The sequence below is a fragment of the Microbacterium sp. A93 genome (genome assembly GCF_051842835.1).
On record NZ_JBPXMT010000019.1, the window covers coordinates 54191 to 111323 of the forward strand.

The following is a 57133-nucleotide window of genomic DNA, read 5'->3' on the forward strand; positions in this document are numbered from 1 at the left end:
GCTCGGCTTCGTCGTCGCCGGTTCCATCGTGATGGAACAGGTGTTCACCTACCCTGGCATCGGCAAGCTCATGTTCCAAGCAGTGCAGAACAGCGACTATGCGCTCATGCAGGGTGTGTTCCTGGTGATCACGATCGCCGTTCTCGCGGCGAACTTCATCATGGACCTCGTTTACGGCTTCATCGACCCGAGGGCTCGTCACAATGTCTGAAACCCGACTTTCTGAGGTCGAGGGCGGCCCTATCACCGGCACGGTGGCATCGTCCGCGCCTGATACCTCCGTGCTCGTCACACAGCGGCGCACCCGCGGCGGATTCCGTGCGATGCTGCCGCGGCCATCGATCAAGCTCGTCATCGGTATTGTGCTGGTGGTCGGCATCGTCCTCTTCGGAATCCTGGGGCCGATGCTCACGCAGAGTCCACGCAACTCCAAGAACCCGGCACTCGAGCCACCGAACATGGAGCACCTGCTGGGCACCTCGAAGCTCGGCTACGACGTGCTCGCACAGCTGGCACATGGCACACAGGGTTCGCTGTTGATCGGCATCGTCGCTGGTGGCATCGCCGTCGTGCTGTCGATCTTCTTCGGCATCCTCGCCGGCTACCTCGGCGGGTGGAAAGACGAGGTGCTCTCCCTCGTCACGAACATCATGCTCGTCATCCCCGGACTTCCGCTGGTGATGGTGATCGCCACCTATTTCGACACCCGCAGCTGGTTGCTGGTTGCCGGTGTGCTGGGCATTACCTCGTGGGCGGGCTCCGCGGTGGTGCTGCGCACGCAGGCGCGTTCGCTGCGCAGCCGCGACTATGTCTACGCATCCAAGGTCGCCGGCGAACGGTCGATCCGCGTCATCCTGGTGGAGATCATGCCGAACCTGCTGCCGCTGCTGGCGGCACAATTCCTCTTCGCGATCATCTTCGCGATCCTCGGTGAGGCCGGGCTCTCCTACCTCGGACTCGGTGCTACGGACTCGATCACGTGGGGCACGATCCTTAACGACGCCCAGTCCGGGCAAGCATTGGGCACCGGAGCATGGTGGTGGTTCATCCCACCGGGCATCCTGATCGCGTTGCTCGGCTGCGGGCTGTCGCTCATCAACTTCTCCATCGACGAGATCATCAACCCGAAGCTACGCAACGCCCCAGATGCTGCTCGACGCGTGCGCAAGGTAGCAAAGACGAAGGGAGTCACCGCGTGACCGCCCCCGAAGCAGTTCTGACTGCACACAACGTATCCATCGAGTACGAGGTAGATCCGCCGGTCAAGGCCGTGCGTAACGTCTCGCTCACCCTGCACCGCGGCGAGATCCTGGGTCTCGCGGGAGAGTCCGGCTGCGGCAAGACCACCCTCGCTTATGGGCTGAATCGGCTCCTGAAGGCTCCGGCGCTGTTGACGAGCGGGGAGATCACCTTCCATGATCGATCCGGTACCGACATCGACATCGTAGGACTGGAGGACGAACAGCTGCGCGCGTTCCGTTGGGACAAGATCTCGATGGTGTTCCAGGGGGCGATGAACTCGCTCAACCCGGTGATCAGCGTGAAGGCGCAGCTCTTCGACATCTTCGACACGCACCGTCCAGGCATGAGTCGCCGTGCGAAGACCGAGCGGTCGGAGGAGCTGCTGCGACTCGTCGGTGTGGACCCCGCACGTCTGACGAGCTTCCCGCACGAGCTGTCCGGCGGAATGCGCCAGCGCGTGATGATCGCGATGGCGCTGGCACTGGATCCGCAGGTGATGATCATGGACGAGCCGACCACCGCGCTTGATGTGGTCGTGCAGCGAGGCATCATCCGAGAGATCATGCGGCTGCGTGAACGACTCGGTTTCGCAGTGATCTTCATCACCCACGATTTGCCGATGCTCATCGAGATCAGTGACCGGATCGCGGTGATGTTGCAGGGCGAGATCGTCGAACAGGGGACGGCGGAGGAGATCTTCCGCACACCGCAGCACGAGTACACGAAGAAGCTGCTCTCCAGCTTTCCGAGTCTGCGCGGCGAGCGCGGCGGGTTCGTGCGGTCGGGGGCGGTCACTGGGTCCGTCGACAATTCAGCCTCGGCATCCATCATCACGGAGGTGCAACGATGAGCAACTATTCTCTCGAAGCGCGGAACCTGACCAAAGACTTCCGGCTCCGCTCCGGTTTCAAGACGACGACCCTGCACGCGGTGAAGGACGTCTCCTTCACGCTGGAGCCAGGCAAGACTGTCGCCCTCGTCGGGGAATCCGGCAGCGGAAAGTCCACGATCGCGCGGATGCTGATGAAGCTGGAGACACCGACATCCGGGGAGATCCTGATGGATGGCCGGCCCAGCGGCACGCACGGGCGGGAGCTGGCCCGCTATCGTTCTGACGTGCAGATGGTCTTCCAAGATCCGTTCGCGTCTCTCAACCCGTTCCACACGATCATCCACCACCTGGAGCGGCCGCTGCGGATCCATCACCGTGAGCTGTCGGCGGCGCAGGTGCGCGCACGCGCGTTGGACTTGCTCGAGCGGGTGCAGTTGACGCCGGCGGAGAGCTATGCGGAGCGTCGTCCGCACGAGCTCTCCGGCGGTCAGCGCCAGCGGGTCGCGATCGCCCGTGCCCTCGCGCCTGGCGCGCGCTTCATCGTGGCGGATGAGCCTGTGTCGATGCTTGACGTGTCCATCCGCCTCGGTGTGTTGAATCTGCTCGCCGATCTGCAGCGCGAATCGCAACTTGGTGTGCTCTACATCACGCACGATCTGGCGACCGCTCGGCACTTCAGTGACGAGATTCTCGTCATGTATCGCGGCGACATCGTCGAACGGGGCCCCTCCGATGAGGTGATCCTGAACCCGCAGCACGACTACACGAAGACGCTGCTGGGTGCGGCCCCCGAGCCCGAGAACTTCGGCCGCCTCCGCGACGAGGTGCGAGCCGAGCTCGCCCTCTAGTTTTTCCCTCCCAAGGTTGCGAGTGGGCGCGCGTGGCTCTGTTTCACGCAAACTGTGAGCCACGAGCGCCCGCTCGCAACGGGTAGGATGGGAGGCACAACTGAAGACAGGCCCCATGACCTGTGCGGGAGAGCCTCGGTGTATTCGGCCGAGCACCGAAGGAGCAAGCCTCCCCGCCAATCTCTCAGGTAACGCGTACCGCGCCGGTCAGGCCGCTCTGAAAAGTGATGCTCACGCATCCGCCGACGGTGAAAGCTTCCTGCGCTCTGCAGGCGGTGAAACTCTCAGGCCTATGACAGAGGGGGAGTTCTCGGATACCGTGCATTCCGTACGGCATCCTTCCGATCCATCCGGGAGAACTCCATGGCTGAGGCCCGCTTCACCCCTCTTCGCGAGCGACACGAGTCGCTCGGCGCATCCTTCACCGATTTCGGTGGCTGGCAGATGCCAGTGCGCTACACCTCCGACCTTGCCGAGCACCACGCGGTGCGCCAGGCAGCCGGTCTCTTCGACATCTCGCATATGGCCGAGTTCACCGTCGATGGCGCGGATGCTGCGGCATATCTGGACTTCGCGCTCGCCGGGCGTCTGTCGACCATGGTCATCGGTAAGGCGAAGTACTCGCTGTTGCTCGCCGAGACCGGCGGCATCATCGATGACGTGATCGTCTATCGGCTCGGTGACGACAGCTTCCTGATCATCTCCAACGCCGGAAACCGGGATGCCGTCGCCGCAGCGCTCGCCGAGCGGGCCAACGACTTCGACGCGGCTGTTGCGGATGTCTCCGACGACTATGCACTGCTGGCAGTGCAGGGGCCGGCCGCTGAGGCGATCGTCGCTGCGACCGAAGGCATCACAGAGGTCAGCATCCCGTGGGTCGAGCAGAAGTACTACGCCTGGGCCTCCGCGCGCTACAACGGTCAGCCGGTGCTCATCGCGCGCACGGGTTACACCGGTGAAGACGGCTTCGAGCTGCTCGTGCGCAGCGAAGACGCCGCCGTAGTCTGGGATGCCGTACTCACCGCCGGAGCGACGCACGGCCTCGTTCCTGCCGGACTTGCCGCCCGCGACACGCTTCGTCTCGAGGCAGGTATGCCGCTGTACGGGCACGAGCTCTCGCGTGAAATCAAGCCTGCGCAGGCCGGCCTCGGCCGCGTCGTGGCATCCGACAAGGACTCGTTCGTCGGTAAGTCGGAGGCAGCGCCCGCCGAGGGTGCACGGGTGCTCGTCGGCCTCGCAGCCGAGGGCAAACGTGCCGGCCGCGCCGGTTATGACGTTGTCGCCGAAGACGGCACGGTCCTCGGCGAGATCACCAGCGGTGCGCTCAGCCCCACTCTTGGCCACCCGATCGCGATGGCCTATATCGATCCCACTTTTACTGAAGCGGGATCCACCGTGTTCCTTGATGTGCGGGGGACGAAGATCCCCGCAACTGTGACCGCCCTGCCTTTCTACCGGAGGAAGAAATGACTGATCTCAACACGCTGAAGTACACCGAGGAGCACGAGTGGCTCTCCATCTCTGATGGTGTCGCCACCATCGGCATCACCGACTACGCCGCAGACAAGCTCGGCGATGTCGTGTTCGTCGAGCTCCCCGCGGTCGGCACCGAGCTCACCGCCGGCACGGTCGTTGGCGAGATCGAGTCGACCAAATCGGTCGGCGAGCTATACGCACCATTGGTCGGCACCGTCACCGAGATCAACGACGCCGTCGTAGATGACCCGTCGCTCGTGAACGCAGAGCCTTTCGAAGGTGGCTGGCTCATCAAGATCTCGATCACCGATGGCGCCGCTGACGCGCTGCTCGATCGTGATGCATACGTCGCCCTGACCGAGGGTTGATTTCGCAGTGACCACTTTCGCCGATCGCCATATCGGAACGACCGCCGAGACCCAGCGCACCATGCTGGAAGCTCTCGGCGTCGATACCTCCGATGCCTCCTCCTCTCTCGAGACGCTGATGCGCAGCGCCGTGCCTGCGTCGATCTACACCTCTGCCTCAGGGACGTCGGTGATCCCGCCGGCTGCCACAGAGGCCGAAGCGCTCGCCGAGTTGCGTGGCTTCGCCTCCCGTAATCGCGTGAACCGCTCGATGATCGGCCTCGGCTACTACGGCACGCTCACCCCGAGCGTGATCCAGCGCAACGTCCTGGAGAACCCGTCTTGGTACACGGCCTACACGCCGTACCAGCCGGAGATCTCGCAGGGGCGTTTGGAAGCGCTGATCAACTTCCAGACGATGGTCGCCGACCTCACCGGGTTGTCGACGGCGAACGCGTCGATGCTCGACGAATCGACGGCTGTCGCCGAGGGGATGCTGCTGGCGCGGCGTGCCTCGAAGGTGAAGTCCCACGTGTTTGTGGTCGACGCGGATGCCTTCCCGCAGACCAAGGCGCTGCTCGAGACCCGCGCTGCCGCGCTCGGCATCGAACTGGTCGAGCGTGATCTTTCCGGCGGTGAAGCGCTGCCGGAGGAGCTTTTCGGCGTGTTCGTGCAGTATCCCGCGGCATCCGGTCTCGTCTGGGATCCATCCGCGGTGATCGATGCTGCCCACGTCGCGGGCGGCCTCGCGGTTGTCGCCGCCGATCTGCTGGCACTCACCCTCATTACCTCCCCAGGAACTCTCGGTGCGGATGTCGCCGTCGGCACCACGCAGCGCTTCGGCGTGCCGATGAGCTTCGGTGGCCCGCACGCTGGCTACATGGCTGTGCGCGCGGGGCTCGAGCGTCAGCTCCCCGGGCGCCTCGTCGGCGTCTCGGTGGATGCCGATGGCAAGCCCGCGTATCGCCTCTCGCTGCAGACGCGCGAGCAGCACATTCGGCGTGAGAAGGCGACGAGCAACATCTGCACCGCGCAGGTGCTGCTGGCCGTCATGGCGGCGATGTACGCCGTTTATCACGGCCCCGATGGGCTGCGAGCGATCGCCTCAGAGGCGGCATCGAAGGCGGTGCTCCTACGCGACTGGCTCGCCGAGGCCGGTGCGGACATCGTCCACGAGTCGTTCTTCGACACCCTGCAGGTGCGTGTTCACGGTACGGCGGCCGAGCTCGTTGCGCGTGCGCACGAGGAGTTCGGCATTCTGCTGCGGCAGGTTGATGCAGACACCATCGGCATCTCGGTCGACGAGACAACCGACTACACCGATCTGCACCGCACCGCGCTGCTGTTCGGCGGCAAGGAGCAGCGTGTGTTCGGCACTTTCAGTGCCGGATCTGCGGGCGCATTGCCAGAGGCTCTCCACCGCACCGACGAATATCTCACGCATCCCGTCTTCCATGCTCATCGCAGCGAGACAGCGATGATGCGGTATCTGAAAAGCCTCGCCGACCGCGACTATGCGCTCGATCGCGGCATGATCCCGCTGGGTTCATGCACGATGAAGCTCAATGCCGCCACCGAAATGGCGGCGATCACGTGGCCGGAGTTCGCCGGCATCCACCCGTTCGCTCCGGCATCCGACGTCGAGGGCTACCTCGAGATGATCGATCAGCTCGAGGGCTGGCTCGCTGAGGTCACTGGTTACGACGCGGTGTCGCTGCAGCCGAACGCCGGCTCGCAGGGGGAGCTCGCCGGGCTCCTCGCGATCCGCGGCTACCACCTGGCTAACGGCGACGAGCACCGCACAGTATGCCTGATCCCTTCGTCCGCGCACGGCACGAACGCGGCATCCGCTGTGCTCGCCGGTATGAAGGTCGTCGTCGTTGCCTGCGATGAGCTCGGCAACGTCGACCTGGATGATCTGCGCGCGAAGATCGCGGCCAACGCCGAATCGATCGCGGCGCTCATGATCACCTACCCGTCCACGCACGGTGTGTACGAGCAGGACGTCGTCGAGATCACGTCTGCCGTGCACGACGCTGGTGGACAGGTGTACGTCGACGGCGCGAACCTCAACGCACTGCTCGGCTATGCACGATTCGGTGACCTCGGGGGCGACGTCTCGCACCTGAACCTGCACAAGACGTTCGCGATCCCGCACGGTGGTGGTGGCCCCGGCATCGGTCCAGTGGCAGCGAAGGCGCATCTCGCGCCGCACCTGCCATCGCATCCGCTCGCACAGCGCACGACGCACGCAGGCGGATACGAGTTCGCGGGCGGTCCGGTTTCCGCTGCGCCCTATGGCTCGGCCGGGATTCTGCCGATCTCATGGTCCTATGTGCGGATGATGGGCGCTGCGGGTCTGCGCGATGCGACAGCTGCTGCCGTGTTGTCGGCGAACTACATCGCCGCGCGTCTGGGCGAGCACTACCCGGTGCTGTACACGGGTGAGAGTGGTCGCGTCGCGCACGAGTGCATCCTGGATCTTCGTCCGCTCAAGGAAGCCACCGGAGTCACCGTGGACGATGTGGCCAAGCGCCTCATCGACTACGGCTTCCACGCGCCGACGATGTCATTCCCGGTTCCTGGCACGCTGATGGTCGAGCCCACGGAGTCGGAGGACCTCGGGGAGATCGATCGATTCATCGAGGCGATGATCCTGATCAAGGCCGAGGCGGATGCCGTGGCGGCGGGCCGCTGGCCCGCGGACGACAACCCGCTTGTGCATGCGCCGCACACCGCGGTGTCGCTGATCGCGGGGGAGTGGAACCACGCGTACACGCGGGAGGATGCCGCATACCCGCTGCCCACGCTGGTGGCAGGCAAGTACTGGCCTCCGGTGCGCCGCATCGACCAGGCGTACGGCGACCGCAATCTGGTGTGCTCCTGCCCTCCGGTGGAGGCGTTTGCCTAGCCCTGGCGCGAGACCGCAAAACCACGCCGACACGCACCCGAAAAGGGTGCGTCTCGGCGTGGTTTTGTCGTTTCGTGGAGCCTACGCCCCTACGACATTTAATTTCTGTCCGATCGTTCAGTAACGATTGATTAACAGACCTATCGTTCAGTTGCTCCCGGGGTTAGCCTCGGAACAACGGGGCGGGTTCGATGCAGAACACGCCTGTAACTGTCCACAGGAGGACTCGCAATGAAGCGAAACAAGATCACCCTCGCAGGCGCGGGGCTACTCGCGGCGAGCGTTACGGCGCTGGCTGGCTGCGCAAGCGGCGGCGGCGGGGACACCGATACCGGCGACACCGCCGACGGCGACACCGCAGCCATCATCTCGGTCAACGGCTCCGAGCCGCAGAACCCGCTTATTCCGACCAATACGAATGAGACCGGTGGCGGCAAGATCCTCGACGCCATGTTCGCGGGGCTCATCGGCTACGCGGCCGACGGCTCGGTGTTCAATGACGTCGCCGAGGAGATCACGACCGACGACCCACAGCACCTCACCGTCAAGATCCGCGAAGGGCTTACCTTCACTGATGGCGAAGAGGTCACCGCCGACAACTTCATTAATGCATGGAACCAGGGCGCGCTTGCGTCGAACGAACACCTCTCCAGCTACTTCTTCGAGGACATCGAAGGCTTCAGCTACGACGAGGACTCTGAGCTGACCGGCCTGGAGCAGGTCGACGACTACACCTTCACCATCGCGTTGAACAAGCCAGCTTCCGACTTCGCGCAGCGCCTGGGCTACTCGGCTTACTACCCGCTACCCGATGTTGCCTTCGAAGACCTCGATGCGTTCGGCGAGAATCCGATCGGCAACGGTCCCTACATGCCCGACGGTGAAGGCGCGTGGCAGCATGACGTCGGGATCGATCTCGTCGTGAACCCCGACTACGACGGCCCGCGCACCCCGGCCAACGGCGGCTTGAACATCGTGTTCTACGCCACGCAGGATGCCGCGTACGCTGACCTCCTCGCAGGTGAGCTTGACGTTCTCGACGCCATCCCGGACTCCGCATTCGAGACGTTCGAATCTGACCTCGGCGATCGCGCGGTGAACCAGCCGGCAGCGATCTTCCAGTCCTTCACGATCCCCGATCGCCTTGAGCACTTCGGCGGCGAAGAGGGTAACCTGCGTCGTCAGGCGCTGTCCATGGCGATCAACCGCGCAGAGATCACTGACGTGATCTTCCAGGGCACACGCACGCCGGCCAGCGACTTCACCTCGCCGGTCATCGACGGCTGGTCCGATTCGCTCGCAGGCGCCGAGGTGCTGGAATTCAACCCTGAGAGGGCCGCAGAACTGTGGGCCGAGGCTGACGCAATCAGCCCGTGGACCGGGGAATTCCAGATCGCGTACAACGCCGATGGCGGTCACCAGGCCTGGGTCGATGCGACCGTCAACTCGATCAAGAACACGCTCGGCATCGAAGCGTCGGGTGCTCCGTACCCGACCTTCGCCGAAGCGCGTGCGCTGATCACCGACCGCACGATTCAGACCGCGTTCCGCACCGGCTGGCAGGCTGACTACCCGGGTCTGTACAACTTCCTCGGGCCGCTTTACGCGACTAACGCTGGCTCCAACGATGGCGACTATTCCAGTGAGGAGTTCGACACGTTGCTGGCCGAGGGTATTTCGGCAACGGATGCCGACGAGGCGAACGCCCTCTTCCAGCAGGCGCAGGAAGTGCTGCTGCAGGATCTCCCGGCGTTGCCGCTGTGGTACTCCAACGTCGTCGGCGGCTACTCCGAAACGGTGGAGAACGTCGAGTTCGGCTGGAACTCGGTGCCGCTGTACGAGCAGATAACCAAGATCGGCTGACACCGACAAACGACGAGGCGGTGGTGCACCACCATCGCCTCGTCGCTTTGTGCCCGTACCCGAAGGGAGGTTGAGGGTGGCTCTTTATATCCTCAAACGGATCCTGCAGGCGATTCCGGTGTTCCTCGGCGCCACCCTGCTGATCTATTTCATGGTCTTTGCGATGCCCGGCGATCCCATTGCCGCGCTGTTCGGAGACCGCCAGCCCAATCCGGCTCTTCTTGAGCGGCTGCGCGCGCAGTATCACCTCGATCAGCCGTTCATCGTGCAGTACTTCTTTTACATCGGCGGGATCTTCCGTCTCGACTTCGGCGTGAGCTTCTCCGGCCAGCCGGTGATCGAGACTCTCGTCCGCACATTCCCTGTGACGCTGCGGCTCGCTGTGATGGCGATCGGCATCGCGTTCATTCTGGCCATCGTGATCGGCCTGTTCTCCGCTCTGGGTAAGGGCGGCATCTTCGACAACTCGATGCTTGTCCTCGCGCTCATCTTCATCGCCGTGCCGATCTTCGTCCTCGCGTTCCTTGCGCAGTATTTTCTCGCGGTGCAACTCGGCTGGTTCAGACCCACGGTGGGCGCACGCAACGACTGGGGTGACCTGTGGCTGCCGGCGCTCGTACTGGGATTCAGCGTCTACGCCACGAGCATGCGGCTCACGCGCGCCTCGACGATCGAGACGCTCAGTCAGGATTGGGTGCGTACCGCGTACAGCAAGGGTCTCTCAAAAAGTCGCGTCATCCCGGTGCACGTGTTGCGCAACTCGCTCATCCCGATGGTCACCGATTTGGGCACGGTCTTCGGGATCCTGATGGTGGGCGCGACCGTCACGGAGGGCATCTTCAATGTGCCCGGCGTCGGCAACACCCTGTATCAGGCGATCATTCGCGGTGAGAACCCCACGGTGGTGTCCTTCGTCACAGTGTTCGTCGTCGTGTATGTGTTCATCAACATCGTCGTGGATCTTCTCTACGGCCTGCTCGACCCGAGGATTCGCTATGTCTCGACCTGACGCGCACGTGGAGCACTATGTCGCTCCCGTGGATACAACCTCCATCCCGGTGGACGTCGTTCGAATCGACGCCAAACGCAGCAATCTCTGGCTCGATGCCTGGCGCGATCTGCGGCGTCGGCCGATATTCTGGATCTCCGCCGCGTTCGTCCTGCTCGTGCTCCTTGTCTCTGTCTGGCCGTCGCTGTTCACCAACGTGGCGCCCAACAACGGCTGCACACTTGCGAGCAGCAACGGAGAGCCGGAATCCGGGCATCCGCTGGGCTTCACTCGGCAAGGATGCGATGTCTACTCGCGGATCATCTGGGGTACGCGCACGTCGCTCATCGTGGGCGTGCTCGCAACCCTCATCAGTACGATCATCGGCATGGTGATGGGCGCATACGCGGGATTCTATGGCGGCTGGCTCGACTCGCTGCTCTCTCGCGTCGGCGACATTTTCTTCACCATCCCTTACATCATCGCGGCCATCGTCGTGATGTCGGTGGTGCCGGTGCGCAATGAACTCGTGCTCGCGTTCGCCATCGGCGGCTTCGCCTGGGCGTCCACGGCGAGGATCATGCGCGCGGAAGTGCTCAGGGTGAAACAGGCTGACTTCGTCATGGGAGCAGAAGCCGTTGGCCTCTCTCGCTTCCGGACTCTGCTCTCGCATGTGCTGCCGAACGCGATGGCGCCGGTCATCGTCGTCGCCACTCTCAGCCTGGGTGGCGCGATCGTCGCGGAGTCCGTGCTGTCGTTCCTGGGGGTCGGCCTCGGCGGCAGCATTATGTCGTGGGGCAATGACATCAGCCAGGCGCAGACCAGCATCCGAACCGCGCCGATGGCACTGTTCTGGCCGTCTCTCGCGTTGACTCTGACGGTGCTGGCATTCATCACTCTCGGCGAGCTTCTCCGCGATGCCGTTGACCCGAAGGAGAGGGCTCGGCGATGAGCACACCACTTCTGAGCATCCGCGACCTCAGGGTCGCGTTCCGCAGTGGCAAACAGTTCACCGAGGTGCTGCACGGCGTGAGCTTTGACATCCTCGAGGGGGAAACGCTTGCGATCGTCGGTGAATCCGGGTCCGGCAAGTCCACCACGGCGGCCGCAATCATCGACCTGCTACCCGGAACGGGCGAGGTGACCGGCGGAAGCATCATGCTCGAGAACACCGACCTCACCCGCACCCACCGTCGTGAGATGGAGAAGATCCGCGGAAGCGAGATCGGCTACGTCCCGCAGGACCCGATGTCGAATCTCAACCCCGTCTGGTCGATCGGGTTCCAGGTCAAGGAGGCCGTCCGCGCGAACGGGCTGGCGCAGGGACGCAGGGAAGTCCACGACCGCGCGATCGAGGTGCTCGTCCAAGCTGGCCTCAGCGACGCCGCGCGGCGCATGCATCAGTTCCCGCATCAATTCTCCGGCGGCATGCGTCAACGCGCTTTGATTGGCATCGGTCTGGCGGCCGATCCGAAGCTGCTGATCGCCGACGAACCCACCAGCGCGCTCGACGTCACCGTGCAGCGTGTGATTCTGGACCATCTCGCCTCGCTCACCAGTGAACGGGGCACCTCGCTGCTGCTCATCACCCACGATCTCGGTCTCGCAGCCGAGCGTGCCGATCGGATCCTCGTGATGAACCAGGGTGAGATCGTCGAGGCAGGTCTCAGCGCCGAAATTCTCACCAATCCGCAGCATCCGTACACACAGCGACTGGTCGCGGCGGCTCCGAGCCTGGCGTCTCAGCGCATCGGTATCACAGCGCATAAAAAGTCGGCACCGGTGGAAACGGCGCCCGCTGTGGTCGAGATACGCGACCTCGTCAAGGACTACTCGATCCGCACCGGAGGACTCCGTCACGAACATTTTCGTGCGGTCGACAACGTCTCATTCTCCATACCTCGGGGCAAGACGCTCGCGCTGGTGGGGGAGTCCGGATCGGGAAAGTCCACTGTGGCGAAGATGCTGCTGCAGCTGGAGAAACCGACCGATGGCGAGATCCTCATCGACGGGCAGGCGACCAGCACGATGTCTCGTGCAGACATCTTCCGGTTGCGACGACGGATGCAGCCGGTGTTCCAGGACCCGTACGGCTCCCTCGACCCGCTGAGAAGCATCGGCAACCTCATCTCCGAACCCCTGCACGTGCACGGGATCGGCAGCAAGGAGGAACAACACCAGCGTTCTCTCGATCTGCTGGAGCAGGTGGCCCTGCCGCGGGAGCTCGCCTGGCGTTACCCGAATGAGCTCTCCGGTGGTCAGCGCCAGCGAGTGGCGATTGCGCGTGCTCTCGCGTTGAAGCCCGACATCGTCGTGCTCGATGAGGCGGTCTCCGCCCTGGATGTCCTGGTGCAAGATCAGATCTTGCACCTGCTCGCTGATCTTCAGCGTGATCTGGGACTGACCTACCTGTTTATTACACACGACCTCGCGGTCGTCCGCGTTGCCGCGGATTTCGTGTGCGTGATGGAGCAGGGCCAGATCGTCGAGCAGGGCACAGTGGACGATATTTTCAGCAACCCTCGCGAGGAGTACACGCGGCGGCTGCTGGATGCCATCCCCGGGGCATCGCTGCCACTGGGCGGCGTCGGGTGATGGCGGCGGCAGAACCGAAACGAGTATTTCCGGTCACAGGTGGAGTCATCGTCCTCGTCGTCTGCGCGCTCCTCGCGCTCGCACTGGTGACTGACGCCGCTATCCGGTCGGGGATAGGCAACGCGCTGCTGTTGGCACCCTGGCCGCTGCTTGCGCTGTGGGGCGTGTACGTGGTCGCCGTCGCATCCGACGTCCGCGCGGATCTCACCGGCGTGAGAGTGCAGAACTTCTTGCGGCGTACGTGGGCGCCATGGTCGCGAGTGAAGCGCGTAGCGATGCGCTGGCAGCTTGAGATCACGTTCGACGACGGTGCGGTTCTGCGCTGTTTTGGCGGCCCGGCGCGCTCTCGCTCGCGCAGAATCGGCCCGGGACGAACCCGCGAGGACTCCGCGGAGCAATCCCACGATGGCATTGCGGCACTGCATCGCCTGCGCGCGGACAGCGCACTGCATCGCCTGCGCGCGGACAGCGAGGTGCGCTCAGATGCCGAACTGACACGCAGCTGGGATATGCCAGCGCTCGCAGCTCTCGTGGTTCTCGCTGTCTGGGCGATCCTGGCTGTCCTCGTCACTCTCTGACAGCGACTAGCCCGGCAGCCCGAACAGCGCGGGGAATGTCGCCGCTGCCCATGGATACCCGATGAACACTGTCGCGTCGATCAGGAAGTGCGCGACCAGAAACGGCAAGAGTCTGCCGGTGCGCGCGAACAGCCAGCCGAACAGCAGCCCCATCGCGAGGTTTCCGATGAACGCGCCCGGACCCTGGTACAGGTGGTAGCTCGCCCGAAGCACCGAGGTGGCGATGATGATCGGCCAGATGCCCCAGCCGAGTTGCTTGAGTCGCGCGAACAGATAGCCGAGCACGACGAACTCCTCCATGATCGACGCGCGAGCGGCAGAGAGCAGCAGAATCGGCACGGTCCACCAGTGCATGTCAAGCCCAGCGGGATCCACCGCGACGAAGAGTCCGAGCATCCGCCCCACAACGTAGAGCGCGATACCGGGGATACCGATGGCCAGCACCAGCAGAACTCCTCGGCCCGTGTCGCGTTCGATCCGCGTGCCGTCCAGCCCGAGGCGGCCGAGATGCGGGCGCGATGCCTGCCAGAGCAAGAAGCACACCAGCAGCACCGGCACGATCGAGAAGCTGATCGACAGAATCTGGTAGATCAGATCGAAGATCTCGCGATCACTGCGTGAGGGATTCAGCGTCGCTGTCTGATCGGCCAGCGGTGTGGAATCGGTCAGGCGATACGCCAGCTGCACGATCGAGTAGATCGCTGATTCGCCGAGCCCCAACGCCAGGACGATGGCGATCTCCCACCAAATGCGCGCACGCGACGGAGGCGGAGTGAAATCGCGTTTCGACATGTGCACAGCACGATGTTACGGGAGTCGTCTATCTCTGTTCAGAGAGCAGTCAGCCAGTGTGCGATATCCTTTTATGTCGGCATCCCGGCGCATCCCCTCCCTTTTAGGAAAATTTGCATGGCGCACGCCCTTCGCTCTGACCTCCGCAATGTTGCTATCGTCGCGCACGTCGACCACGGAAAGACCACCCTCGTCGACGCGATGCTTCGTCAGACGGGCTCCTTCGGTGAGCACGCTCACGTCGATGAACGCGCCATGGACTCGAACGATCTCGAGCGCGAAAAAGGCATCACGATCCTCGCCAAGAACACGGCCATCACCTACACGGGTGTGCATGCAGGCGGCAAGGAGATCACGATCAACGTGATCGACACTCCCGGCCACGCCGACTTCGGTGGCGAGGTCGAGCGCGGCCTGTCCATGGTCGATGGTGTTGTGCTCCTTGTCGACTCGTCTGAGGGCCCGCTGCCGCAGACTCGCTTCGTGCTGCGCAAGGCGCTGGAGGCCAAGCTTCCCGTTATCCTGCTGGTCAACAAGACCGATCGCCCCGACGCGCGCATCGCCGAGGTCGAAGAAGAGGCCCACGATCTGCTGCTCGGCCTCGCCTCCGACATGGTCGATGACGTGCCCGACCTCGACGTCGACGCACTGCTCGACGTTCCGGTGGTGTATGCCTCCGGTCGTGCAGGTGCCGCATCGCTGAACCGCCCCGACAACGGCTCGCTGCCGGACAACGAAGACCTCGAGCCGCTCTTCGGCGCGATCCTCGAGCACATTCCTGCTCCGGCGTACGACGACGAGGCGCCTCTCCAGGCCTGGGTCACCAACCTCGACTCCAGCCCGTTCCTCGGTCGCCTGGCGCTCCTGCGCGTCTTCAACGGCACGCTGAAGAAGGGCCAGACCGTCGCATGGGTACGTGCAGACGGCACCCACCAGAACGCTCGCATCACCGAGCTGCTGAAGACCCGCGCTCTGGAACGTTACCCGGCCGACTCTGCCGGCCCCGGCGACATCGTCGCCATCGCCGGCTTCGAGGACATCACCATCGGTGAGACCATCGCCGACCCGGACAATGTGCACCCGCTGCCGCAGATCCACGTCGACGATCCTGCGATCTCGATGACGATCGGCACCAACACCTCGCCGCTGATGGGCAAGGTCAAGGGTCACAAGCTCACCGCCCGCATGGTGAAGGACCGCCTCGACCGCGAGCTGATCGGTAACGTTTCGCTCAAGGTTGTCGACATTGGGCGTCCGGATGCCTGGGAGGTTCAGGGCCGCGGCGAGCTGGCTCTGTCCATCCTCGTTGAGAACATGCGCCGCGAAGGCTTCGAGCTCACCGTCGGCAAGCCGCAGGTGGTCACCAAGCAGGTCGACGGTAAGGTTCACGAGCCCTTCGAGCACCTCACCATCGATGCCCCTGAGGAATACCTCGGCGCGATCACCCAGCTGCTCGCGGGCCGCAAGGGCCTCATGGACAACATGGTCAACCACGGCACCGGCTGGGTGCGTATGGAATTCATCGTTCCCTCGCGCGGCCTGATCGGCTTCCGCACCGAGTTCATGACGACAACCCGTGGCACCGGAATCGCCAACGCGATCTCACACGGCTATGCCGCATGGGCAGGTCACATCAGCACGCGTCAGAACGGCTCGATCGTTGCCGACCGCTCGGGCGTTGTCACACCGTTCGCGATGATCGCTCTCCAGGAGCGGATGTCGTTCTTCGTCCAGCCGACGCAGGAGGTCTACGAGGGCATGGTCATCGGCGAGAACTCGCGCGCCGACGACATGGACGTGAACATCACGAAGGAGAAGAAGCTCACGAACATGCGTGCCGCGAGCTCCGACACCTTCGAGTCGATGACTCCGCCGCGCCAGCTCACCCTTGAGGAGAGCCTTGAGTTCGCCCGCGACGACGAATGTGTCGAGGTCACCCCTCAGGTCGTGCGTATCCGCAAGGTCAACCTCGACGCGTCGATTCGCGCTCGCGAGACGTCGCGCCTGAAGCGTCAGGATGCTAACGCGTAAGCAGCAGCTCGTCACGAGGGCCTCGTCCACCGGATCATCCGGCAGGGCGGGGCCCTCTTTCGGCTACGTTGTGAGCAGGAGCCCGTCGCGTGAGGAGCAGCAGATGATTCCGACTGACCTTGCCGACGTCGCGCAGGAGATTTCCACCGGTGCGCTTCCGAACTGGCACCGCGTGGAGGAACTGGTCGTTGCCGCGCACAGCCGGTTCGTCGGCATTGAGGCCGGAGTGGTCGCCGACTACATTCCGGTTCTCGGGGCAGTGGACCCGACTCTGTTCGGAGTCTCGGTGATCGATGCGCTCGGCGGAACGCACGATGCGGGCGACGCGCTGCACCCGTTCTCGATCCAGTCGATATCGAAGATGTTCGTGTGTGCACTCGCACTCCAGGAACATGGTCATGAACGCGTACGCGACGTCGTCGGCGTGAACAACACCGGGATGCCGTTCAACTCAGTGATGGCGCTTGAACTCAACGGTGGGCATCCGATGAACCCGATGGTCAACGCCGGTGCGATCGTCACGACTTCCCTGATCTCCGGCGATACGGCCGAGGATAAATGGGAACGCATCCACGCTGGTCTGTCAGCTTTCGCGGGTCGACAGCTGGAGCTAGAGGAAGAGGTCTACCGATCCGAATCGGAGACCAACGAACGTAATCAAGGTCTTGGGCATCTGCTCAGTAGCTACGGACGGCTTGAGGGAAACTCCGAGGAGATCGTCGACATCTACACGCGTCAATGCTCGCTGAACGTCACCACACACGACCTCGCCATGATGGGGGCGACACTCGCGGACGGAGGTGTCAACCCTGTCACCGGAGAGCGGGTCGTCTCCGCCGAGGTTTGTCGTGACACTCTCGCTATCGTGGCGACGTCAGGGCTGTACGAGCGGTCAGGGAACTGGCTCTTCGAAATCGGCATCCCCGCGAAATCGGGGGTCTCGGGCGGCATCATCGCCGTCGCGCCGGGAAAGGGCGCCGCAGGGGCCTTCTCGCCCCGGCTGGACGGTGCAGGAAACTCCGTTCGTGCCCAGATGGCGGTCGGTTACCTCTCCAGGGCCCTGGGGATGAACTTGTTCGCTTCGGCGCCGCTCACGGGTCCCGTGCCATAAGTGTTAGTCGAAGTCGTCGGTCAGCGCAGTTCGGAGATGAGTACGGCGCTCGTTGCGGGGACCATCGCCTCGAACAGGTGGGGCGTATCGCCGGGGTAGGAGATGTAGTCCCCCGGATTCAGCAGCACAGGGTCGCCGGCGGGGCCGATCTGTGCCTGCCCTGACAACAGGATGACGTGCTCGGTCGTGCCGGCGTGGTGCGGCTCTGATCGTCGCGGCTCTCCAGGCTCGGCGCGGATCAGGTACAGGTCTCGCCGGGCTCCTGGTGGGCTCGCAGAGAGCAAGGATGCACTGTAGGCCGCCGCGGCGGAGGGGACGCCCGCGAGATCATCGGCTCGGATCAGCGTCGGGGCGTTCGCCTGCTGGTCGACGAGCACCGCGAAGGGAACACCAAGGGCCACGCCGAGTGCCCAGAGCGTCTCGACGCTCGGATTACCTGAACCGCCTTCGAGCTGTGACACGGTGGCCTTCGAGACGCCAGCTTGACGCGCCAGCTCTGACACCGACATTCCGAGCGCTTCACGTTCCCGCCGTAGTGTGCGGGCGATGCGTGTTCCGAGATCCTCCATGCGTTCATCATGTCAAACGATCGTTCACTTGACTACGAGGTGTCCACTGTTCAGAATGATATGCATGTGTTCATCGAATCGAACGGCGTGCGGCGGAGGCATCCGACGTGTCTGAACGGCGCGAAGTCTGGCGCGAGGGGATTGGCGTCGTCGTCGCCACGAGCGCCTATGGCATCTCGTTCGGCGCGCTTGCTGTCGCCTCCGGCCTCGATGTCTGGCAGACCTGCGTGCTGAGCCTCGTGATGTTCACCGGGGGATCGCAGTTCGCCTTCATCGGAGTGTTCAGCGCTGGAGGCCTGGCCGCATTGCCTTCTGCGGTCGCCTCGGCCGCGCTGTTGGGTGTGCGCAACATGGCGTACGGCATGCGGATGTCACCGATCATCGGCAGCGGCTTCTGGCGCAGGACGGCCGCCGCTCAGATCACGATCGATGAGTCGACCGCGGTGGCGATATCGCAGAGTTCACCGCCGTTGCGCAGGCTCGGGTTCTGGATCACCGGTATCGGCGTGTTCGTCGGCTGGAACATCACGACGCTCGTCGGCGCGTTGATCGGTGATGTACTGGGGGATCCGAAGGCCTGGGGGCTGGATGCCGCGGCGGCCGCAGCCTTCCTCGCCCTGCTCTGGCCGCGACTGAAGCAGCGACAGGCGATCGCGGTGGGAGTTGCCGCCGCCGTCGTGGCCGCAGCGTTGACGCCCTTCATCATGCCGGGGCTGCCGGTGCTCGTCGCGGCCATCGTGGCGATCGCTGTCGGCTGGTTCAACTGGTTCGCCGCGCCCCGGCTCGAGAAGACGCAGGGTGTCGCATGAGCGTATGGAGCGCGGTTTTGCTGGCCGCGTGCATCTGCGTTGCTCTGAAGGCCTTCGGATACCTGATTCCGGCACACCTGCTGGAAGCGCCGCGGCCGGCACGCATCTCTGATCTGCTGACCGTTGCGCTGCTCGCCGCTCTGGTTGCGGTTCAGACGCTGGGTGCGGGGCAGGCTGTGATCGTGGATGCCCGGATTCCGGCTGTGCTGGTGGCGGCAGGGCTGCTGTATCTTCGCCAGGCGTTCCTCGTGGTGGTCGTGGCGGCAGCAGCCGCGGCCGCACTGCTGCGACTGGTTGGGTGGGCCGTGTGATCCCCACCGTCGACCCGCGAAACTTCACGTGTGTCATGAAAATCGGCGATTTCGGAGACACAGGCGAAGTCTCGCGGGGGAAAATGGGCAAGTAAGATCGCAGGGTGCCCAACTGGATCTCTCGTGCTCTGTCCTGGATCGCAGCCGCCCTCGTCGGCGCCGTCTACGGCACGGCCGGAACCATCGCGCATAGCCTCATGTGGGGCATCATCCCGGTCGGACTGATCGTCGGCGGCATCGCGTGCGGTGCGCTTCTCGTCGCGGTGCGCGCGTTGACTCGTGATCGGGGTGCGGCAGTGGCCACAGCGATCGGGATGCTGGTGATGCTGATGGTCATCTCCGGCACTGGCCCCGGCGGCTCAGTGGTCGTGCCGAACACACCCGCAGGGCAGATCTGGATCTATCTCGTCGCTGGCATCGCCCTGCTGGTGGTCGCCTGGCCGAATCTGAAGCGGCAGCCTGTCCGCGCGGAGGCGCCGCCCGTCGGTAACGAGCCGTAGACTGGGGGAGTGACGTATGTGATCGCTCTTCCGTGCGTCGATGTCAAGGACCGCGCCTGCATCGACGAGTGCCCCGTTGACTGCATTTACGAGGGCGAGCGCTCGCTCTACATTCACCCAGATGAATGCGTGGACTGTGGCGCGTGCGAGCCGGTGTGCCCGGTCGAAGCGATCTACTACGAGGACGACCTGCCTGAGGAATGGGCGGACTACTACAAGGCGAACGTCGAGTTCTTCGAAGAGGTCGGCTCGCCAGGTGGCGCAGCCAAGGTCGGCGTGATCAAGTACGACCACCCGATCATCGCCGCTCTCCCTCCACAGGGAGAGTAGGCACGATGGGTGTCCGCGACCTCGCCGATTATCCGTGGGATGCCGTCGCTCCGTACCGTGAGCGCGCATCGCAGCATCCGCAGGGCCTGGTTGATCTGTCGATCGGGTCTCCGGTCGATCCCACGCCCGAGATCATCCGCACGGCGCTTGCCGATGCGACGGATGCGCACGCGTATCCGCAGAACATTGGCACGCCAGCGCTGCGCGAGGCCATCGTTGACTGGTACGCGCGTCGCCGCGGAGTTCCCGGTCTGACCGTCGACAACGTGCTGCCGACGGTGGGCTCGAAGGAGCTCGTTGCGCTGCTGCCGACCCTGCTGGGCCTCGGCGAAGGCGACATCGTGGTGTTCCCGCGCGTCGCCTACCCGACCTACGAGGTCGGTGCACGCGTCGCCGGAGCGACGCCCATCGCTGAGGACGACCCGGCCGCGTGGCCGGAGGGCACCAAGCTCATCTGGATCAACACCCCTGGTAACCCGGACGGGCGCACCTGGACCGTCGACGAGCTCGCCACGGCCGTGCGCCGTGCCCGCGAACTCGGCGCCGTCCTCGCCAGCGATGAGTGCTACGCCGAGCTCGGCTGGGACGGGCCGTGGGCGAACGAGCCGATTCCGTCTGTACTCGATCCGCGTGTGACCGGCGGATCGCGCGCGGGCCTGCTCAGCGTCTACTCGCTCAGCAAGCAGTCGAACCTGGCCGGATACCGCGCCGCGTTCGTGGCAGGATGCTCGCGCGTGATCGCTGACATTCTTACCGCTCGCAAGCATCTGGGGCTCATGATGCCCGCTCCCGTGCAACAGGCGATGGTCGTCGCTCTGGGCGACGACACGCATGTCGCAGCGCAGAAGGAGCTCTATCGCGCCAGACGCGATCTGCTGCGACCGGCACTGGAGGCCGCTGGATTCCACATCGACGGCTCGGAGGCCGGTCTGTACCTCTGGTCGACAGAGGGCAAGGATGCCTGGGAATCGATGGGTCGACTCGCCGATCTCGGCATCCTTGCCGGGCCTGGACCGTTCTATGGCGCGGATGCCGGGCAGCATGTGCGACTATCGCTGACGGCTCCGCTGGAGCGTGTCGCAGAGGCGGCTCGACGTCTGCGCGGGGGCTCGCTGTAGGTTCTCACGAGGTATTCTCGTGATCTCTTGGCGGTTGTCACAGTAGGCGAATCTGACGACTAGGCTGTAAAGGCGATTCGGTCGTAACCCGACCAGGCGCTCAGCGCCGTGCATCGCCCTCGACGAAACTGACCAACAGGTCGCGTGATACGTACAAGGAGGACCGCGTGAGTGTAGCGGGAGATCAGCAGGCGAAGGCCACCCTCACCATCGGTGGAACCACGGCGCAATTCCCAGTACTGCGTGGTTCCGCAGGTGCTGACAGCATTGACTTCTCGACCCTGACGAAGCAGACCGGCTACACGGGCCTGGACTACGGCTTCGTCAACACGGCATCCACCAAATCGGACATCACCTTCATTGATGGTGATCAAGGCATCCTCCGCTACCGGGGCTATCCGATCGATCAGATCGCCGGGCACAGCAACTACCTCGAGGTCGCCTGGCTGCTCATCTACGGAGAGCTGCCCACGCCGTCAGAGCTTTCCGACTTCGATGAGCGCATTCGGCGTCACACCCTGCTTCACGAAGACCTCAAGCACTTCTTCTCGGCGCTGCCGCACACGGCACACCCGATGTCGGTGCTTTCCTCGGCAGTCTCGGCCCTGTCGACGTACTACGAGGGACAGACCGATCCGAACAACCCAGAGCACGTCGAGCTCAACACGATACGGATGCTCGCAAAGCTCCCCGTCATCGCCGCATACGCCCACAAGAAGAGCATCGGCCAGGCGTTCCTGTACCCGGACAACTCGCTGAGCTTCGTCGATAACTTCCTCAAGCTCAACTTCGGCGTGAACTCCGAGCCCTACGAGATCAACCCGGTGATGTCGAAGGCGCTCGAGCTGCTGCTGATCCTCCACGAGGACCACGAGCAGAACGCGTCGACCTCCACGGTTCGTTTGGTGGGTTCCACCGGAGCCAACCAGTTCGCCTCCATCTCGGCCGGTATTCAGGCGCTCTCGGGCCCGCTGCACGGCGGCGCCAACGAGGCCGTCCTTACGATGCTTGGCGAGATCCGCGACTCCGGACAGGGCGTGCAGCGCTTCGTCGAGCGGGTCAAGAACAAAGAAGCCGGCGTCAAGCTCATGGGCTTCGGACACCGGGTCTACAAGAATTACGACCCGCGCGCCAAGCTCGTCAAAGAAGCCGCAGACGAGGTTCTGCGTGAACTCGGCGTCACAGACCCGCTGCTCGACCTCGCCAAAGAGTTGGAGGAGATCGCGCTCGCTGACGACTACTTCAAGGAGCGCCGGCTGTACCCGAACGTCGACTTCTACACCGGCGTGATCTACAAGGCGATGGGATTCCCGACGCGAATGTTCACGGTGCTGTTCGCCATCGGGCGTCTGCCCGGCTGGCTTGCCCAGTGGCGTGAGCTGAACCTCGACCCGCAGACCAAGATCGGCCGCCCGCAGCAGCTGTACACCGGGGCACCGGAACGCCAGTTCCCCACCCGCTGAGCACGACACCACGTGCCCGTCGTCACCGCAGAGGTCTTCGTCCCGGTTGATATGGAGACGGCCTTCGCGATCCAGAAGTCCTGGCGGCTGTGCAGCGTACGGCGAGCTGAGCGTGACTGTGGCTAAGCGTGGCTGCAAGACGCGAAAAGGCGACATCCTCCCTGCGGGAAGATGTCGCCTTTTCAGTGAGGCTTAGCGGCCGGCGTAGCCTCCGCGACCACCCTGGCCACCACTGCTCTGGCCGGCACGGCCCTGCGAGCTGCGGCCCTGGCCGCCCTGGCGCTGTCCGCCCTGACCCACCGGGGCGCCACCCTGGCCCTGCGGGCGACGACGCCGCGATGCGGGAGCACCGGCAGACGCGTTGCTACCCGGGCGCTGCTGTCCCTGGCGCGGCTTCTTCGTCTGCTGCTGCTGTGCCTGCACTGGTGCGGGGCGCACGTGCGGAGCGTGCTCGCCGACGAGTTCGTCGACGATGTCGGCGTTAGCCGTTTCGAGCTCTGCGGTGATCTGCGCCTTGCGCAGGAGGTCCTTCACGTCGCGACGCTGCTCAGGAAGCACGACGGTCACGACGGTGCCGGAGGCGCCAGCACGTGCCGTGCGGCCGGAGCGGTGCAGGTACGCCTTGTGCTCCATCGGAGGATCGACGTGGACAACCAGGTCGATGTCGTCGACGTGCACGCCACGGGCGGCGACGTCAGTCGCGACGAGTACACGGACGCCGCCATCAGCGGGGTCTGCCGAGAATGCGCTGAGGTTGCGCTCGCGGGCGTTCTGCGACAGGTTTCCGTGCAGGTCGACGGCAGGGATGCCGCCAGCTGTGAGCTGCTTTGCGAGCTTCTTCGCCTGGTGCTTGGTGCGGGTGAAGAGCAGGCGACGGCCCATGCCCGATGCAAGCTCACGCACAAGAACCGTCTTGTGCTCAGTGGAAGTCGTCACCAGTACGCGGTGGATCATCTCACCGGTCGGCACGCTGGACTCATCGACCTCGTGGCTGACCGGGTTCGAGAGGAAGCGACGCGCGAGCGAATCGATGCCGCGGTCCAGCGTGGCGCTGAACAGCAGACGCTGGCCGCCTGCGGGGGTGGCCGTCAGGATGCGGGTGACACCGGGAAGGAAGCCCAGATCGGCCATGTGATCTGCCTCGTCGAGCACGGCGACCTCGACGGAATCCAGCGAGACGACCTTCTGTTTCATGAGGTCTTCGAGGCGACCGGGGCAGGCCACGACGATGTCGACGCCGCTGCGCAGCGCCTGCTCTTGCGGGCGCTGGCTGACACCGCCGAATACTGTGGTGACGCGCATGCCGACTGCCTCTGCGAGCGGAGCGATGACCGCGGCGATCTGTGTGGCGAGTTCGCGGGTCGGTGCGAGCACGAGGCCACGGGGGTGGCCGGGCCGGCTCTTGCGGCCGGAAGCAATCAGGCTCGCCACGAGAGGCAGCGAGAAGGCGATGGTCTTGCCGCTGCCGGTGCGGCCGCGGCCAAGCAGGTCGCGCCCAGCGAGCGAGTCGGGAAGCGTGTCGCGCTGGATGGCGAACGCCTCGGTCTTGCCTTCAGCGGCAAGGACGGCGGCCAGGGGTGCGGGCACGCCGAGGTCAAGGAAAGTAGGCATAGAGAAACTCCGTGAGCGCACGTCAGTGCGCGAGACTAGTTGAATGGGCGACCGCGCACAGGAAGTGCGCAGAGGTTCGCCGTTCGAAACGCCAACTGGTGGAGGAGCTATTCAGCTCGCTTCGGTCTGTAAAGACCCCGTGACGACGACGTAGTTATCAGACATCAGTCTGGACAACTGTTCAACAGTAGCAGGGCAAACATGCCCGAAGCTGTATATGCCCCGCGCGCGCGTCGCGTGTTCAGGCGTGCAACGCCTCGTTCAGTGTGACTCCCACACCCGCGCGCTGCTTGGCCTCGATGGCTCCGCTGACGGAGTTGCGCCAGAACAGCAGACCGTTGTGCCCTGAGAGCTCGGATGCCTTCACGATGCGCTTGCCGCCGTCAGCGGTGTTCGCGCTGTCTACCAGGACGACCTTTGATCCGGCGGTGATGTAGACGCCGGCCTCGAGGATGCAGTCGTCGCCGAGTGCAATGCCGAGTCCGGCGTTTGCGCCGAGCAGCGTGCGCTCACCAATCGAGACGCGCACGGTGCCGCCACCGGAGAGCGTGCCCATGATTGATGCGCCACCACCGATGTCGCTGTTCGCACCGACCACAACCCCCTGTGAAATTCGCCCCTCAACCATGACAGCGCCCAGCGTGCCGGCATTGAAGTTCACGAAGCCCTCGTGCATCACTGTGGTGCCGGGGGAGAGATAGGCGCCGAGGCGCACGCGGGATGCATCCGCGATGCGTACGCCCTCGGGCTGCACGTAATCGGTCAGGCGCGGGAACTTGTCCAGCCCCTGCACCTGGATGCTGTGGCGGCGCATCTGCGGCTGCAAACGTGCGGCATCCGCGGGATGCATCGGACCGGCAGTGGTCCAGGCGACATTCGGCAGGCGGCCGAAGATGCCGTCGAGGTTCAGCTCGTTCGGGCGCACGAGCAGGTGAGAGAGCGCGTGCAGGCGCAGATACGCGTCAGCGGTGGAGGCCGGAGCCGCGTCGAGATCAATCTGCAGCTGCACCGTTTCGATGCGCACGTTGCGACGCTCGTCCGAACCGGTCTGGCCCTCGAGCTCGGTCAGGTCAACGGTCGGGATCTCGCCGGTGCCGATCTGCGGGAACCAGGCATCCAGAACGGTGCCGTCTGCGGCGATAGTGGTCAGGCCGATACCCCATACAGCGCGCGCGTTGCTCATATCTCAACGGTAGTGCCCCTTCGGCAGCCTCAGGGATCGGTGGGGGTGCAGGGATCGGTAGGGGTGTAGAGAGCGGGTGCAGGGCCACGCGCCGTAGGCTGGAGATATGTTGCTCGATCTCACCGCATCATCCGTTGCGCTCACCCGCGCGATCTGTGACATTCCGAGCGTCTCCGGCGATGAGGCGATCCTCGCTGATGCGATCGAGGCTGCGATCACACCGCTGTCGCACCTCGAGGTGATCCGGCACGGCAATACGATCGTCGCTCGCACCAACCTCGGCCGCGCGCAGCGCGTGGTGATTGCCGGTCACATCGACACCGTGCCGATCAACGACAACGTGCCCACGCGCAACGTCGATATCGACGGCGAGCCGCACCTGTGGGGGCGCGGCACTGTCGACATGAAGGGCGGTGTGGCCGTGCAGCTCAAGCTCGCCGCAGAGCTCACCGATCCCGTGGTCGACATCACCTGGATGTGGTACGACAACGAAGAGGTCGCAGCATCCATGAACGGACTGAACCTCCTCTCGGCAGATCGGCCAGATCTGTTCGCAGCAGACTTCGCGATCCTGGGCGAGCCGTCCAACGGTCAGGTCGAAGGCGGCTGCAACGGCACGCTCCGTGCTGTCGTACGTACGCACGGCGTCAGAGCCCACAGCGCACGTGCCTGGATCGGAGAGAACGCCATCCACTCTGCCGCGCCGATCCTCGCCCGGCTAGCGCAGTATCGCGCCAAGGAAGTGCAGGTGGAGGGTCTCGCCTACCGAGAGAGCCTCAGCGCGGTGCGTATCAGCGGCGGCATCGCCGGAAACGTCATCCCCGACCTCTGCGAGGTTGAGGTGAACTACCGGTTCGCCCCCAGTAAGACCGCAGCGGATGCCGAGGCGCACGTACGCGGTGTACTTGAGGGGTTCGACGTGGAGATCACTGACTCCGCGGAGGGTGCACGTCCTGGCCTGGATGCGCCGATCGCACAGCAGTTCGTCGCTGCGGTGGGCGCGGAGCCACGGCCCAAATACGGCTGGACTGACGTCGCGCGCTTCTCCGCTCTCGGCATCCCGGCGGTCAACTACGGACCGGGGGACCCGCACCTCGCCCACCACGACGAGGAGCGAGTACCGCTCGCGCAGATCGATGCGGTGGAGCAGGGCCTGCGAGCGTGGCTCACAGCGCGCTGATCGGCGCCGCGCGGCGCTGGGCGCGTATACCGATCGCCGCACGCATCGCGGTGGTCTACGTCGTGGGACGACTGATCACCACCGGGTTCCTTCAGCTCGCCGCGCACCTGTCCGGCCCGGGAACGCGCTTCGGCACTGATGCGAACATCGGCAGCTTCGTGCTGGGCTGGGACGCGCAGTGGTATTGGCTGGTGGCCTGGGGCGGTTACCCGTCGGCGTTGCCACTCACCGAATCCGGGCAGGTTGCAGAGAACGCCTGGGCGTTCATGCCGGTATATGCATACGCAGCCAAAGTGATCGGCATCCCGTTCGGGTCCTGGGGAGCGGGCGCACTCCTGATTTCGCTGGTGGCAGGCTTTTTCGCCTGCCTCATGCTCTATCGGCTGCTGCACCAGCGCATTGGCAGCAGCGCGGCGATGTGGGCCGTCACCTTCTTCGCATGGGGGCCGCTGGCAGCGCTCTTCCAGGTCGGCTACGCCGAGGTGCTGTTCGTGCTGCTCCTGTTGATAGCCCTTGATCTGGTGGCTCGGCGCCGCTTCGCGTGGGTGTACCCGGTGGTGCTTGTCATGGCGTTCACTCGCCCTGGCATCCTCGCCTTTGCGCTGTATCTGGGCCTCTACGGCATCCTGCGCTGGGTGCGCCGTCGGACAGACCCGCTGCCGGCGCGCGATGTCGTGCACATTGTTGCGCTCGGTGCCTTGGCGACGGTGACCGGTTTCGCCTGGCAGGTCGCCGCTGGCCTTGTGACGGGGGACTCTGGCGCGTACCTGGCGACCGAGCTGTCCTGGCGGCGCAACTGGGGCGTCGGATCCGAAGGATTCATGCCGTTCGACGGCTGGGTGCAGGCCGCGCAGTTCTGGTTCACTCAGTGGGGGCTGCCAGGGTGGTGGGGTCTCATCGCGCTGATACTGCTTGTGGTCGGAGCGGGCGGTGCGCTCCTTTTTGCTCCGCCGGTGCGTCGTCTGGGTGTAGATCTGCGCCTGTGGAGCGCGAGCTATCTGCTGTATCTACTGGCGGTGTTCTTCCCTCAGTCGAGCACATTTCGACTGCTGATGCCGCTCACACCGCTGTGGGGTGCTGTCGCTGTGCCGCGCTCACGCGTGTATCGGTACGGAATGCTCCTGCTGTGCCTGCTGGGGCAATGGCTCTGGATTTACCATGTGTACGCGCTCGGGAACACCTTCTGGCAGGTGCCCTGACGGACGTTCATGACGTATTCTTCCGCCGTGCGTGCCGAGTGGCGGAGCATACCGATAAACTTGATGAATACCACCGAGGGAAAAGGAGCCACGATGGCAGCGATGAAGCCGAGGACCGGAGACGGACCCATGGAGGCCGTGAAGGAAGGACGATTGATCATCGTCCGCGTTCCCCTCGAAGGCGGCGGCCGGTTGGTCGTCTCCGTGAACGATGCTGAAGCAAAGGAGCTCCACGACGTGCTGGCCGGCGTCGTGAGCTGATCTCCGAATGACGAAGAAGGGCGGTGGATCTTGCGATCCACCGCCCTTCTTCGTTTTGGCTGTCAGTCCGCGTTGATGCTGACCAGCTGAAGCAGGCCTTCGCCGACCGTCGAGATCGCCGCGAGGACAGCGGGCGACTCCTGGGTCTCCTGCACGAGCGAGCGGTACGCGCTGGTGACGGCGTCGCGCTGCACTGGATCTGCGGCCTTGCCTCCGGCGAGCACACGGGGAACGAGAACGATGCCGCCGGTGCGGACAAGGCGCAGTCCGTGTTCGACGTACTCGATCACGTTCTCGGGGTCGGCATCGACGAGGACGATGTCGTACGACGCCTCGTTCATGCGCGGCAGGACATCGGACGCGCGACCAGTGATGAAGCGAGCCCGGGTGGAGGGAATCTTCGCCTCGCTGAAGCTGCGGCGAGCCGCGGCGAGATGTTCGGGTTCGTTGTCGATCGAGGTGAGTATGGCTTGAGGGGCTCCGCGCAGTAGCCACAGACCGGAGACGCCGGCGCCGGTGCCGATCTCGACGATCGAACGGGCGTTGCTGGTCGCGGCGAGAACAGCAAGTTGCGCACCGACTGCGGCGCTGAGCGGCGCAGCGCCCAGCTCAATCGCGTGGGCCCGTGCGCGTGCGATGGCTGCGGGCTCGACAATGGCCTCGCGGATGTACCGTGCGTTCGCGTCATTTTCGCTCATGACCATCTCCTATAGCTGCTCGTTCCAGAGTATTCGCATGCCCTGTTCTTGTCAGGCAGGCGCGGCCGGTAGCCTGTGTCATATGGATTTCGGTCTGACCTTCGAGAAACTGCTGCTCATCGGCGTGGTTGCTGCGATCATCATCGGTCCCGAGCGACTTCCGAAGGCTGCCGAGAAGTTCGCCGGTTTCGTGCGAAAGGCGGGGGAGTACCTCCGAGACACGAAATCCCGGATGCGTGACGAGATCGGTCCGGAGATCGATGACGTCGACTGGCGCAAGCTTGATCCGCGTCAGTACGACCCACGTCGCATCATCCGTGACGCGCTGCTGGAAGACACGCCGAAGCCTGCGGCAGCTGCGCCGGCAGCCGTTGCCACCGCACCGCTTGCCACACGGCGTGCCCCTCTGGTGCGGCCGGAGTTCACGCGTGAGTCTCCGCCGCCGTTCGACCTCGAGGCGACCTGAATCAGATTCGCGACTTGAGTTGCGTGACGTCCGCATCGCTCAACAGTGCACGGGGCACCGCCGTGATCACTGACTGGCCACGCAACTGCAGAATCACCGCGTGTTTGCCGACGCGAATCGCACGAAACGTCGAATAGGCCATATCCGAGACGCCGCGCTTCGAGATCATCTTGATCGTCTCGTCGCCAAGCTGTACGGCTGCCTTCGTGCCTGCGGGCATCGACGTGGTGATGGCACGCTTCACGGAAGCCTTGGTGAAGATGATCGACGCGACGATCAATGCCGCAATCGCGAACAGCGTCCAGCTCAGGTTCGCCGTTTGCTCATCATCGACGCCGCCGATTATCGACAACACGATGGCGTTGACGACGAACGCTGCGATCAGAGCAGCGTAGGCAATGATCGCCAGCGGACGAGTCAGAGTGTAGATCGTCGCATCCCAGGTCATCCCGCGAAGGAGCTCCTGGTCGACGAGCACAGAACGGGGCGCAGGTTCGCTGGTCACGTCAGAAGTCTTTCATGCTCCGTCTGGCGCGCCGGACGGAGCTGCTCTGGTCACCGTCATCGGCAGTGATCTGCCTGCCAAACGTCGCCCCTGGTGGGCGAGTGTCGCGGCCAGATCACGAATTGTGCGGGCGGCGACGTCATCGGGCTCGCTGAGGACGATGGGGATGCCGGTGTCGCCGCCCACGCGCAGGGCGGGGCTGAGCGGTATGGAAGCGAGCAGTGGCACCTCGTCGTCCGGCTGGGACAGGGCAGCGGCGACTTCGGCACCACCGCCGGTCCCGAACAGGTCGACTACTGTGCCATCCGGCAGGGTGAACGCTGCCATGTTCTCGATCACGCCGATGACCTTCTGCCCGGTCTGTCGTGCGACGAGTCCGCTGCGGATCGCGACATCGGATGCTGCGCTCTGCGGCGTCGTGACGACGAGCACCTCGGCGTGGGGGAGGATCTGCCCGATCGAGATCGCGATGTCGCCGGTTCCAGGAGGCATGTCGATGAGCAGTACATCGAGGTCGCCGAAGAACACGTCGGTGAGGAACTGCTGCACTGTGCGGTGCAGCATCGGTCCGCGCCACGCCACCACGGCCTCACCGTCGCGCAGGAACATTCCGATCGAGATGGTCTTCACCTCGTGCGCCACCGGTGGCAACATGAGGTCGTCAATACGGGTCGGTTGGGTGCCAGGCGGGATGCCGAGCAGGCCAGGGATCGAGAACCCGTGTACGTCGGCGTCGACGAGTCCCACAGCGAGTCCCTGTTCGGCCAGAGCGACAGCGAGATTTGCGGTGATGGTCGATTTGCCGACGCCGCCCTTGCCGCTGGAGACGAGGATGACGCGTGTGAGCGAGTCCGGCCCGAACGGCATCTGCCGCGCGGGGCGGCCGTCGCGGAGCTTCTCGGTGAGTGCCTTGCGCTCTGCCGGCGTCATGACGCCGAGGTCGATCGTGACATCCGAGATTCCGGGAACGGATGCCGCAGCACGGCGCACATCGCTCTCGATGCGGTCAGCGGCGGGGCATCCGACGATCGTCAGCGCGATGCCGACGCGGGCATGCTCCCCGTCGACGGCGATCTCGCGCACCATGTCGAGATCGCCGATTGGGCGTCGCAGCTCGGGATCCGATACCGCGCTGACTGCCTGCCGTACCCGGTCTGAGAGCGTCATGTGCGTGGGCGGCGCGGTCTGGTCGAGATCGGACCGGTCTCTGTGCCCGCTGTCTGTCCGCCGTCGCGTTCGTCGTCGAGCCCGGCCAGCATCGCCTTGAGCTCCGCGCGCAGCACGTCGCGCGTCACCGTCTGGGAGTTGCGTTCTTCCAATGCCATGCGCAGTGCGACGATTTCGCGAGCGAGATACTCGGTGTCGGCGAGATTGCGCTCGGCGCGCTGACGGTCCTGCTCCATCTGCACACGGTCGCGGTCGTCTTGACGGTTCTGCGCGAGCAGGATGAGGGGAGCAGCATACGAGGCCTGCAGGGAGAGCATCAGGGTAAGAGCGGTGAATCCAAGGGCGGCGTCGTCGAAGCGCACCGAGTGGGGCATCAGTGTGTTCCAGCCGAGCCATGCGACACAGAACAGCGTGAGGATCAGTAGGAACGCGGGCGTTCCCATCGCGCGGGCGACCCATTCAGTGAACCGGCCGAACCGGTCTCGGGACGAGGGACGCTGGCGGGTGGCGCTGCGCCCGAGTGGAGCATCCAGTGCGGAACGGTCAGGCTTTGCCATCGTTGCCCACCCCCTCGGTGGCAACAGCAGCATCGGAATCCTGCGTGCGCCAGTCATCCGGCAGTAGATAATCGAGCACGTCATCGATGCTCACCACGCCGACGAGCCGGCTGGCGGCATCGACGACGGGGAGTGAGACGAGGTCGTAGCTGGCGAGCAGACGAGCGGTCTCCGCGGCGGATGCCGTCACCGAGATGGGCTCCATCGTCTCGTCCACAATGGCACCCAGACGCTCGTGCGGCGGGTAACGCAGCATCCGCTGGAAGTGCACCACTCCGAGAAGGCGACCGGTCGGTGTTTCGAACGGAGGGAGTGTCACGAACACCGCAGCGGCAAGAGCCGGGTGTAGTTCATGGCGTCGGATCAACGCGAGCGCCTCGGCGACGGTGGCGTCTGCGGAGAGGATGATCGGCTCGGTCGTCATGAGACCGCCCGCGGTATCGGGCCCGTAGCTGAGCAGGGTCCGAACGTCTTCGGCTTCCTCAGGTTCCATGAGTTCGAGGAGCTGCTCGAGACGCTTCTTCGGTAGCTGCGCCAACAGGTCGGCCGCGTCGTCCGGCTCCATATGGTCGAGAATGTCGGCGGCGCGTTCATCGCCCAGACCGTCGAGGATATGCACCTGTTCGTCCTCTGGCATCTCCTCGAGGGCGTCGGCGAGACGGTCATCCGGAAGCTCTTCGGCGACCTCGATCATCCGCTTCTGCGGCAGGTCGAGCAGGGTCGTCGCCAGGTCTGCGGCGTGAAGTTCGGAGTAGGAAGCGACGAGCTGCTCCGCGGACTGGGATTCACCCGGTGCACGCTTTTCGGTGACCTCATTCCAGGCGGCGAAGGTCGTTGGACCCTTGGCAAACGGCGAGACGCTGGTCTTGGGCTTGCGCAGGAAAAGCTGGCTGACGTTCCACTCGCCGAGACGGTTTGGCTCGATAGCGACATCTTCGATCACGGCGCTTCCGGTGCCGTCGATGAGTTCGACTCGGCGTCCCAGCATTTCGGCGAGAACACGCACTTCACCCGGGCGAGGCTGGAAGCGACGCACGTTGATGAGGCCGGTGGTGAGGACCTGTCCCGACCGGATCGAGGTGACGCGTCCGATCGACATGAACACCTGGCGGCGGCCGGGGATTTCGATGACCAATCCGATCACGCGCGGGGACGCCGTACTTCGATAGACGATGACGACATCACGGACCTTGCCGAGCCGGTCGCCCACGGGATCAAAGACGGCGCATCCCGCTAGGCGTGCGACGAAAACCCGTTGTGTGCTCACGCTCCCAGAGTAGTCCGCGGCCCGATGAACTCGGGCTGTGTGCATGCGCGCGTGGAACAATAGGATCATGAGCTTGCTGAATCGACCTGCCGCTGGTGCCGTTGTGGGCGAGACCGTCGCTTCGGTACGCGAGTACGAGGCCGCCCAGAAGACTGTTTCGAAGCTGATCGCGGGTGACGTGCCTGCGCGCGACATCGCGATCGTTGGTCAGGGTGTGCGCACGATTGAGCGCATCACGGGGCGACTCGGCTATGCGGCAGCCGCGCGTTCAGGCGCGGTGAACGGAGTGCTCATCGGGCTCCTGCTGTCGGCGATCCTGGTGATCGGAAATCCGGATGCTCCGATACAGCTGTTCGTCGGATTCGTCTTCATCGGCGTCGCGCTCGGCATGATCCTGAGTCTGGTGACGTACGCAATCGTGCGACGTCGTCGCGACTTCGCGAGCGTTACGCAGCTTGCCGCCGATCACTACGAGGTGACAGTGCTGCCGGCGTCGCTGGCGAAGGCGCGCGAAGTCGTCGGCGATCAGCGCACCGTTGTGGTACGTCCGCCGGTCGATCTGACCGAGCCCCCGCGGTACGGTGAGCGCGTCGATCCCGGTGCGAAGCCTGCCGCGGATGCGAGCACGGACGCGAACACGGACGCGAGCACGGACGCGAGCAGCGAGGCAGGTGCAGGTTCCGTGGGCGGGCATGTGATTCCGCCGCGTCCAGCCGATCCGGCACCTCGTTTCGGCGAGCGAGCATCGGATGACTCGGCCTCGGATGCTTCAACAGCGGATGCTTTAACCGCGGATGCTGGGGCTTCGGATGAGTCGGGCGAACCAGTTGAGACGACCGCTGAGTCCGATTCCCCTGCGGAGGAGCCCGGCGACAAGGCGTGAGCATGCTCATCCCGGTTGAACTGCCGAACGCGGCGGTTTCCGTTTCGGGCGTGTGGAGTGCCGGGTCCGGTCGCGGCACCGTCGTCATCGCTCACGGCGCGGGAGCGGGGATGGAGCATCCCTTCCTCACCGGCTTTGCAGAGGCGCTGAACGCGTTGGGCTTCTCGACACTGCGCTTCAACTTTCCTTATCGCGAGCAGGGTCGGCGGATGCCGGGCCCCGCGACGCATGCGATTGCGACGTGGCACGCAGTGGTGGCACACGCACGTTCCCTGGCGCCGGAGAGCCCGCTGTGGGCTGCGGGAAAGTCCTACGGTGGCCGGATGGCCTCGATGGCCGTCGCCGACGGGCTGGCGGTGGATGGGCTGATCTATCTCGGGTACCCGTTGCATGCTCCGGGGAAGCCGGAGAAGCCCCGTGCCGAGCATCTGCCCGCGATCGCGGCGCCGCAGCTGTTCATCGAGGGGACGAATGATCCGTTCATCCAGCCGCTCTCGCAGTTCGAAGAGGTCCTCGCGACCTGTCAGGACGCTCGTGTCGCGTGGATCGACGGGGGCGGCCACTCATTCGAGGTGAAGGGCAACAAGCGTGCTCCTGAGGTTGTCGGCGCCTCGCTGGCACCGCTGGTGGCGGCGTTCGTGGCGTGACGAGTCAATCCTCCGTCAGGTTGATCACGGTACGCGGCGTGTCGGCTGCGTCGGTGTCGAAGTCGATCGTGCCGGAATAGCCCGTACCATCAACTTTTCCCTTCACTACGAAGGAGGCCAGATGGACCTGCTCGCCAAGGGGGTTGGCATGAATTTCATATCCGGCATCTTCCAGAAGTTTCTGATAGGTCGCCGAGGCTGACTGAGCGTCGCCGGGAAAACTGAGTGTCCCAGACATCGCGATGTCCTTGCCTATTTTCTCCTCCGCGAATGCGTCGAGCTCTGGCCAGTCTTCTGGCATGGGGAAAGGGAATGCGGCACTTGCCGGCCTCGCTCCTGCCGGAATGACGGTTGACGACGCATCGTCGTCCTCCGAGGTGTCGACCACAGGATCTGATTGCTCCTGCTCCTGCTCCTGCTCAACGATGGGGCTCGTTGCGTCAGCGTCGCCAGAAGTGGCGCTTGCGCAGGAAGACAGACTCATTATGCCCGCCAACAATAGTGTGGAGGCGATCGTAAGGCGTTTCATAATTTCCTCGTGGTTGATGAGTGGTAATGATCAGTTGCACACAAAGCGCAAAGTGCCTGTTCCGTGGTCAACGCCGGTGTTGCCCCATGTTTTCCCCGTAGCGACGAATTCGTTTCCCTCCTTTACGACCGTGAACGTGATGTCGCCTCCAGTGGGGGCGCCCAGTGAGAGGAATTCATCCGACGACTGAAAAGGCCCGTCTGCGCCGAGATCGATGCGAAACTCGCCCAGCGGGTCACTGTCCATCCTCATGGCGCCTCCGTCGAGGAAGCTGGGAACGTCAGAGTCTATTTCCCCACCGAGACCGCGCAGTTCCACTTCCTCCTCGTTGTACATGACGCAGAGGTCCAACTGGAAGGTGAATTCTCGCCCCGCGATAAGAGCGGTCGCGTGACCGGCATACGTCTCGTCGGACACTTCCTCATCATCCGGAGATGCCGATTGCTCCGCAGGTTCCTCCAGGATCGTTGTCTCGGGCAGGTCCGCAGGCTGCGGCGCACTCGAACACGCGCTCAGGAGGAGGACAGCGAGCAAGGATCCGCCGAATCGTACGCCGCCGAGGTGGTGTCGAAATTTGTTCTCGGAAATCCTGGTCTGGTCAGTCATCGAAGATGGCTCCGTTTCCCCGCTCAGGCGTAGTTCTTTGTTCTTCTGAAGCAATTTGGCTCCTCCGGTGCGTCACGAAGATTCCCCCCTCTGCAATTGCGCGCGCGAATTGGGAAATATGTCCCATTCGAATTCTCATCCCCCTGGATGCGCCTGTATTCCACGCTGATTCGGCGACGTTGAAAGGATATGTTGAGCGCGTGAGCGGTTTCTTAATGCGAGCTTTAAGAATCGGCTACGGTGATGCTGTGCCGACTACGATTCGTTTGACGCTTCACTTTTCAGGGCAGAAAATAGTTGCTCAAGAAAAGACAGCCGCAAATCTGCTCGCGCAGATCAGCCCCGCAGAGCACGCAACGCGCGCACGACTGCACGCGATCCTTGCGGCTTCGCGCGTTCTCATCTCCCCTTTGGACGCTGCAGATTCGGCGTCCGAATCGGCTCGCGAGGCGGAGCACGCACGCGATGACGTATCCCGCGCCTGGTCGATGATCGCCGCATGCATCGTTGATGTGTCTCCTGGCACTTTGAACGCGCGTGTGACGATGTCCGGTGAGGCGATGCGGATTGCGCAGGCTGCGGATGAGCGTGAACTCGTGCCGACAGCATATTTTCTCCACCTCGGTGCGCTCGCTGAGGCCGGCGCGATCGAAGACCTTGATCTGGCACTCAGCCCCTCGGGTACGGTTCTCTCCGCCTTCCCATGGCTGGAGCAGGAGAGACACGTCGTGTGGTTTCGCTGCCTGCGCGCGACGATCGACGGTCAGCCGGAGCTCGCCGAGCAGCTCGCGGGGAAGGCGCTCAGAATCGCCGAGGAGCAGGAAGACCCCGACGCTCAGACCGTGTGGCTCGGGCAGCTCGCGATCATCCGCTGGATGCAGGGGCGTGTCGTCGAGCTTGAGCCCGCGTTCTTGCACGCGAGGAGGACTGCTCCGCATGAGCCAGTGTGGGCAGCCTCGCTGGCGTGGATGTGGCTGCAGCAGGGGCGCCGAAGCGCGGCGCGTGCACTTATTTCTACGATGGCACGGTTCGACCAGCTGCCGGTCGACAGGAACTGGTTGGCGACGTCCTGCCTCCTTGCAATCGTTGCGGCCGAACTGGATGAGATCGAGATTGCAAGAGCCGCTTATGACGCTCTTGTGCCGTATGAAGACCGCATAGTGACGATGGGACTCGGAATCACCACGTGGGGAACAGTGGCGAGGCCCCTGGCCCTGCTCGCGCGCACTATGGGCGACGACAATGCTGCAATTCGGCACTACCGAGCCGCAGCAGGGGTAGCTGCACGCGCGGGAGCGCATTCATGGCTCGCAGAAATTCAGATCGAACTCGCCGCGCTTCTCGCAACGCGCTCACACGACGTGGACGCGGAAGAGGCCATCGCGCTGGTCACCGATGCGATGGCGACCGGTCGCGCGCTGCGGTTGCGTGCAATTGAGGAATCGGCGGCAGTCCAACTCTCAGCGTTGAGTTCGCCGAGGCATTCCCGTATACAGGCGAGGCTTCCGTCCACTGAGGCGCCTTCGGCCCGGATTAGAGTTCTGGGCACTTTCGAGGTTGCGTCCGAGCAGGGGACGATCGCGCGCTGGCAGTCGCGTAAAGCCAGACAACTGTTGCAGATCCTTGTCGCAAAGCGAGGCGTGGCGATCAGCCGCGAAACGGTGATGCACCTTCTTTGGCCCGACGAGTCGTCGCAGCGATTGGCGAATCGTCTCTCTGTGGCGGCGACGACTGTCAGGCGTGCGTTTGATCCGGCCGGACTGCTCCCGAAGGATACGTATCTTGAAGCACGCGGGCCTCTCATGCGGCTGTGCGTCGATCGGCTCGATGTGGATGTCGAGAGATTTCTCACAGACGCGTATGCGGCGCTGTCGGACGTCGGAACAGAAGATGCGCACGCGCAAAAACTCGCGCACGCATTGGCCATCTATCAGGGCGAACCGCTTATCAACGAGCCCGAACAGCTGTGGGCGCAGGAATTCCAACGCGAGGTGCACATCGCCTTCTTCTCGTTGTGTCACGCACTCGCGCACGCATCAGACGTGGCAGGTGACCAGCTCACCAGATTGGATTGCTATCGGAAGGTTTTGGCCGTCGATCCGTACGACCAACGTGCGCACGAAGGTCAGCTCGACGCGCTGACGAAGCTCGGCGCAACCACACAGCTCAGCGAAGCGAGGACGTCCTATTCCGAACGCATGAGTGAACTGGGAATACCTCTTGTGTCGAGGTGACGACGGGGTTTGTAGCATGGCCATATGCCTATCGCTCTCGTCACCGGCGCCGCTCGCGCCAATAGCATCGCCGCAGGCATCGTTCCGCGCCTGATCTCAGACGGATGGGACGTCGTCACGAGCGACCTCTCGGATGCCGATTTTCCCTGTGACCTCTCCACTCACGCGGGGCCGGACGAACTGTTCACCGCCGTGAGCCGCGACCGCGGGCCGATCAGCGCGCTCGTGCTCAGCCATGCGCACGATGTGAACTCCGGCATCCTCGATACAACTGCCGAGAGCTTCGATGCGCATGTGGCGATCAACGCGCGTGCGAGCCTGCTGCTCATCGCGGCGTTCGCTCGGCAGATCCCTACGGACGGCGGGGCGGTCGTGGCGTTGACCAGCGACCACACCACCGGCAACCTGCCGTACGGTGCGTCCAAAGGCGCGCTGGACCGTCTTGTGATCTCTGCGGCGCGCGAGCTCGGACCGCTCGGAATCTCAGCGAACGTGCTGAACCCCGGCCCGATCGACACCGGATGGATGGAGGAAGGATTCGCGGAAGAACTCGTGTCCGCGCATCCGCTTGGCCGTATTGGCACACCCGGCGATATCGCGGCCTTCGTCTCGTTCCTGCTGTCGGAGGAAGGCCGGTGGGTCTCTGGACAGCTTCTACACGCCGACGGCGGCTTCTCGGCGCGGTACTGAGCCTGGTCCACGCCGAGCGAGCAGCTCACGTCCGGATCAGCCGGCGAACGCCCGAACCTCGTCATCGTTCAGTAGCCGCTCGATCGTAGACAGTCCCAGCGCGCTCATCGCTGGATTCGAGTTCACGTAGTACCAACCGAGCCCCATGGCCTGTTGGAAAGCCCAGGCGGCGCCACGCAGCCATTCCACGTCGCTCACGCCGAGCCCCCGTCGCACGCGCTCGCGGCTATCTGCGTCGAACAGGTGCCACGCAGCGACCAGGTCCAACGCCGGATCGGCAGGCCCGAAGGCCCCACCGTCCAACACGCCGCTGAGTCGGCCGTTCGACACGAGCAGATTCGGCGGCGTGAGATCGCGGTGCGACATGACATCGGCCCCCAGCGACGGCAGTGCGTGAAGCGAGTTCCACAGGTGGGCGGCGGTCTCTACGTCGAGCAGCCCTGTACTTCGAGCCAAGCACAGCATCAACCATTCGTCGTGATCGCGGAGATTCCCGCCGCGGCCGTTGCCGTCGAACGTACGACCGCCAACACTCACCGCCCGCAGCGCGGCGATCAAAGTCACGACATCATCAGCAAGGTCCTCGGAGGCGGCATGGCCAGATGGACTTGCCACGTCCCCTGGAACCCACGTCTGAATCGACCACGCCGATGGGTACTCCGCCGACGTAGTACCGACACCGATGGGCTCCGGCGCCGCGAACGGGGAGGCGGCAGCGAACGCACCCAACTGCTGAGCTTCAGTCTCGAGCTCCGATGCGGATACAGCCTCAAGCGGCAACCGCGCGACGAAGCGCACCCCGACACGGAAGATCGCGTTCACTGTTCCCAGCGTCGCGACCCTCCGCACCGGCATCCCACGGTGTGCGGGAAACTGCTCGTCGATCAGCCGACCGACGAGACCTTCATCGACATCGAGTTGTCCGACGTGCACGGGTCAGCCCTGCTGAACCCGCGCGATCCACGCTTCAACCTCGTCGACTGTCCGCGGAATATCTGCTGACAGGTTCACGGGGCCGTCCTCGGTCATGAGAATGTCATCTTCGATGCGCACGCCGATGCCACGCAGTTCCTCAGGAACCGTGAGATCGTCGATCTGGAAGTACAGGCCCGGCTCGATCGTGAAGACCATGCCAGCCTCCAGCACGCCGTCGTAGTACATCTCACGACGCGCCTGCGCGCAGTCGTGCACATCGATGCCGAGGTGGTGCGAGGTGCCGTGCACCATGTAGCGACGGTGGTGGCCACCGGCATCGGCGTCGAGCGCCTCTTCGGCGGTGACCGGCAGCAGACCCCACTCTGCGACGCGCTTGGCGATCACAACCATTGCTGCCTCGTGCACCTCGCGGAACCGCACGCCCGGACGAGCCACGGCGAATGCAGCATCCGCAGCCTCAAGCACCGTCTCGTACACGCGCCGCTGCACGTCGGAGAAGGTGCCGTTCACAGGCAGAGTGCGTGTGATGTCGGCCGTGTACAGGCTGTCGGTCTCGACCCCGGCATCCACCAGGATCAGGTCACCGGGGACGACAGCGCCGTCATTGCGCGTCCAGTGCAGGTAGCAGGCGTGCGGGCCGGAGGCCGAGATCGTGTCGTATCCCTCGCCATTGCCGTCTTCGCGCGCGCGGCGGTGGAACACACCCTCCACGACGCGCTCGCCCCGTGCGTGACGGGCTGCATCGGGCAGCGCGTGAATGATGTCGTCGAAGCCGCGTGCAGTGATCTCGACGGCGAGGCGCATCTGGGCGATCTCGTACTCGTCCTTCACGAGGCGCAGCTCAGATACGAAGCGTGCGAGATCGGCATCCTCCAACGTCACGTCGTCGTCAGACGCGGTGAAAGCGTTGAGGTGATCGGTGGCGACGGCAAGATCGGCGGCGACGCCAGCCAGCGATGGCCGCGCGCCGATCCAGAATTCGCCGACCGTGGCATCCGCGTAAAACTCCGTCGTGGTGCGGTCAGCCCGCTCGCGGAAGTACAGGGTCACGGCGTGTCCGGCATCCGTCGGCTCGAACACGAGCACGGAATCCGGCTCGGTGTCGGCGGCCCATCCGGTCAGGTGCGCGAACGCCGAGTGGGCGCGGAACGGATAGTCCGTGTCATTGGAGCGCTGCTTGAGCGAGCCAGCCTCGATCACGAGGCGCTTGCCTGGGAACGTGGCAGACACTGCCACGCGCCGCGCTGCCGCGAACTCTGCCTGCGCACGCGCGCTCGGCATCGACTCAGGCCGGTCCGCCCAGCCGGTCGAGATCGTTTCCAGGAATCCGCGGGGGAAGGGCTGCTTGCGGTTCGTGACGGGGGCCTCGGCGATGGTTTCGCTCTCTCCGGTGTTCATACAACCAGTCTCTCACTCCGCCTTAGGCTGGGAAACATGACTAGTGACACGATGGCACCAGGATTCTCCCGGCCACTCACGATCGTGATCGACGTGGTGCTCGTCGCGGTGTTCTGCGTGATCGGCCGCCTTTCGCACGCCGAAGGAATCTTCAGTGACATTCCCGGCCTGCTGAACACGACGTGGCCCTTCATCGTCGCCGTCCTCGTCGCGCACGCCGTCGTACTCATGCGTCGTGCGCGTGCCGAGCGGATGTCTACGGGCGCCGCGATCTGGGCCATCACAGTCGTCGGTGGCCTGTTGTTGCGCGCAGTCAGTGGCCAGGGCACGGCTCTGCCGTTCATCATCGTGGCGACGCTGGTGCTCGCGCTGTTCCTGATCGGGTGGCGCGCGATCCTCGTGCTGGTGCGGCGAGTGCGGACGGCCTGAGGCTCAGCCCGCGGGATCCAGCTGTACAACGAGCGCGCGGTGATCGCTTCCCGACGCATCCAGCACGAGCGAGCCGGTCGGCTCCCAGTTCTGGCTCGCCATCACATGGTCGATCGGTGCACCCACCAGCTCTGGGAATGAGGCCGGCCACGTCGCGGTGAACCCGGTGCCGGTGCGCATGGCCGCGTCGCGGCAGTAGCCCATATCGCCGCCGTCGACGCCGAGCGTCGCCATATGATCGATCGTCGCGTTGAAATCACCGGCCAGAATGAAATCGCCTGCGGGGCACTGATCCGCAATCCACTCCAGATCGGACTGCCAATGCGCCATATCCTCGACGCGCGGAGCCACGGCGTGCACAGCCACGATCGTGGGTCCGGTGCCGTCTACCGGCATCACGACGGCACTGGGCACTGAGCTGGTGTTGCTGGAGCCGTCCTGCGAAGAAGCGATCACTGAGTAGTCGCCCAGCTCAGGGGAGATGAGGATCGTCGTCTCCCAGGCCTGCGGCCCGTTGGTGACGTCGCCGAATTGCACATGGTGCACCCACATCGGGCGCCCCTGTTCACGCAGCATGACCGCGATACGTTCGCCGACCGACTCCGCAGTCTCCGGCAAAGTGACCACGTCGACCTGCTGCGAAAGGATGGTGTCGGCAATCGTCTCGGCAGAGACCGCTTCCCCGGCAGTGTTCCAGGTGAGCACGCGCACGCTGTCCTCGGTCTTTTCCGGCAGCGTTCCGGTGCTGACACCGCGCAGCGCGCCGATCCCGCCGATCGCGACGGCGCCCAGCAGGGAGATGACCAGAATGGATGCCGCGAAACCTCGCAGCGGCCGAGCGAACAGCAGCAACAGCGAGAGCAGCGCGATCACGAGAAATCCGCCGAGCACGCCTCCACGGACAGCGACCAACTGCGCGATCGGAAAGGTCTGCTCGAGCTGGAAGAACTGCGGCCACACGACGATTGCTGTCGCAATCGCGAACAGCACCGTGATCAGGATCCCCAGCAGCCGAAACATCCCTGCCAGCCTACGGGCGCTCACTGTGAATCGCCTGCCGCGCCGGTATGCGCGCACCGCAGTATGGTCGAAGCATGACCGATGTGCAGCGCTTCTGCGGACCGAATGACCTGCACATGCATTCCAATCACTCAGACGGCACCGAGAGCCCAGGGCAGGTGGTGCGTCAGGCCCATGCCCACGGCGTCCGAACGCTCGCCCTCACCGACCATGACCGCACCACCGGATGGGCTGAAGCCACAGCGGCCGCGACGTCGCTCGGCATGACTTTTATACCTGGAATGGAGCTGTCGGCGAAGTATGAGTGGCGCAGCGTGCATGTGCTCGGGTACCTTTTCGACCCCGAGAACGCTGCGCTGCGCGCTGAGACCGATCGCATCCGCGACGATCGGCTCGGACGGGCCGAACGCATCGTTCGCAACATCGGGCGCGATTACGATCTGACCTGGGACGACGTCGTCGAGCAGACGACTCTGGATGCCACGGTCGGCCGCCCGCACATCGCTGATGCTCTCGTTGCCCGGGGTATCGTGCAGGACCGCTCGGCAGCGTTCGACGGCATCCTGCACCCGCGCGAGGGCTATTACGAGCCGCACTACGCGCCAGATCCACTGATCGCGGTCGGGCTCATCACGGATGCCGGGGGAGTCGCTGTCATCGCACACCCCGTCACCGCGGGACGCGATCGGATGATGCCGCTCAGCTTCATCGAGCGGCTCATCGCCGCTGGGCTCGGAGGGTTTGAGATCGACCATCGTGAGAACACGGTGCAGGGCAAGCGCATTCTGCATGACCTGGCGGCAAAGCACGACCTCATCGTGACCGGATCCAGCGACTATCACGGCTCCGGCAAGCCCAATCTGCCGGGGGAGAACACGACCAGCGATGAGATGGTCGCACGCCTGATCGCTCGGGCCACCGGGACCGCGCCGCGTTACCCCTGAGCGTTCCTGCTCAGGTACACGAAAGGACGGATGCCGAAGCATCCGTCCTTTCGAATCAGAACTTAAGCGCCGGTCGGTGCGGCACCACCTGAGCGGCGACGACGACGGCGGCGCTGCGGAGCGGTCTTGCCATCGTGGTGCTCACCGCCCTTGCCGTCGTGCGTGCCAGCGCCCTCGGAATCGCGGTCCGCGGCGGGGGCCGCATCCGACGATGCCGTTTTCTCGGCGGGTGCACCCTCGGTGAAGGTCGAACCAACCTTGTCGCCCGATCCGCCGCGGCGGCGACGGCGACGCGTGCCACTCTCGCCGGAATCCTGCTCAGCGGCGGCATCTGCAGCGCGCTCCGGACGCGGCGCGCGCTGCGTCTTCACGGACTGCGTCTTGGGCGCCGTCGTCAGACGACCCTTGGTGCCCTCGGGGATGTCAAGGTCCGAGTAGAGGTGCGGGCTCGACGAGTAGGTCTCCATGGGCTCGGGCTGGCCGAAATCGAGAGCGCGATTGATGAGCGCCCACTTGTGCAGGTCATCCCAATCGACGAACGTGACCGCGATACCGGTCTTGCCCGCGCGGCCCGTACGACCGGCGCGGTGCAGGTACGTCTTGTCTTCGTCCGGGATCGTGTGGTTGATCACGTGAGTCACATCATCGACGTCGATGCCGCGAGCGGCGACATCCGTGGCGACGAGTACATCGCGCTTGCCGGCCTTGAACGCGGCCATCGAACGCTCGCGCTGCTCCTGGCCCATGTCTCCGTGCACACCGCCGACGTTGAAACCGCGGTCGCCGAGTTCATCCACGAGACGCTGCGCTGCACGCTTGGTGCGGGTGAAGATCACGGTCTTGCCGCGGCCTTCGGCCTGCAGGATGCGGGCGATGACCTCATCCTTGTCGAGCGAGTGCGCGCGGTACACCAGATGCTTGATGTTCGCCTGCATCAACCCCTCATCGGGGTCGGTCGCACGGATGTGGATCGGGTTCGTCATGAAGCGGCGAGCCAGTGCCACGATCGGGCCGGGCATCGTCGCCGAGAACAGCTGCGTGTGGCGGACGGGCGACACCTTCTGGAAGATCTTCTCGATGTCGGCGAGGAAGCCGAGGTCGAGCATCTTGTCGGCCTCGTCGAGCACGACCTCTGTCGCATTCGACAGATCGAGCAGACGCTGGCCTGCGAGGTCGATAAGGCGCCCGGGGGTACCGACGACGATCTGCGCGCCGGCCTTCAGCTGGTCGATCTGACCTTCGTATGCCTTGCCACCGTAGATGGCGACGACGCTGGTGGAGCGATTGCTGGTGAGCAGATCGATGTCTTCGTAGACCTGCACGGCGAGTTCACGCGTCGGCACGACGATGAGTGCCTTGACACCCGGCGTCGGGTTCTTGCCGAGGCGCTGCACGACGGGGACGCCGAAGCCGAAAGTCTTGCCAGTACCAGTCTTGGCCTGGCCGATGATGTCCTGGCCGGGAAGGCCGAGGGGGATGGTCTGCTCCTGGATGGGGAACGCGTCGATGATGCCTTTAGCGGCGATTGCGTCGACGATGTCCTGATCGATACCGAGATCAGCGAAAGATGTCACTTGATTTATTTGCCTGTCCGGCGGCCTTCAGATGAGAAGAGATCGCCTCGTTACGGATCCACGCCGTCTCTTGTGCCACAGGCGCGGGGCCCTACTCCTACGGCAGGGGCACTTCAAGCGTACCCGAGGGGTGCAAAACTGCGCGGATTCCGGAAGAGGACTCTTCACGCAGGTAGTCTGAACGCGTGGTGAAGTGGTTCTGGCAGCGAGACACGCCCCGACGCAACTTGACGCTCCGCAGTCGCGGAGACGTCGGCAATGCGACCAGGGTGGATTTTGCCGAACTCGCGCCCGAGTTGAATCGTTTCCTTGGCCAGGCGGCGTACCTGCAGCTCGGGTACTTCGAGACGCTCACGCGGCTCATCCGCGCGACACCTGAGCTCGATGAGAAGGGCGCCCTCGCACGCGCAGCAGGTGCAGCCCTCAGCAAGCATCGGGGCATCGTTGACGTCATCCGTGAGCAGGGCGAAGACCCGACCGAGATCATGCTCCCGTTCCGCGAGTACCTCGACGCGTTCCGCCGCAAGACCATCGGCGTTCGTCCGAAGGAAACACTCCTTGCCGTTTACATCACGGCGGGGATGCTGGATGACTTTTACCTCGCCCTTGCCTCCAGCTACGGCGCGACGGGGCAGCGTGTCGCGGATATCCTCAGCGAGGACGACGACACCGGCGAGATTGTGGCGATCTTGAAGCAGACGATCGAGATCGACAATGAGTGGCGCTCACTTCTGTCGATGTGGGCGCGTCGGCTCGTCGGTGACACGTTGCTCGTGGCGCGACAGGCACTTCGACCAGAACGTCTCGCTGTGAATGAGGATCGCGTCGAGCCGGTCTACACAGAACTCATGGGCGCGCACGCGCGTCGTATGGACGCGATGGGCCTCGCCGCCTAGCCGGCATGGCACCAATTTTCGTCGTCAGACCGTGAGACGAGGCGAACCTCAGATGCCAAGGGCAGCCTTCTGCGCGGCATCCGAATTGCGGCGCGAGAGCGTCAGCAGGTAACCCGCCACAGCGGCGATCACCGGGGCGCCGACGATGCTCGCCAGCCACAGCCAACCGTTGTCCTGGCCGATGCCCGCCCACTGCATCATCGTGTAGATGACCGCTGAGGCGGCCGTCGCGATCGCGGGAACCAGCGCGACGCCGCGCAGTGTGCGATGCGGCAGTAGGTAGTGCACGCCAATGCCGAGCGCACACGCGGCGATGAGCGCGAGAAGGATGTACATCGTGGGTTAGGCGACGAAACCGACGCGACGCGACTCTTCAGTGCCCAATTCGATGTAGGCGAGGTTCGCGGTCGGAACGATGTAGGAGTTGCCCTTCACATCGGTGAAGCTGACGTGCGCGGTGCTCTGCTCAAGAGCAGCGGTGACCTCAGTGCGGACTTCGCCCGCGGGGGTCGCGGTCTCGAAGCTCAGTTCGCGGCCGGTGTTGATGATGCCGATGCGGATTTCCACGCGTGCTCCTTGAAGATTCGGGGACTGCGCCCAACTCTACCCCGGCGCGGTATGCCCGGGATCGGGGCAGCGCCGTGGTTTCGCCGTGGGCGCACAAGTGGAGTTGTGCGACGGCGTCCAGCAGTGTCCGAGCCTGCCGATAACGTGGATGACATGACAGAGGATGCCGGACAGCGCGCCGTTGTAGACGCACCCGTCGACGCTTCCGGTGTCATCATCGGTGCCCCGGGGACGGGGAAGACCCAGACACTCATCGACCGCGTCGTGCGTCTTCTCAGCGGCGACGGCGCACTCGCACCCGAAGAGGTGCTGGCGCTGACTCCGAACCGCCAGGCGGCCACCGTGCTGCGTGACCGAATCGGGGTGCGCATCGCGCAGGCGACGCCCGGACCGCTGGCTCGCTCGCTGGGGTCACTGGCCTTCCAGATCGTGCGCGGCGCGATGGTGCGTGCAGGGGAGGACCCTCCTGCACTGCTGACCGGCGCGGACCAGGACCGCATCATCGCCGATCTGCTCGGTGGCGACGCCGAAGACGAGGCTGCCGGCCTCGAGAGCCGCTGGCCCGAGACGCTGAGTCCGGCGGTGCGCGCGTCGAAGGGTTTCCGCTCCGAGCTGCGCGCTTTCCTGGCCGAGTGCACTGAGCTGGGCGTGCTGCCCGAGGAACTACGGGCCTCCGATCGCCCGGTCTGGCGCGCTGCCGGGCTGTTCCTCGACGAGTATCGTGCCGTGCTTGCGGGCATGCGCACGTCGTATCGTGATGCCGCCGACCTGGTCAGCGAGGCGGCTGCGATCCTTCGCGAAGCGGATGCTGCGACTCTTGGCCCGCTCGCGCCGCTGCGGGTCGTGCTCATCGACGACGCGCAGGAGATCACCCGCGGCGGCATCACTCTTGTGCAGGCACTGCGTGAACGCGGCATCGCCGTGCTGGCGTTCGGCGATCCGGACATCTCGTCCGGGGCCTTTCGCGGCGCGAGCCCGCAGCTGTTCCACGACCTCTCCGGGGTGCTCGGCCGGGTGTTCGTTCTGGACACCCCGCACCGGCAATCGCGCGCGCTGGTCGACCTCACCCGCACCGTCACTCAGGCGATCGGCGTTGCCGGGCGCGTGGAACATCGGCGTGCGCCGGGGCCGGCTCACGAGACCCCTGATCCCGCCGTGCAGGCTTTCCTCGCGGCATCCCCCTATGAAGAGGTCGACCGGATCGCTGGCACGCTACGCGACTGGCACCTCAGCCACGGCGTTGCCTGGAGCGACATGGCCGTCATCGCCCACGACACCCGCCAGGTCATGACGCTCGAGACCGAGCTCGCCGCACGTGAGGTGCCGACCAGAGCTGCCGGCGTGCAACGTCCGCTCGGCAGCGAGGGCGTCGTGCGCGACATCGTCGGCATCGTGCGGCTCGCCCTCACCCCCGTCGAGGAACGTGAGACTGAGGCGCTCGTGGAGGCGTTGCGCTCGCCGTTCGGCGGGATGGATGCCGTTGGTCTGCGCCGTCTGCGCGCGCGCATGCGTCACGCAGAGCTGGCCGAGTCAGGCTCGACGCCGGCATCGGAGCTGCTGCGTGAAGCGATGGCGCATCCGCTGTCCTTCACCTTCATCGACGCTCCGGAGGCGCGCGTCGCTGCGCGCTTCGCCAAGACACTGGCAGAGACAGCCGCCGCAGCAGATGCGGGGGAGACGATCCACGAGCTGCTCTGGCGCATTTGGGACGATTCGCGCGCCCTGGACGGCTCGAAGCTGCAGAAGCACTGGCGTGAAAGCGCCGATCAGGGCGGCGGAGGCGAGACTTCCCGCGCGCTCGATGCGCTGGTCGCGCTGTTCGACGCGGCCAAGCGCTTCGTCGAGCGCACGCCCGACGAGCGTCCGGAGACGTTCGTGCGCGAGATCCTCGACAGCGAGGTGCCGGAGGACTCGCTCTCCACCCCCGATCGTCCGGGACTGGTGACGCTGCTCACCCCGGCGACCGCGCTGGGCACCCAGTTCGATGCGGTCATCGTCTCCGGTGTGCAGGACGGCGTCTGGCCGAACACTCGTCTGCGCGGCGGCATGCTCGAGACCTGGCGGCTGGCAGATGCCGTGACCGCCGCACGCACGGGCATCCTCGACGTAGCTCCGGGAGCGCTTGACCGCCGCCGCGCGGCCCTCCACGACGAGCTGCGGCTGTTCGTACGTGCTGTGTCCCGCGCGCAATCGCGCATCGTGGTCACCGCTGTTGACGACGACACGACCGGCCCGAGCGCCTTCTTTGCCTTCCTGCCCGTGCCACCGCCGTTGTCGGAGCATCCGGCATCCGAGCATCCGCTGACCCTGCGCGGACTGGTCGCCAGATATCGGCGCACGCTGACGAGTACGCTCGATCCGACCACGCGAGCGGAGGCGGCGGAACAACTCCGTCTGCTCGCCGAAGCCGAGGTTCCCGGCGCTGCTCCCAGAGAGTGGTACGGCAGCACCGCACCGTCGACGCCGGCGCCACTGCACGATCTACAAGTGGAGGCAGCACGCGTCTCCCCGTCGAAGATGGAATCGTTCGAGGAGTGCCAGCTGAACTGGGCGATTTCTTCCCTCGGCGGTGACACGGTCCTGCCGCCATCGGCGGGTATCGGCACGATCATCCACGCGGCGATGGAGACGGCGTCGGATGGCGATCTCGAGAAGATGCGCGCTGTCGTCGCCCAGCACTGGCCGGAGCTTGAGTTCGAAACCGAGTGGATCGGGCGCAAGGAACGCCGCAGGGCCGAACTGTACGTCGACCGACTGCACTCCTACCTGAGCACCGTCGCGGACGAGCACGGGAGCGTGCTCGCGAGCGAGGTCGAGTTCCGCTTCGCGGTCGACGTGGCCACAGAAGAATCAGACGAGGAGCCCGCAGTGCACATCGGCGAGGAGGCAGGTGGCCCGCACCGCGCGGTCGTGCACGGGTTCATCGACCGGGTTGAGGTCTATCCGCGAGCAGGCGGTGAGCACGCCGCTGCCCGCGGCCGCGGCTTCACGTCGATGGGGGAAGGAGCGAATGGGGAGCGTGTGGTCGTCGTCGATCTGAAGACCGGGAAGTATGAACCGGAGTCCGATGGCAAGGTCATCGACCACGCGCAGCTCGCGGCATATCAGGTCGCGGTTGAGCAGGGGCTCGTCGAAGGCGCGGATGCTGCGGCGTTGACCGGCGCGCGGCTGGTGCTCGTCGCGAAGACGCTGTCCGGCAGCGACTATCGGGTCGCGCACCAGCACACCCTCCAGGGCGAGGATCGCACGCGCTTCCTGAACCGGCTCGCCGATGCTGCCAAGGGCATGTCTGGGAACAGCTTCACCGCACACGTCGAGGCGCACTGCGCCGACGTGCAATGGCGTGTGCAGCCGTGCCGCATCCACACGGTCCCGGCGGTGAGCGCGTGACTGCCTGGAACGGGGGCGCAGGGCTCTCCGCGCTCGAGGTCGCCGCCGCTCTCGGGCAGCCTTCGCCGACCGCAGCGCAGCAGCGCGTGATCGAGGCGCCGCCGACACCCGCGCTCGTCGTAGCCGGTGCCGGCAGCGGCAAGACCGAGACGATGTCAGGGCGCGTGGTCTGGCTCGTCGCCAACGGCCACGTGCGCCGTGACGAGATTCTCGGACTCACGTTCACCCGCAAGGCGGCCGGCGAATTGGCCGAACGCATCGGCGCAAGACTCACGGTCATTGACGAGTTCGGCCGCCGTGGGCTGTTGCCGCACGTGCCGGACATCGTGGCATCCGGTGCGCTGGCGCGGGTGGATGCGGCCACCACGGCCGCGCAGAAAAGCACAGTGCGCGCGCACGTGCTCGACGAGATGGCTGAGAAGTTCGGCACCGGGTGGGATCAGACCGCGCCCCGTACCGCAGACGACCTGCTGATTCGACCGCGGGTCTCGACGTACAACGCGTTCGCGGACTCGATCGTCCGTGAGCACGCCGCGCGGATTGGCCGCGACCCTGATGTCGCCATGCTCAGCCAGGCGGCATCCTGGATGCTGGCGCGCGAGGTCGTCTTGCGCGCAGATCTGCCGCAGCTGGAGGATATTGACCTGTCTGTGGCGACGGTCGTCGACGCCGTGCAGCGCCTCGCCGGCGACGCCCTCGACCACCGGGCCGATCTCGGGCGCGCAGAGCGCATCGCCATAGAGCAAGCTGGCGCATTCGAGCCGTACCGCAGCAATGACACGATCGCGAAGATCGCCGATAACCTGCTCTCGCTTCCCACGCTCGCCGTGCTCGTGCGCGAGTACATCTCCGAGAAACACCGCCGCGGCGTGCTCGATTTCGCCGACCAGGTCAGCGGCGCCTTCGACATCGTCGAGTCATCTCCCGATGTGCGCGAGGCTCTTCGTGAGCAGCACCGCGTCGTACTCCTGGACGAATATCAGGACACCTCGGTGATTCAGACGCAGTTCCTGGCCGCGCTGTTTCGTGATTCGGCGGTCATGGCTGTGGGCGACCCTCATCAGTCGATCTACGGCTGGCGTGGCGCGAGCGCGGACAACCTCTACGCCTTCGCCCGAACCTTCGCCACTGAGCAGTCGGCGCAGAGCTACAGCCTGATGACGAGCTGGCGCAATGACAGCGCGATCCTCGGCATCGCGAACCAGGTGCTGCAGCCGCTGCGCCGACCAGAACTCGACGTGCCGCCGCTGGAGGCGCGCCCCGGCGCAGGCGCAGGCGCCGTCGAGGTCCGCTTTCCGCTCACCGTGCACGATGAGGCCGCGCAGGTTGCGGACTGGTTCGCCGACCGTCGAGCCGTGCACAGCGACACGGCAAAGCCGCATACTGGTGCGATTCTGTTCCGCTCCAAGCGGCACATGCAGACCTTCGCCGAGGCGCTCGCCGCCCGCGGCATTCCGCACCGCATCCTGGGTCTCGGCGGTCTGCTGGCGACGCCGGAGGTCGTCGATGTTCTCTCCGCGCTGCGCGTCATCCACGATCCGAACGCCGGGTCCCCGCTGATCCGACTGCTGGTCGGTCCGCGCTTCAGCGTCGGGGTGGCCGACATGGGAGCGCTATATTCGCTGGCGAGCGAGCTTTCCCGCCGCGACAGCGGGTTGCTGCCGCTGCCGGAGGAGCTCCGCGCCCGCATCCGCGCATCGCGTGGCGCCGACGAGGCGGTATCGATCGTGGATGCCGTCGACGTGGTCCGCGGACTCCGTGACGACTACCGGCTGTTGGAAGGCATCACGCCGGAAGGGCGTGCGCGAATCCGTGCGGCAGGGGAGATATTCGAACGTCTGCGTCGCGCCGCGGGCCAGCCGATTCCCGAGTTGATCCGCCTCATTGAGTTCGAACTCCGTCTCGACATCGAACTCGCCGCGAACGAGACGCGCGGACCGGCACGTGTCGCAGCCACCCAGCTGCGCGCGTTCACCGACGAGGTTCGTGCGTTCCTCGCCGCAGACGACCGCGGCACGATCGGGAGCCTGCTCGCCTGGCTCGACAAGGCTGAGAGCACCGATGAGCTCATGCCGCGCCCAGAGCCACCGGAACCCGGCATCGTGCAACTGCTGACGATCCACGGTTCCAAGGGACTCGAATGGGATGCGGTCGCAGTCGTTCGCATGGTTGACGGAGAGCTTCCATCGCGTCCGAGCGACACCTCCGGCTGGTTCGGATTCGGCGTGCTCCCGTTCGCCCTGCGCGGCGACAGTGCCGCCCTGCCCAAGTTCACCTGGTTTCCGCCGGTCGAAGAGGAACTTGATCCCGACAAGCGTCTCAAAGCTGGCATCGCCTCGCTCACGAGCGCGAGCAAGAAGACCCCCGGCGCGATCACGGTGTTCAAAGACGCGTATCGCGACTACCAGCAGCAGGAAGAGCGGCGGCTCGGCTACGTCGCCGTCACCCGCGCGCGCACCGATCTGCTGCTCAGCGGGTCCCACTGGGCAGGGCAGAAGAAACCGCGGGGGCCCGGGCCATTTCTGCGTGAAGCCTTCGAGGTCATCGGGGTTGATCCGATCACCGAGATCGACGAGGACGAAAACCCCTACGAGGGCGAGGGCAAGACGAGCGTCTGGCCCATCGACCCGCTCGGGTCACGCCGCGAGAAGGTCGAGGATGCGGCGGCGGCAGTGCGCGAGGCCTTCGAGCGGGATGCCGCGCAGCCGACCGACCTGCTCCGACGGCTGCTCGCCGAACGCGCCGAACGTCAGCACGGAATCACCGCTGTCGCACCGACCCGCGTGCCTGCGTCACGGTTCAAGGACTACGTCACCGACTACGACGGCACCGTCCGCGGACTCACCCGTCCCATGCCGGAGCGTCCCTACCGGCAGACCCGGCTCGGCACCCTGTTCCACGCCTGGGTCGAGCATCGATCGGGTCTCGTCGGCACGGCGCCGAGTCCGGAGAGTGCGTTGTGGGAGATCGACGAGGATCAGTCCGACGTCTGGAACGCCTCGGCTGCGGATGCCGCAGACCTCGAACGCTTGCGTGAGACCTTCGAATCCAGCGAATGGGCCGCACTCAAACCCATCGCGGTGGAGATCGAGATCGACTTCGCGCTCGGCGCCGGTTCGACCCCTGAACGGATCGAAGGGCACATCATGATCTGCAAGCTTGACGCTGTCTACCGACGAGAAGACCGCGGCGGACGCATCGAGATCGTGGACTGGAAGACCGGAAAAGCGCCGCGAAATTCGGCAGAGCGAGACGAGCGGATGCTGCAGCTCGCACTGTATCGCCTCGCCTACCACCGCCGCTTCGGTGTTCCGCTGGAGGAGATTGACGTCGCGCTGTACTACGTCGCAGACGACCTCGTCCTCCGCGGGGACCGGGTCTACTCGGAGGAGGAGTTGGTCCAGCGTTGGAGTGCGGCGCGCGCCGCGCGCTGAGCTTCCTCGGCCGGGTCGCTGCCTGATCCGTCGTTCCCTGGCCTGTCGACGGGCTCAACGACTGGCAATTCAGCGTTCAATGTCTCATCCCGCGGGAGAAGGTCCGACTCCGCAAGGTCACTGAGATCTTCGGTGGCATCGCCGAGGACCACTTCATCACTGATGACACCCTCGGCACCGACGACCACCTCGGCCGTGTCCTCACCGGGCAGCAAGTCCTCTGGGTTGTATGCGTCGGTCTGCATCGAGGTGTTGATGCGTGCTGCCGCCGTCGCCGGCACGCGATTCAGCGCATCCATCGCCGAGTCGACGCCTTCGCTGCGGGCCGCGATCACAGAGAGGTCGCGTTCCCGCAGCCCCTCAGAAAGTGATTCGAGCAACGACGTCGCGTCGTCCATGATGTCGGGGCGTCGCAGCAGGTCGCCATGCACAAGCCACCGAGCGAATTCCAGCTCGGCCAGCAGCCGTGCTCGCACGGCCAGTGCGTTGTCCGGCGCGCGATCCGAGGCCGCAGCGTAAGCCGCATAAACGTCGCTAGCGGCATCCGGAGCAGATGAGAGCCAGGCCAGGTCCACGGCAGGGTCCCCCAACGAGAGTCCGTGCCAATTCAGGATGCCGACGACGGTCGGACCCTGCTCCGGGTCATCCTCGAAAAGGAACGAAGTCGCCTGGGTGCCGCCGAGATTCACGGCAGACTCGAAGCGCCACAGGTCATCGTCGCCGACGGCCTCGCGCCAGCGAACTGTCAGGCGTGCGGGCACGCGACCCGTCGCCGCGGCGCGATCGACCAGCTGGCGGATGTCCTCACGCGACTCGTCGGCGCTGCGAGCGGTGAGCCCGGCGCTGCGCACCACGGATGCGGGAAGCGCGTGTACTGCGGCGATCGACGAACCCATCGATTCGGCAGCCCCTCGACCGCCGGGCACGTGGCCTGCTTCGATCTGAAAACCGGGCAGCAAACCGGTGACAAGTGCGCGACCCTCGGAAAGCAGCGTTTCGCCAACATAGTCCGGGGCGCGGAAGGGCAACATGGCGCGAGCCCCGGCCGTCAATGCGCGAAGCGCGATCGACTCCGCCGCAAGCTCACGTGCCGTCTCATCGTCATCGCCGACGCGGATTGCGACTTCGCTTCCATCAGCGAGCGTCGCGACTGCAGAGTCGAATCGTCCATCGCCCCCGGCGGTCAGAATTCGTGCGCCGACGACTTCGGCCCCGGGCAGTGCAGCCGTGACCGCCGCGGCTAAAGTAAAGGGAGACCGTGCCATGCCCCCAGGGTAGGTCGGCTCGGGTGTGGATTGGCCTACGCCACGCCTGTGAGAGAGGGAGTCGATGACTGTTCGCCGTGCTGAGTTTGATCGTGCAGGACACCTCCGTGATGAACCCGGGATCCTCGAAGCGCTGCGTTCCTCGGATGATGCCCGTGTGATCGTGGTCCGTGAAGGGCGCGTCCGTGTCGAAGACGGTGCACTCGTCACCGTCGTATCCGCCGAGGTGGGCGACGCCGACTGGGGGTTGCTGGGGCGGCACAGCGACGGAAGCACTCTCTTAGTCGCGGCCATCGCACCTGTGACAGATTCGATCGACGCGGCGCCCGCCGAAACGTGGCTAGGCCTGCGTGATACCGGTGGTCTGCTCGATGCGGAGCATACTGAGCTCCTCGTCGAAGCGGTCACGCTCGCTTCATGGCTGCGCGACGCGCGTTTCTGCACGGCGTGCGGATCAGCGACAGAGGTGCGCCAGGGCGGATGGTCACGGAAGTGCCTCGACAATGGCCATGAGTTCTTCCCTCGTACCGATCCCGCGGTGATTGTGGCAGTGGAGAGCGAAGACGGCGAGAAGCTGCTCCTCGGTGCCAATGCGAACTGGCACGGCCGGATGTACTCCTGCTTTGCCGGATTCGTAGAGGCCGGTGAATCACTGGAGTCGACAGTGCATCGCGAGATCGAAGAGGAAGCGGGCGTCCTGCTGAGCAGCCTCCGATACATCTCCTCGCAGCCGTGGCCGTATCCGCGCTCACTTATGGTCGGTTTTCGCGCGACAGCATCCGATGAACGTCGCGCGCGCCCGGATGGTGAGGAGATCGTCGACGTGCGGTGGTTCACTCGTGCGGAGATTGCCAGTGCAATGAACGGTGACGGTCCGGTCGGGCTGCCGGGTCCGGCATCCATCGCCAGGGCTCTGATCGAGGACTGGTACGAGGCTCGCGAGTGAGTGCGCTGGACTCTCTCGACGAACGTCAGCGGGAAGCGGCATCCGTGCTGCGTGGACCGGTCGCCGTGCTCGCCGGTGCGGGTACCGGAAAGACGCGTGTGATCACGCATCGCATCGCGCACGGCGTTGACACCGGTGCATACTCGCCGAGTCGCGTGATGGCGGTCACGTTCACTGCGAAAGCAGCCGGTGAACTGCGCGGACGTCTGCGTGCTCTCGGAGTCGAAGGAGTGGCGGCGCGAACCTTCCACGCTGCGGCCCTTTCGCAGCTGAACTTCTTCTGGCCGACGCTCGCCGGCTCGCCGGCGCCGAGCATCATCGACAACAAGGTGCGCATGCTTGGGCAGGCAGGCGAGCAGCTACGGCTGCGGCTGGACACCGCCACCCTGCGCGATATTGCCAGCGAGATCGAGTGGCGCAAGGTCTCGATGCTCTCGATCGAACAACACGCCGCGCTCGGTCGTTCCATCGGCCGGGTGAGCACCGAACAGCTTGCCGAGTTTCAGCAGGCATACGAGATTCTCAAAGATGATCGTCGCCAGCTCGACTTCGAAGATGTGCTGTTGGCGTGCGCCGGGATGCTGGAGGCGGAGCCTCGGGTAGCCGCATCAGTGCACGAGCAATACCGCCACTTCACCGTCGATGAGTACCAGGACGTCTCGCCGCTGCAGAATCGTCTGCTCGAGCTGTGGCTGGGAGAGCGCAGCGACATCTGCGTCGTCGGCGATGCCAGTCAGACGATCTACTCGTTCGCCGGTGCCGATCAGAAGTACCTGCTCGAATTCGGTCGTCGATACCCGGATGCCACGGTGGTGCGGTTGGAGACCAACTACCGCTCGCAGCCACCGATTCTCGCCGCAGCCAACGCGCTCATGAAGGGGCGCCCCGGCGCTCTCGAGTTGGTGGCGGCGCGAGAGTCTCTGACTGCAGAACCGCCGACCGTGACCGCCTACGACAGCGAGGCCGAGGAAGCGGCAGGTATCGCCGCGGCGATCGCCGCCAGGATCAAGACCGGCGCCTCCGCTTCGGAGATCGCCGTGCTGTACCGCGCGCACTCGCAGTCCGCAGCGATTCTGCAGGCGCTGGGCGAAGCGGGGATCGCATCGACAGTGCTCGGTGGCAAACGCTTTTTCGACATGCCGGAGGTGCGTCAAGCTGTGCTCGCACTGCGCGGTGCATCCGTGGCTCCGACGGAACGCGATTTCCTGTCCAATGTGCGCAAGGTCATGCGCGAGCTCGGCCTGAGCGACGAACCGCCAACGGCCGGGGGAGCGCAGCGCGACGGTTGGGAGGCGAGACGGGCGATTCTGCGTCTCGCTGAGGAAGCATCGAGCGAGACGACGCTGCGCTCATTCAGCGAAGTGCTCATGGCGCGAGCGAAAGACCAGCATGAGCCGACCATGCAGACGGTGACGCTGTCGACGCTGCACGCGGCGAAGGGTCTGGAATGGCCGCACGTGTATCTCGCCGGTTGGGCGGAAGGTGCCCTACCGATCGGATATGCGAAAAGCTTCGAAGCGATCGATGAGGAGCGCCGACTGGCCTATGTCGGCGTCACGCGCGCCGCGCGAACCCTGGATCTCTCATGGTCGCGTGCGGCGGGACGAGGGGATCGGCAGCCTTCGCGGTTCCTTCAGGAGATCGGAACGAATGCTCGCGGCACCGGCATTCTTCGTGAAACGTCACCGCGCGCCACACGCGCCGTCCGTCAGGGCTGATCCGCACCGATTTCGTGCGCTTCGCCTTTCCCGGTTCAGCGAGGATTCTCGCAACGAGGCCCGCGGCCTCAGATGCGCGGGCGGCGGTGATGGGGGTTGACGTCGCAGCGACCAGTTGTGCATGCATGCCGGGCCAGGCCGCATCTCTGTCACGTTCATGCGCATCACGGCACGACAGGCATGCGGTGCGGCCAGGCACCACGAGCGGACCAGCCGTGG

General features: G+C 64.9%; 53 protein-coding genes and 2 riboswitches (1 of these 55 only partly in view). Of the genes, 35 read left to right on the top strand and 18 right to left on the bottom strand.

What is annotated here, in order from left to right; translation table 11 throughout:
- From ACSU1G_RS33350 to ACSU1G_RS33405, 12 genes are all read left to right on the top strand, one after another.
- Positions 1 to 211, top strand: the 3' end of a protein-coding gene (locus ACSU1G_RS33350) for an ABC transporter permease (protein ID WP_439285766.1). The gene continues 785 nt to the left of window position 1, outside the view; 211 of the gene's 996 nt are visible here — the last part of the coding sequence; its start codon lies beyond the left edge, outside the window; it ends in the stop codon at positions 209 to 211.
- Positions 204 to 1199, top strand: coding sequence for an ABC transporter permease (locus ACSU1G_RS33355; protein ID WP_439285768.1), 996 nt, complete (start codon positions 204 to 206; stop codon positions 1197 to 1199). The genes ACSU1G_RS33350 and ACSU1G_RS33355 overlap by 8 nt, the downstream gene beginning before the upstream one ends.
- Positions 1196 to 2092 (top strand): ABC transporter ATP-binding protein, encoded by an 897-nt coding sequence (locus ACSU1G_RS33360; protein ID WP_439285770.1) that lies wholly within the window; start codon positions 1196 to 1198, stop codon positions 2090 to 2092. The genes ACSU1G_RS33355 and ACSU1G_RS33360 overlap by 4 nt, the downstream gene beginning before the upstream one ends.
- On the top strand, positions 2089 to 2922 hold the full coding sequence (locus ACSU1G_RS33365) for an ABC transporter ATP-binding protein (protein ID WP_439285772.1): 834 nt from the start codon (positions 2089 to 2091) through the stop codon (positions 2920 to 2922). Before ACSU1G_RS33360 ends, ACSU1G_RS33365 begins: the two co-directional genes overlap by 4 nt.
- Positions 2923 to 3037: 115 nt before the next feature.
- A riboswitch (glycine riboswitch) is annotated at positions 3038 to 3133 on the top strand.
- A riboswitch (glycine riboswitch) is annotated at positions 3134 to 3231 on the top strand.
- Positions 3232 to 3285: 54 nt separating this feature from the next.
- Entirely contained in the window at positions 3286 to 4392 is a 1107-nt protein-coding gene (gene gcvT / locus ACSU1G_RS33370; protein WP_439285774.1) for a glycine cleavage system aminomethyltransferase GcvT, read from the top strand.
- Positions 4389 to 4766: a glycine cleavage system protein GcvH gene (gcvH, locus tag ACSU1G_RS33375; protein ID WP_439285775.1), complete on the top strand. Its 378-nt coding sequence runs from the start codon at positions 4389 to 4391 to the stop codon at positions 4764 to 4766. Before gcvT ends, gcvH begins: the two co-directional genes overlap by 4 nt.
- A 61-nt stretch (positions 4767 to 4827) precedes the next feature.
- Complete coding sequence (gene gcvP / locus ACSU1G_RS33380; RefSeq protein ID WP_439285880.1) at positions 4828 to 7656, top strand: aminomethyl-transferring glycine dehydrogenase; 2829 nt, start codon at positions 4828 to 4830, stop codon at positions 7654 to 7656.
- A 231-nt stretch (positions 7657 to 7887) separates the two neighbouring features.
- The gene (locus tag ACSU1G_RS33385) at positions 7888 to 9519 is read left to right on the top strand and encodes a peptide ABC transporter substrate-binding protein (RefSeq protein ID WP_439285777.1); all 1632 of its coding nucleotides are present in this window, start codon (positions 7888 to 7890) and stop codon (positions 9517 to 9519) included.
- 76 nt (positions 9520 to 9595) lie between these two features.
- The gene (locus ACSU1G_RS33390; RefSeq protein ID WP_439285779.1) at positions 9596 to 10528 is read left to right on the top strand and encodes an ABC transporter permease; all 933 of its coding nucleotides are present in this window, start codon (positions 9596 to 9598) and stop codon (positions 10526 to 10528) included.
- Positions 10515 to 11459, top strand: a complete 945-nt coding sequence (locus tag ACSU1G_RS33395) for an ABC transporter permease (RefSeq protein WP_439285781.1) — start codon at positions 10515 to 10517, stop codon at positions 11457 to 11459. Before ACSU1G_RS33390 ends, ACSU1G_RS33395 begins: the two co-directional genes overlap by 14 nt.
- On the top strand, positions 11456 to 13102 hold the full coding sequence (locus ACSU1G_RS33400) for an ABC transporter ATP-binding protein (RefSeq protein WP_439285782.1): 1647 nt from the start codon (positions 11456 to 11458) through the stop codon (positions 13100 to 13102). Before ACSU1G_RS33395 ends, ACSU1G_RS33400 begins: the two co-directional genes overlap by 4 nt.
- On the top strand, positions 13102 to 13680 hold the full coding sequence (locus tag ACSU1G_RS33405; RefSeq protein ID WP_439285783.1) for a PH domain-containing protein: 579 nt from the start codon (positions 13102 to 13104) through the stop codon (positions 13678 to 13680). The genes ACSU1G_RS33400 and ACSU1G_RS33405 overlap by 1 nt, the downstream gene beginning before the upstream one ends.
- 6 nt (positions 13681 to 13686) lie before the next feature.
- Here ACSU1G_RS33405 and ACSU1G_RS33410 read toward each other — a convergent pair whose 3' ends face one another.
- Positions 13687 to 14472, bottom strand: a complete 786-nt coding sequence (locus ACSU1G_RS33410; protein WP_439285784.1) for a CPBP family intramembrane glutamic endopeptidase — start codon at positions 14470 to 14472, stop codon at positions 13687 to 13689.
- A gap of 117 nt (positions 14473 to 14589) precedes the next feature.
- Between ACSU1G_RS33410 and typA the strand changes: the two genes are divergently transcribed.
- Both typA and glsA read left to right on the top strand, forming a co-directional pair.
- A complete protein-coding gene (typA, locus tag ACSU1G_RS33415) occupies positions 14590 to 16503 on the top strand; it encodes a translational GTPase TypA (RefSeq protein WP_439285786.1) in 1914 nt (637 codons plus the stop codon).
- 103 nt (positions 16504 to 16606) lie between these two features.
- The gene (glsA, locus tag ACSU1G_RS33420) at positions 16607 to 17614 is read left to right on the top strand and encodes a glutaminase A (protein ID WP_439285787.1); all 1008 of its coding nucleotides are present in this window, start codon (positions 16607 to 16609) and stop codon (positions 17612 to 17614) included.
- A gap of 20 nt (positions 17615 to 17634) precedes the next feature.
- On the opposite strand, the gene ACSU1G_RS33425 is transcribed toward glsA, so the two are convergent.
- Positions 17635 to 18183: a helix-turn-helix domain-containing protein gene (locus tag ACSU1G_RS33425; RefSeq protein WP_439285789.1), complete on the bottom strand. Its 549-nt coding sequence runs from the start codon at positions 18181 to 18183 to the stop codon at positions 17635 to 17637.
- Between the two features lie 107 nt (positions 18184 to 18290).
- Here ACSU1G_RS33425 and ACSU1G_RS33430 point away from each other — a divergent pair, with 107 nt between their 5' ends.
- From ACSU1G_RS33430 to ACSU1G_RS33455, 6 genes are all read left to right on the top strand, one after another.
- The gene (locus ACSU1G_RS33430) at positions 18291 to 18992 is read left to right on the top strand and encodes an AzlC family ABC transporter permease (protein ID WP_439285791.1); all 702 of its coding nucleotides are present in this window, start codon (positions 18291 to 18293) and stop codon (positions 18990 to 18992) included.
- Entirely contained in the window at positions 18989 to 19303 is a 315-nt protein-coding gene (locus ACSU1G_RS33435) for an AzlD domain-containing protein (protein WP_439285793.1), read from the top strand. The genes ACSU1G_RS33430 and ACSU1G_RS33435 overlap by 4 nt, the downstream gene beginning before the upstream one ends.
- A 104-nt stretch (positions 19304 to 19407) precedes the next feature.
- A complete protein-coding gene (locus ACSU1G_RS33440) occupies positions 19408 to 19803 on the top strand; it encodes a histidinol dehydrogenase (protein ID WP_439285795.1) in 396 nt (131 codons plus the stop codon).
- A gap of 9 nt (positions 19804 to 19812) precedes the next feature.
- Positions 19813 to 20133 carry a ferredoxin gene (gene fdxA / locus ACSU1G_RS33445; RefSeq protein WP_439285796.1) on the top strand — a complete coding sequence of 107 codons (321 nt, stop codon included), beginning with the start codon at positions 19813 to 19815 and terminating at the stop codon, positions 20131 to 20133.
- Between the two features lie 5 nt (positions 20134 to 20138).
- On the top strand, positions 20139 to 21251 hold the full coding sequence (dapC, locus tag ACSU1G_RS33450; RefSeq protein ID WP_439285797.1) for a succinyldiaminopimelate transaminase: 1113 nt from the start codon (positions 20139 to 20141) through the stop codon (positions 21249 to 21251).
- Between the two features lie 167 nt (positions 21252 to 21418).
- On the top strand, positions 21419 to 22714 hold the full coding sequence (locus ACSU1G_RS33455) for a citrate synthase (protein WP_439285799.1): 1296 nt from the start codon (positions 21419 to 21421) through the stop codon (positions 22712 to 22714).
- 192 nt (positions 22715 to 22906) lie between these two features.
- On the opposite strand, the gene ACSU1G_RS33460 is transcribed toward ACSU1G_RS33455, so the two are convergent.
- Entirely contained in the window at positions 22907 to 24325 is a 1419-nt protein-coding gene (locus tag ACSU1G_RS33460) for a DEAD/DEAH box helicase (protein ID WP_439285801.1), read from the bottom strand.
- A gap of 241 nt (positions 24326 to 24566) precedes the next feature.
- Positions 24567 to 25508 (bottom strand): 2,3,4,5-tetrahydropyridine-2,6-dicarboxylate N-succinyltransferase, encoded by a 942-nt coding sequence (dapD, locus tag ACSU1G_RS33465; RefSeq protein ID WP_439285802.1) that lies wholly within the window; start codon positions 25506 to 25508, stop codon positions 24567 to 24569.
- 106 nt (positions 25509 to 25614) lie between these two features.
- Here dapD and dapE point away from each other — a divergent pair, with 106 nt between their 5' ends.
- The 3 genes from dapE to ACSU1G_RS33480 all read left to right on the top strand — a co-directional run bounded on the left by dapE (position 25615) and on the right by ACSU1G_RS33480 (position 28148).
- Entirely contained in the window at positions 25615 to 26688 is a 1074-nt protein-coding gene (gene dapE / locus ACSU1G_RS33470) for a succinyl-diaminopimelate desuccinylase (RefSeq protein ID WP_439285804.1), read from the top strand.
- On the top strand, positions 26670 to 27887 hold the full coding sequence (locus ACSU1G_RS33475) for a hypothetical protein (protein WP_439285806.1): 1218 nt from the start codon (positions 26670 to 26672) through the stop codon (positions 27885 to 27887). The genes dapE and ACSU1G_RS33475 overlap by 19 nt, the downstream gene beginning before the upstream one ends.
- Before the next feature lie 93 nt (positions 27888 to 27980).
- Positions 27981 to 28148, top strand: coding sequence for a DUF3117 domain-containing protein (locus ACSU1G_RS33480; RefSeq protein WP_084595462.1), 168 nt, complete (start codon positions 27981 to 27983; stop codon positions 28146 to 28148).
- 62 nt (positions 28149 to 28210) lie between these two features.
- Here ACSU1G_RS33480 and ACSU1G_RS33485 read toward each other — a convergent pair whose 3' ends face one another.
- Positions 28211 to 28846, bottom strand: a complete 636-nt coding sequence (locus ACSU1G_RS33485; RefSeq protein WP_439285808.1) for an O-methyltransferase — start codon at positions 28844 to 28846, stop codon at positions 28211 to 28213.
- A gap of 82 nt (positions 28847 to 28928) precedes the next feature.
- Here ACSU1G_RS33485 and ACSU1G_RS33490 point away from each other — a divergent pair, with 82 nt between their 5' ends.
- Positions 28929 to 29312, top strand: a complete 384-nt coding sequence (locus ACSU1G_RS33490; RefSeq protein WP_439285809.1) for a Sec-independent protein translocase TatB — start codon at positions 28929 to 28931, stop codon at positions 29310 to 29312.
- Between the two features lies 1 nt (position 29313).
- On the opposite strand, the gene ACSU1G_RS33495 is transcribed toward ACSU1G_RS33490, so the two are convergent.
- The 4 genes from ACSU1G_RS33495 to ACSU1G_RS33510 form a co-directional block, all read right to left on the bottom strand.
- Positions 29314 to 29760: a YcxB family protein gene (locus ACSU1G_RS33495; RefSeq protein ID WP_439285811.1), complete on the bottom strand. Its 447-nt coding sequence runs from the start codon at positions 29758 to 29760 to the stop codon at positions 29314 to 29316.
- 69 nt (positions 29761 to 29829) lie between these two features.
- Entirely contained in the window at positions 29830 to 30984 is a 1155-nt protein-coding gene (locus ACSU1G_RS33500; protein ID WP_439285813.1) for an Mrp/NBP35 family ATP-binding protein, read from the bottom strand.
- Complete coding sequence (locus ACSU1G_RS33505) at positions 30981 to 31541, bottom strand: DUF1003 domain-containing protein (RefSeq protein ID WP_439285815.1); 561 nt, start codon at positions 31539 to 31541, stop codon at positions 30981 to 30983. Before ACSU1G_RS33505 ends, ACSU1G_RS33500 begins: the two co-directional genes overlap by 4 nt.
- A complete protein-coding gene (locus ACSU1G_RS33510; RefSeq protein ID WP_439285816.1) occupies positions 31528 to 32808 on the bottom strand; it encodes a magnesium transporter MgtE N-terminal domain-containing protein in 1281 nt (426 codons plus the stop codon). The genes ACSU1G_RS33505 and ACSU1G_RS33510 overlap by 14 nt, the downstream gene beginning before the upstream one ends.
- Before the next feature lie 67 nt (positions 32809 to 32875).
- On the opposite strand from ACSU1G_RS33510, the gene ACSU1G_RS33515 reads away from it, so the two are divergent.
- The gene (locus ACSU1G_RS33515) at positions 32876 to 33691 is read left to right on the top strand and encodes a general stress protein (RefSeq protein ID WP_439285818.1); all 816 of its coding nucleotides are present in this window, start codon (positions 32876 to 32878) and stop codon (positions 33689 to 33691) included.
- Positions 33692 to 33693: 2 nt separating this feature from the next.
- Complete coding sequence (locus ACSU1G_RS33520; RefSeq protein ID WP_439285820.1) at positions 33694 to 34338, top strand: alpha/beta hydrolase family protein; 645 nt, start codon at positions 33694 to 33696, stop codon at positions 34336 to 34338.
- 4 nt (positions 34339 to 34342) lie between these two features.
- Here the strand turns inward: ACSU1G_RS33520 and ACSU1G_RS33525 are convergent, their stop codons facing one another.
- Both ACSU1G_RS33525 and ACSU1G_RS33530 read right to left on the bottom strand, forming a co-directional pair.
- On the bottom strand, positions 34343 to 34867 hold the full coding sequence (locus ACSU1G_RS33525) for a hypothetical protein (protein ID WP_439285822.1): 525 nt from the start codon (positions 34865 to 34867) through the stop codon (positions 34343 to 34345).
- 30 nt (positions 34868 to 34897) lie between these two features.
- A complete protein-coding gene (locus tag ACSU1G_RS33530) occupies positions 34898 to 35473 on the bottom strand; it encodes a hypothetical protein (protein WP_439285824.1) in 576 nt (191 codons plus the stop codon).
- 248 nt (positions 35474 to 35721) lie between these two features.
- Here ACSU1G_RS33530 and ACSU1G_RS33535 point away from each other — a divergent pair, with 248 nt between their 5' ends.
- A complete protein-coding gene (locus ACSU1G_RS33535) occupies positions 35722 to 37707 on the top strand; it encodes an AfsR/SARP family transcriptional regulator (RefSeq protein WP_439285826.1) in 1986 nt (661 codons plus the stop codon).
- Between the two features lie 24 nt (positions 37708 to 37731).
- Positions 37732 to 38397 carry an SDR family oxidoreductase gene (locus ACSU1G_RS33540; RefSeq protein WP_439285828.1) on the top strand — a complete coding sequence of 222 codons (666 nt, stop codon included), beginning with the start codon at positions 37732 to 37734 and terminating at the stop codon, positions 38395 to 38397.
- Between the two features lie 36 nt (positions 38398 to 38433).
- Here ACSU1G_RS33540 and ACSU1G_RS33545 read toward each other — a convergent pair whose 3' ends face one another.
- Both ACSU1G_RS33545 and ACSU1G_RS33550 read right to left on the bottom strand, forming a co-directional pair.
- Positions 38434 to 39330 (bottom strand): phosphotransferase, encoded by an 897-nt coding sequence (locus tag ACSU1G_RS33545; RefSeq protein ID WP_439285830.1) that lies wholly within the window; start codon positions 39328 to 39330, stop codon positions 38434 to 38436.
- 3 nt (positions 39331 to 39333) lie between these two features.
- Positions 39334 to 40731: an aminopeptidase P family protein gene (locus ACSU1G_RS33550; RefSeq protein ID WP_439285831.1), complete on the bottom strand. Its 1398-nt coding sequence runs from the start codon at positions 40729 to 40731 to the stop codon at positions 39334 to 39336.
- 36 nt (positions 40732 to 40767) lie between these two features.
- Here ACSU1G_RS33550 and ACSU1G_RS33555 point away from each other — a divergent pair, with 36 nt between their 5' ends.
- Positions 40768 to 41160: a DUF3054 domain-containing protein gene (locus ACSU1G_RS33555; RefSeq protein WP_439285833.1), complete on the top strand. Its 393-nt coding sequence runs from the start codon at positions 40768 to 40770 to the stop codon at positions 41158 to 41160.
- 3 nt (positions 41161 to 41163) lie between these two features.
- Here ACSU1G_RS33555 and ACSU1G_RS33560 read toward each other — a convergent pair whose 3' ends face one another.
- The gene (locus tag ACSU1G_RS33560; protein WP_439285835.1) at positions 41164 to 42180 is read right to left on the bottom strand and encodes an endonuclease/exonuclease/phosphatase family protein; all 1017 of its coding nucleotides are present in this window, start codon (positions 42178 to 42180) and stop codon (positions 41164 to 41166) included.
- A 74-nt stretch (positions 42181 to 42254) separates the two neighbouring features.
- On the opposite strand from ACSU1G_RS33560, the gene ACSU1G_RS33565 reads away from it, so the two are divergent.
- Positions 42255 to 43124, top strand: a complete 870-nt coding sequence (locus tag ACSU1G_RS33565; RefSeq protein WP_439285837.1) for a PHP domain-containing protein — start codon at positions 42255 to 42257, stop codon at positions 43122 to 43124.
- A 62-nt stretch (positions 43125 to 43186) separates the two neighbouring features.
- Here ACSU1G_RS33565 and ACSU1G_RS33570 read toward each other — a convergent pair whose 3' ends face one another.
- Positions 43187 to 44698 carry a DEAD/DEAH box helicase gene (locus ACSU1G_RS33570; RefSeq protein WP_439285839.1) on the bottom strand — a complete coding sequence of 504 codons (1512 nt, stop codon included), beginning with the start codon at positions 44696 to 44698 and terminating at the stop codon, positions 43187 to 43189.
- Between the two features lie 185 nt (positions 44699 to 44883).
- Here ACSU1G_RS33570 and ACSU1G_RS33575 point away from each other — a divergent pair, with 185 nt between their 5' ends.
- Positions 44884 to 45594, top strand: coding sequence for a ferritin-like fold-containing protein (locus tag ACSU1G_RS33575; protein ID WP_439285840.1), 711 nt, complete (start codon positions 44884 to 44886; stop codon positions 45592 to 45594).
- A gap of 48 nt (positions 45595 to 45642) precedes the next feature.
- On the opposite strand, the gene ACSU1G_RS33580 is transcribed toward ACSU1G_RS33575, so the two are convergent.
- Positions 45643 to 45930 (bottom strand): hypothetical protein, encoded by a 288-nt coding sequence (locus ACSU1G_RS33580; RefSeq protein WP_439285841.1) that lies wholly within the window; start codon positions 45928 to 45930, stop codon positions 45643 to 45645.
- Between the two features lie 6 nt (positions 45931 to 45936).
- The gene (locus tag ACSU1G_RS33585) at positions 45937 to 46161 is read right to left on the bottom strand and encodes a DUF3107 domain-containing protein (protein WP_439285843.1); all 225 of its coding nucleotides are present in this window, start codon (positions 46159 to 46161) and stop codon (positions 45937 to 45939) included.
- Positions 46162 to 46314: 153 nt separating this feature from the next.
- On the opposite strand from ACSU1G_RS33585, the gene ACSU1G_RS33590 reads away from it, so the two are divergent.
- The gene (locus ACSU1G_RS33590; RefSeq protein WP_439285845.1) at positions 46315 to 49551 is read left to right on the top strand and encodes an ATP-dependent helicase; all 3237 of its coding nucleotides are present in this window, start codon (positions 46315 to 46317) and stop codon (positions 49549 to 49551) included.
- Positions 49500 to 52985 (top strand): UvrD-helicase domain-containing protein, encoded by a 3486-nt coding sequence (locus tag ACSU1G_RS33595; protein ID WP_439285847.1) that lies wholly within the window; start codon positions 49500 to 49502, stop codon positions 52983 to 52985. Before ACSU1G_RS33590 ends, ACSU1G_RS33595 begins: the two co-directional genes overlap by 52 nt.
- Here ACSU1G_RS33595 and ACSU1G_RS33600 read toward each other — a convergent pair.
- Complete coding sequence (locus ACSU1G_RS33600; protein WP_439285849.1) at positions 52931 to 54250, bottom strand: phosphotransferase; 1320 nt, start codon at positions 54248 to 54250, stop codon at positions 52931 to 52933. The two genes, ACSU1G_RS33595 and ACSU1G_RS33600, sit on opposite strands and share 55 nt — an antisense overlap.
- 64 nt (positions 54251 to 54314) lie before the next feature.
- Here ACSU1G_RS33600 and nudC point away from each other — a divergent pair, with 64 nt between their 5' ends.
- Both nudC and ACSU1G_RS33610 read left to right on the top strand, forming a co-directional pair.
- Positions 54315 to 55196 (top strand): NAD(+) diphosphatase, encoded by an 882-nt coding sequence (nudC, locus tag ACSU1G_RS33605; protein WP_439285851.1) that lies wholly within the window; start codon positions 54315 to 54317, stop codon positions 55194 to 55196.
- Positions 55193 to 56914 (top strand): ATP-dependent helicase, encoded by a 1722-nt coding sequence (locus ACSU1G_RS33610; protein ID WP_439285852.1) that lies wholly within the window; start codon positions 55193 to 55195, stop codon positions 56912 to 56914. Before nudC ends, ACSU1G_RS33610 begins: the two co-directional genes overlap by 4 nt.
- The last annotated feature ends 219 nt before the right edge of the window (positions 56915 to 57133 follow it).

Excerpts from the sequence above, each read along its gene's own strand:
- ACSU1G_RS33355 (WP_439285768.1), top strand. The coding sequence starts at position 204 with ATGTCTGAAACCCGACTTTCTGAGGTCGAGGGCGGCCCTATCACCGGC.
- ACSU1G_RS33365 (WP_439285772.1), top strand. The coding sequence starts at position 2,089 with ATGAGCAACTATTCTCTCGAAGCGCGGAACCTGACCAAAGACTTCCGG.
- gcvT (WP_439285774.1), top strand. The coding sequence starts at position 3,286 with ATGGCTGAGGCCCGCTTCACCCCTCTTCGCGAGCGACACGAGTCGCTC.
- gcvH (WP_439285775.1), top strand. The coding sequence starts at position 4,389 with ATGACTGATCTCAACACGCTGAAGTACACCGAGGAGCACGAGTGGCTC.
- gcvP (WP_439285880.1), top strand. The coding sequence starts at position 4,828 with ATGCTGGAAGCTCTCGGCGTCGATACCTCCGATGCCTCCTCCTCTCTC.
- ACSU1G_RS33385 (WP_439285777.1), top strand. The coding sequence starts at position 7,888 with ATGAAGCGAAACAAGATCACCCTCGCAGGCGCGGGGCTACTCGCGGCG.
- ACSU1G_RS33395 (WP_439285781.1), top strand. The coding sequence starts at position 10,515 with ATGTCTCGACCTGACGCGCACGTGGAGCACTATGTCGCTCCCGTGGAT.
- ACSU1G_RS33400 (WP_439285782.1), top strand. The coding sequence starts at position 11,456 with ATGAGCACACCACTTCTGAGCATCCGCGACCTCAGGGTCGCGTTCCGC.
- ACSU1G_RS33405 (WP_439285783.1), top strand. The coding sequence starts at position 13,102 with ATGGCGGCGGCAGAACCGAAACGAGTATTTCCGGTCACAGGTGGAGTC.
- ACSU1G_RS33410 (WP_439285784.1), bottom strand. The coding sequence starts at position 14,472 with ATGTCGAAACGCGATTTCACTCCGCCTCCGTCGCGTGCGCGCATTTGG.
- typA (WP_439285786.1), top strand. The coding sequence starts at position 14,590 with ATGGCGCACGCCCTTCGCTCTGACCTCCGCAATGTTGCTATCGTCGCG.
- glsA (WP_439285787.1), top strand. The coding sequence starts at position 16,607 with ATGATTCCGACTGACCTTGCCGACGTCGCGCAGGAGATTTCCACCGGT.
- ACSU1G_RS33425 (WP_439285789.1), bottom strand. The coding sequence starts at position 18,183 with ATGGAGGATCTCGGAACACGCATCGCCCGCACACTACGGCGGGAACGT.
- ACSU1G_RS33435 (WP_439285793.1), top strand. The coding sequence starts at position 18,989 with ATGAGCGTATGGAGCGCGGTTTTGCTGGCCGCGTGCATCTGCGTTGCT.
- dapC (WP_439285797.1), top strand. The coding sequence starts at position 20,139 with ATGGGTGTCCGCGACCTCGCCGATTATCCGTGGGATGCCGTCGCTCCG.
- ACSU1G_RS33460 (WP_439285801.1), bottom strand. The coding sequence starts at position 24,325 with ATGCCTACTTTCCTTGACCTCGGCGTGCCCGCACCCCTGGCCGCCGTC.
- dapD (WP_439285802.1), bottom strand. The coding sequence starts at position 25,508 with ATGAGCAACGCGCGCGCTGTATGGGGTATCGGCCTGACCACTATCGCC.
- dapE (WP_439285804.1), top strand. The coding sequence starts at position 25,615 with ATGTTGCTCGATCTCACCGCATCATCCGTTGCGCTCACCCGCGCGATC.
- ACSU1G_RS33480 (WP_084595462.1), top strand. The coding sequence starts at position 27,981 with ATGGCAGCGATGAAGCCGAGGACCGGAGACGGACCCATGGAGGCCGTG.
- ACSU1G_RS33485 (WP_439285808.1), bottom strand. The coding sequence starts at position 28,846 with ATGAGCGAAAATGACGCGAACGCACGGTACATCCGCGAGGCCATTGTC.
- ACSU1G_RS33490 (WP_439285809.1), top strand. The coding sequence starts at position 28,929 with ATGGATTTCGGTCTGACCTTCGAGAAACTGCTGCTCATCGGCGTGGTT.
- ACSU1G_RS33495 (WP_439285811.1), bottom strand. The coding sequence starts at position 29,760 with ATGACCTGGGATGCGACGATCTACACTCTGACTCGTCCGCTGGCGATC.
- ACSU1G_RS33500 (WP_439285813.1), bottom strand. The coding sequence starts at position 30,984 with ATGACGCTCTCAGACCGGGTACGGCAGGCAGTCAGCGCGGTATCGGAT.
- ACSU1G_RS33505 (WP_439285815.1), bottom strand. The coding sequence starts at position 31,541 with ATGGCAAAGCCTGACCGTTCCGCACTGGATGCTCCACTCGGGCGCAGC.
- ACSU1G_RS33515 (WP_439285818.1), top strand. The coding sequence starts at position 32,876 with ATGAGCTTGCTGAATCGACCTGCCGCTGGTGCCGTTGTGGGCGAGACC.
- ACSU1G_RS33520 (WP_439285820.1), top strand. The coding sequence starts at position 33,694 with ATGCTCATCCCGGTTGAACTGCCGAACGCGGCGGTTTCCGTTTCGGGC.
- ACSU1G_RS33525 (WP_439285822.1), bottom strand. The coding sequence starts at position 34,867 with ATGAAACGCCTTACGATCGCCTCCACACTATTGTTGGCGGGCATAATG.
- ACSU1G_RS33530 (WP_439285824.1), bottom strand. The coding sequence starts at position 35,473 with ATGACTGACCAGACCAGGATTTCCGAGAACAAATTTCGACACCACCTC.
- ACSU1G_RS33540 (WP_439285828.1), top strand. The coding sequence starts at position 37,732 with ATGCCTATCGCTCTCGTCACCGGCGCCGCTCGCGCCAATAGCATCGCC.
- ACSU1G_RS33550 (WP_439285831.1), bottom strand. The coding sequence starts at position 40,731 with ATGAACACCGGAGAGAGCGAAACCATCGCCGAGGCCCCCGTCACGAAC.
- ACSU1G_RS33555 (WP_439285833.1), top strand. The coding sequence starts at position 40,768 with ATGACTAGTGACACGATGGCACCAGGATTCTCCCGGCCACTCACGATC.
- ACSU1G_RS33560 (WP_439285835.1), bottom strand. The coding sequence starts at position 42,180 with ATGTTTCGGCTGCTGGGGATCCTGATCACGGTGCTGTTCGCGATTGCG.
- ACSU1G_RS33565 (WP_439285837.1), top strand. The coding sequence starts at position 42,255 with ATGACCGATGTGCAGCGCTTCTGCGGACCGAATGACCTGCACATGCAT.
- ACSU1G_RS33580 (WP_439285841.1), bottom strand. The coding sequence starts at position 45,930 with ATGTACATCCTTCTCGCGCTCATCGCCGCGTGTGCGCTCGGCATTGGC.
- ACSU1G_RS33590 (WP_439285845.1), top strand. The coding sequence starts at position 46,315 with ATGACAGAGGATGCCGGACAGCGCGCCGTTGTAGACGCACCCGTCGAC.
- ACSU1G_RS33595 (WP_439285847.1), top strand. The coding sequence starts at position 49,500 with ATGGCGTGTGCAGCCGTGCCGCATCCACACGGTCCCGGCGGTGAGCGC.
- ACSU1G_RS33600 (WP_439285849.1), bottom strand. The coding sequence starts at position 54,250 with ATGGCACGGTCTCCCTTTACTTTAGCCGCGGCGGTCACGGCTGCACTG.
- nudC (WP_439285851.1), top strand. The coding sequence starts at position 54,315 with ATGACTGTTCGCCGTGCTGAGTTTGATCGTGCAGGACACCTCCGTGAT.